Source organism: Paenarthrobacter sp. MSM-2-10-13, from assembly GCF_011605365.1.
GTDB lineage: Bacteria > Actinomycetota > Actinomycetes > Actinomycetales > Micrococcaceae > Arthrobacter.
In genome coordinates, this window is record NZ_JAAOXO010000004.1 from 230,686 (window position 1) to 287,921 (window position 57,236).

The following is a 57,236-nucleotide window of genomic DNA, read 5'->3' on the forward strand; positions in this document are numbered from 1 at the left end:
AGGGCCGCCGCTGTTGAATTGAAGTACCAGCCCAATCCGGTGGGGCGCAGCCTGGCCCTCGGAAAAACTGACACCATTGGGATCGTAGTTCCGGACCTGGCCAACCCCACGTTCCAGGCAATCCTCCGTGGACTCAGCATCGCCGCGGCCCAGGACGGGTACCGCGTCCTCATTGCTGATTCCTCGGAAGTTACCAGCGAAGAAGCCATCCTTGCCGGCGAGGCCCGACGCCGCTGCGATGGCGTAGTGCTCTGCGCCCCCCGCATGAGCGATGCGGAGCTGGAAGAACTAGCGCCCACCCTGCACCCACTGGTGCTGATCAACCGCACCACCATTGCCACCAACACGCCGAGCCTGAGCGTGGATTACGGGCAAGGCATCCAGGAACTGGCCCACCACCTGGTATCACTCGGGCACCGCCGCCTGGTGTTCCTCTCCGGCCCGGAGCACAGCGCATCCAACCGCCAGCGCCTTGTTGGCCTGGACCAATTCCGGACAGAACACCCGGAAATCGAGCTGCAGATGCTCTATGGTGGCTCCAACTTCGACTCCGGCCACGAATCCACCGAGGCCATCATCGCCAGCGGCGCCACCGGAATCCTGGCCTTCAATGACCTGGTGGCCATGGGCCTGCTCAGCGGCTTGCACGAGCGCGGCGTCCGCGTTCCGGAGGACATTTCCGTGACCGGCTTCGATGACATCCCGTTCGCCAAATACACCACGCCCCCGTTGACCACGGCAGCTGTGCCCATCAACGAGCTCGGAAGCCTGGCCTGGCGGAGGATGCGCGAACAGATACAACAGGCGGGCGAAACTGCCACCCAGGCGCAGGATGAGTTCTCACCCCGGGTGGAGATCCGCAAGAGCACCGCGGCGCCCGCACTCACGCCCGCCTCCTAAAACAACGCGGGGCACTCTACTTCGGCGATGGGTTGGAGCCCACTCCCGCCTCTTTGTAGAAGCCCTGGATGTGCGCTGCAACAAGCTCAGCCGCCTTGCCGCCGTCGCGAATGTTCACGGCGGCGAGGATGGCACGGTGTTCGGAGCGAAGCCTTGCGCAGGTTGTTTCCCAGTCCGGGAGGTGTCCCGTCAGCTCACTTGCATAGTTCTCGATCGCACCCCGGAGCGAGGCCATCATCGCGCTGACCACCGAGTTTCCCGCGGCCTGAGCCAAGGCCACATGGAACCGGGCATCAAGGGCCAGGAAAGTGTCGATGTCAGGCGCCGTATCCATCTCATCCAGGAGCGCAGCCGCTTCCTCCAGCTCCGGCACGCCCACCTTAGCCCGTTCCGCAGCCCAGGATTCAAGCAGGACGCGGGTCTCCACAATGTCCGCTACCGGGAGATGGCGCGTAGCAACATGAAGCCTTAGCGTGGACCCCAGAGCCGACCCCGGCTCGGCGATCACCACCGTGCCGGCGTCCTTACCCGACCCCACACCGGCACGGACCACGCCCATTGCCTCAAGGATCCTGACAGCCTCTCGCACCGAGGTCCGGGAAACCTGCAGTTGTTCGGCCATGGCGCGCTCACCCGGCAGCCGTCCCCCCAGGGCGAGGTCTCCGTCAGACAGCTGCTTCTCGATCCATTGCAGGACCAACTCGTGGGTACGCATACCGGAATACTAGTTGATGTGGTCCAACCACATGGATTACAGTGTGGTTAGACCACAGTGGTAGGACCACAGAATTCAAGGGAGAACCGCATGACCGACACCCTCGACCCCAAGATCACGGCTGCGCCAGCCAATGCCGGTAGCGACGAAACCGTGACCCGTCCCGCACAGCCGCGACCCGCCGTCGTGCTTCCACCGGCACTGAAGCGCCGCGTTCCCAAGGTCTCCGATCTGGCGCCGCTGATGCAGTTCAAGAAGCCCGAATTCAGCAAGACCGCCCGCCTGAAGCGTGCCAGCACCATCTGGGAACTGCGCGAGATCGCCAAGCGCCGCACCCCGCAGGCGCCTTTCGATTACACCGACGGTGCTGCCGAAGAAGAAATCACTCTCCGCCGTGCACGCCAGGCGTTCCAGGACATAGAGTTCCGGCCCGGCATCCTCCGCGACGTCTCGAAGATTGATCTCCGTACGGACATCCTGGGCAAAGAATCACGCCTTCCGTTCGGCATCGCACCCACGGGGTTCACGCGCATGATGCAGTCCGAAGGCGAATATGCAGGCTCCCAGGCAGCAGAAGCCGCCGGAATTCCGTACACCCTGTCCACCATGGGCACGGCGTCCATTGAAGACGTGGCCACCGCTGCCCCCAACGGCCGGAACTGGTTCCAGTTGTACCTGTGGACGGACCGCGCCCGTTCCCTGGAACTGATCGAGCGCGCCGCCAAGGCCGGCAATGACACCCTCATGGTCACCGTGGACACCGCCGTTGCCGGCGCCCGTCTCCGCGATGTCCGCAACGGCATGACCATCCCGCCGGCACTGACCATCAAGACCGTGCTGGACGCCTCGTACCGCCCGGCCTGGTGGTTCAACTTCCTCACCCACGAGCCGCTGACATTCGCCTCGCTCTCCCGGTACACCGGAACTGTGGCTGACCTCATCAACTCCATGTTCGACCCCACCCTGACCTACGAGGACCTGGACTGGCTCCGCGAAACGTGGAAGGGCAAGCTGGTGGTCAAGGGCATTCAGACCGTGGAGGACGCCCGCAAGGTTGTGGATCACGGTGCCGACGGCATCATCCTGTCCAACCACGGCGGACGCCAACTGGACCGCGCCCCCATTCCGTTCCACCTGCTCCCGGACGTTACCGCAGCCCTGAAGGCGGACAACAGCAAGGCCGCGGTCATGCTGGATACGGGCATCATGAGCGGAGCAGACATTGTGGCAGCCCTGGCCCTGGGCGCCGACTTCGCACTGATCGGCCGCGCCTACCTCTACGGCCTGATGGCCGGTGGACGTGAGGGCGTGGACCGCACCATCCAGATCCTGGAGAAGGACATGACCCGCACCATGGCGCTGCTGGGCGTCAGCAAGGTGGCGGACCTGAACCCGGACCACGTGCGGCTACTCCAGCGCTGACCGTCACCCATGTAAGTAGCAGCAGAGCGCGTTTTGAGGGGGGCTCAAAACGCGCTCTGCTGCTACCCAGACGCTTCTATGTCTGTCAAGCGGATGGAAAGTGGCTGCGGGTGCTGACCACCGGCGTCCCCTCTCCCCAGGCGTTTTTTGCCTGCTGGCGGAGCATCGCGGAGCTGTACCCGACGGAGCCGGGGCAACCCGAAGGGCAAGCAGCGGATGGATTGTGGGAGGAAATAAGCGAAGCGCCGACACAAGGCATCGGCTGTGCAGCCGTCCGCAGGACGGTTGAGCCGGTGGAGCGGGCACGTACGATCCGCAGGACAGCAGCAAAAAACAGAAAACGCTTTTACAGCCCGAGCGCAGCGAGGACCGATCCCCTAACGCAAGCGCTGCATGGGCGAGGCTGGAAACGGTGTCAGCCGTCACCCGCTCTTCAGGAGCACCTACAGGGTGCTGTTCTGGCGCGCAGCGAGGGCCTGCTGGTGGCGGTAAAGCGTTGCACGGCTCCAGCCCACGAGCCGGGCCGCGTCTTCCGCGGTACGGCCCTTCGAGCGGGCGTCCTGGGCGATCGCGAGTTTGTCCGCGATGACGGCCGGGTCGGACACCGGCCGGCCGAAGCGGGTTCCGTTCTGCCTGGCGGCCGTGATGCCGGCGTTGACCCGCTCGATGATCAGCTCGCGCTCATACTCGGCGAGGGTGGCGAGCATGTTCAGCATCAGCCTGCCCGTTGAGGTCGCGGGGTCGATGCCGTCTGAGATGGATCGGACGTGGATGCCGCGGTCGCGCAGCAGGGTTACGGTGTTGAGCACATCGATCAGCGACCGGCCCAACCGGTCGACCCGCCACACCACAACGGTGTCACCCTCCTCGGCGTACTCGAGAAGTCTTCTCATTCCGGGCCGCTCGATGGCGGTCTTGCTGCCCGAAGACACGTCAGCGAAGACGTCGCGTTTCTGCACGCCAGCGGTGACCAGCGCGTCCAGCTGCAGCTGGGCATCCTGACTGGAAGTGCTGACGCGCGTGTAACCAAGTTGCCTCACCAGGCCATTCTGACTCGAAAAGTCCCCGATGTACCCTCGGCGAGACGACTAGCGGCGAGACGCGTTTCCGAGACGCAGGCAGCCCTGCTTTCCCGCAGACCCGACCGGCCCATCCCTGCCCCGAACGGGTGTCTTGAAAAGCTGTTGTTTTTCAAGACACTGGCACCTGTCGCATAACTAAAGATGAGTACTCGATTTTCGCCAGAAGGTCATGAAACATGGTTATGAGAATCGCACTTGCCCATCGCGTGCCCAAGATTCCGGGGAAGATCCGTATCTGTGCAGGTCACACGAGTAGCCGCTCGTTGAGACGTCTCGTTTACCAAGGGATCGCGGCAGCCGGAGAGGGCAGTGGTTTGGCGGCCGACCCCGAACGGTGGCACCCGGGGCTCTGCGTCACTCCCGGAAGTACCTTTTGCAGGGCATGTCAGATGGATAGATCTAAACCGGGGACTTCCTGCCAGTCGGCGCGGCCTTTGTCTTGCAGTAGATGGTCCTTCATGAGCTGTTCCCTTCATTGAGGTGGCGGTGTTGATGGGTGACCGAGGAGATCGATGACCCGGGGTTCAGCTGATCGGCGCCCGGTGGTAGGGCTGAGGTGCGTATGAGAGTTCGGTGCGGAGTGCCGCGGCGGCGCGGAAGGGGAAGTTCGGGTCTCGGAGCAGTTCCCGGCCGACCATGACGATGTCGGCGAGGCCCGTGGCGATGACCTGCTCGGCCTGATGTGGTTGATCGATCATGCCAACGGCGATCGTGGGGATCCCCGACGCGGCACGGATGGAGGTTGCGAACGGGACCTGGTATCCGGGGCCCACGGGGATGACTTGGGCCGGGCTGCTTCCTCCGGAGGACACGTCGATGAGGTCGGTGCCTCGTTGGGCCGCCCACTGGGCGACCTGTTCGGTGTCGGTGACTGTCCAGCCGCCCTCGACCCAGTCGGTCGCCGAGACCCTGACGATCAGGGGCATGCTGTGTGGAATGCTGTCGCGGACACCTTCGATGATGTCGAGGAGGAACCGCGACCGGTTCTCCAAGCTTCCACCAAATTCGTCGGTTCTGGTGTTGCTGAGCGGGGACAGGAACTGGTGAATGAGGTAGCCGTGCGCGGCATGCAGTTCGATCAGGTCGAAGCCGGCGTCGACCGCCCTACCGGCGGCGGCGGCGAACGCCCTGACTATGCTACGAATCCCCTCCGCGTCGAGCTGCGTGGGGGAGGCGAATCCTGGGTAGGCGACGTCGCTTGGGCCCACGGTGTTCCAGCCACCGTTAGCCTGCGGAACAGTGCCCTGTCGCGGCTCCCACGGGCGGAACACGGACGCTTTCCGGCCGGCGTGGGCCAGTTGGATACCGGCGGAGGCGCCCTGGGAGTGGATGAAATCCACGACAGGCATGAACGCGCTGCGGTGCTGGTCGGACCAAATTCCGAGATCCTGGGGGGTGATGCGCCCTTCCGGAGTAACTGCTGTTGCTTCCGTGAAGACGGCACCGACACCGCCGCGGGCGAGAGAGCCGAGGTGAACGAGGTGCCAAGGGGTGGGGATGCCATCTTCTGCCTCGGCCATGTACTGGCACATCGGCGCCGCCCAGAGTCGGTTGCGAATCTCGAGACTTCGCAGGGTGATCGATGTGAACAGCTGATGGGTCATGATTCCTCGGGGCATTTCGTGGGCTGGTCGAACGGGGGGTGTGTGTACCGGTGGTGTCAGCGGGGCGAAATGAGTACTGTCGCGGACTTCGGTCCGGCGCCCTGCATGATCTGGACGGCGGAGCTGCCGGGGTACTTCGCCTCATAAGCGACGTCGATCGCGACTTCATTGGTGGTCCCGGCATCGGCGAACGAGACGTCATAGAACTGGCCGGCGACCCGGATACGGCCTGCCTTCTGCGTAATCGCGGCCTGGTACCAGCTCGAGGTCCGGCCGTTCGCAGCGCGGACGTACACGTTATCGCCCACGATAAGCGCCCAGGTCTGGGTGGGGGTGCCGTAGGTGGTGCCGTCCTCACGGAACGGGGAGACGTAGAGGTCCTCGTTCCGCGCAATCGCGTTGAGGACGTCAGGGCTGAAAGTGGACATGGTGGTTTCGGCTTTCTGGGAAGGTGAGTAGACCCGGGACGTCGCGGGGCGGTACCCCGCGGCGTCCCGGGTTCCCCTCCAAGGGAGGGGCTTTAGAAGAGTTCGAGGATAGGCTGGTCGCTGGAATCGACATAGCGTCGTCGCATGCGCACCCCGAACGGGCCGTAGGGGTAGTCGTTCGGGGTCGGGGCGCTGACCTTCTCCAGCTCTGCGGTCGCCCCCTCGCCTAGGTCGAGGTCGGCTGCAACAATGTTCTCTTCAAGCTGCTTGAGGGTGCGCGCACCAATAATCGGTGCAACGACGCCGGGCCGGTTGGCGATCCAGCTGTAGGCGACCTGGGCGGGAGTTGCTCCGAGGGTGCTCGCAATCGAACGGACCGCCTCGAGAATGTCCCAGTTCTGGTCCTTGGCAGCGAACTCGCCGAAGATGTGCTCATTCATGGGGTTACCCGCGCCGGCCCGGGTACCTTCTGCCCACGCTTCGCCCTTGTGGTACTTTCCGCTGAGGAATCCGGCGGCCAGCGGAGACCACGGAAGCAGCCCAATGTTGTTGTAGCGGGCGGCGGGGATGATCTCGAACTCGATTTCCCGGTCGACGAGGCTGTACTGCGGCTGCAGTGTCACCGGCAGTTGCAGGCCCATGGCTTTCGCGGTCGAGACGGCGAGCTGGAGTTGCCAACCAGTGAAGTTCGACAGACCGATGTAGGTGATCTTCCCGGCGTGCACGGCATCGTCGAGGAACCCCAGGGTCTCCTCTATGGGGGTCAGCGGATCCCAGCCGTGTAGCTGGTATAGGTCGATGTTCTCGCGGCCGAGGCGGGTCAGCGACGCGTCGACAGCGCGGGACAGGTTGCGGCGCGAGGACCCGTTGTCGTTGGTGTCCGGTCCGGTTCCGTAGCGGCCCTTCGTTGCCAGGACAACCCGGCTGGTGACATCGGCGGGTCGGCTGGCGAACCAACGGCCAAGCAGCTCCTCAGAGGCGCCGGCGCCGTAGACGTTCGAGGTATCCAGCAGGTTGCCGCCAGCTTCGACGAACCGATCAAGGATGGCGAACGCTTCGGATTCTTCGGTTTCGGTGGCGAAGCCCATCGTGCCCAAGGCGAGGTTGGAGACGCTGATGCCTGTTCCGGTGAGAGTTCGGTACTTCATGTGATGGTGTCCGTTCTGGTCTCAGGTGTTTCTGGTGTCGGGTGTTCTAGACCTGGGAAGTGGGCATGGCCCACAGCTCGGCGATGGAGGATCGGGCCGGACGGGTCACCATGAACGCGATGCTCTCGGCAATGTCGACCGGCTGCAGCGGCACGGGGATCGCGGCGCCGTCCGAGGCGGCCAGGTCGTCCTGGACCTTCTGGCTGTTCTGCGACACGAGCTCGGTGGCGACCGCTCCGGGTTCGAGGACGCCGACGCGGACCTGCAGTTTGGTGACTTCCTGACGGAGCGCTTCGGTGAAGCCGTTCACCCCGAATTTGGTCATGTTGTACGCAGCGAAGTTCGCCCACGCCTGGCGGCCAGCGATCGAGGAAATGTTCACGATGTCGGCAACACCGCGCAGATCGTCCCTGGCGGACGTGAGCAGGTGCGGCAGCGCGGCTTTAGTCATGTAAAGCAGGCCGTTCTGGTTCACGGCGATCATCCGCTCCCACTCCTCCACATCGGTATCCACGACGTGTCCGAGCAGCATGAGGCCGGCGTTGTTGATCAGTATGTCGAGCCGGCCACACCGGTCGACGACGCCCTGAACGGCCTGCTCCGCCTGGGCGCGGTCGGCGATGTCTGCGGCGATGGCGAAGGCGGCGCCGCCGGCGGACTCGATCTCGGTCACGAGGGTGTCGAGGCGCTCCTTACGGCGGGCAACGACGGCGACGGTCGCGCCGTGAGCGGCAAGTTCCTTCGCGGTCGCCTCACCGATACCGCTGCTGGCGCCGGTGACGATCGCCACAGTTCCGGTCAACTTCAAGGTCATGAGGTGGTGTCCTTTGCATGAGGTGTGGTTTCTCTGTTGATTTTCTGAGGGCCCGACGTGGCCGCGGCATCAGTGATGCGGGGGCGGTACGCGTTCGCTGTCTGTTGGATCAGCCCTCGTAGTTGAGGGAAGACGACAGGTCGCGGTGGGCGTCGATCTGTCCCTGAATGACGGCGAGGTTCTGCTCGACGCTGCCCATGACATCGGCGCCCGCGAGGAAGCGCAACGGCAGCTCCTTGGAATCGGACAGCGTGACCAGTGCCTGTGCCAGCTTCTTCGGGTCGCCGCCCTGCTGGCCGTTCATGCTCGACCACGCGGCGATGGTCTGTGCGGTGCGCTCGGCGTAGTCCTCGATGACCAGTTCCGGCCAGATGGTGGAGGACCCCTCGACGAGCAATTCAGTGCGGAAGAATCCTGGTTCCACGGCCATGGTCTTGATGCCGTAGGGATCGAGGTCGTACCGCAGCGATTCCATCCAGCCCTCAAGGGCGAACTTCGACGGTGCGTAGGCGGCGCAGAATTCCTGGCCGATGAGGCCGGCTGCGGAGGTGATCGTAATGACTTGACCGGAGCGCTGCTTGCGCATGACCGGCAAGACGCTGCGGGTCACGTTCAGCGGACCGAAGAAGTTGGTTTCCATCTGCTTGCGCAGCTGCTCGTCGCTGATGTTCTCGAAGTAGCCGGCGTAGAAGTTGCCCGCGTTGTTCACAAGGACATCGATGCGACCGAATCGGTCGACGGCTGCCTGCACGGCGTTATCCGCGGCGGCGGGGTCAGTGATGTCGAGGGAGACGGTGAGCAGGTCCTCGTGCTCGCCGATCGCGGCGAGCACCTTATCCGCGTTACGGCCGGTCGCGACAACCTTGTGACCGGCAGAGAGAGCGGACTGGGCAATATCGATGCCGAGACCGCGGCCCGCACCAGTGATGAACCAAACGTTACTGCCAACCATGATGTGCCTTACTGTCGTACGGGCCGGCAATCACGGCCGGCCCTGATGGGGTGATGAATCCAGTCAACGACTTCCGCTGTGCCTGAGGCAGTCACTGCCTATCCGGTTAACACTGAGGACCCCCTACGAGCGAGCGGAAGGCGTAAATTCGAAGACATGAACACCCCGAATGACCTCCGTGAGTTCCTGATCAGCAGGCGTGCCAGGCTCACCCCTGAACAGATTGGCATGCCCGATTTCGGTGGACGCCGCCGTGTACCAGGTCTGCGCCGGGAGGAAGTCGCCCTTGTAGCCGGGATGAGCGTCGAGTACTACGTCAGACTCGAGCGAGGTAACGCCAAAGGCGTCTCCGAGGCCGTGCTCGAAGGCATTAGCCGCGCTCTACAACTCGACGACGCTGAACGAACCCACCTATACGACCTTGTGCGCACAGCGAACGAAGGAGCGCACCCTCGGCGTCGCCGCGGTGTCACCCGCCCCCAGCAAATTCGCCCCGGCCTCCAGCAACTCATCGAAGCCATGACCGACGTGCCCGTGTTCATCCAGAACGGCCGCCTCGACATCCTTGCAGCCAACAAGCTCGGCTACGCCGTGTTCTCCGAGCTTTACGTACAACCCCAGAGACCCGCCAACTTCGGTCGTTTCGTCTTCCTCGACCCTCGCGCAGACGCCTTCTACCGCGACTGGGACAACGCCGCATACGCCACAGTCGCCCTCCTGCGCGCCGAAGCCGGTCGTTCCCCCCATGATCGGATCCTCAGCGACCTCATCGGCGAGCTCTCCACCCGCAGCGAACCCTTCCGAGCGCTGTGGGCCTCCCACGACGTCCGTGAACACCGCACCGGCATCAAACTCATCACCCACCCGATCGTCGGAGATCTCGACCTCGAATTCGAAGCGATGGACCTCTCCGCTGAACGCGGCCTCCAACTCATCGCCTACAGCGCCCCTCCCGGCTCCCACACCGTCGACGCCCTGAAACTCCTCGCCAGCTGGAGTGTAACCAGCGACGCGGCCGACCAACGCCAAGCGGCCCCAACAGACTCCTAGTCCTCACAACCAAAAACCCTCAAACAGCGCAACCGGTCCCACCGCGGGGAACTTCCTGCCGGCCAACGCGGTGGCAAGGGCTATCTTGCTCAGCCACGTGGGCCGATGCTATTCCTGCCCGGAACTCATGGCTAGAGGGCCCAATGCCGGTGATTAAACTCTGTGCGATTCGTGAGGCTTGCACGTGGAGAAATCCCCCTAAGGGCACATGAAGCCGGGATAAGCCGCACTCACATTGTCTCGAAACCCTTACGCCCCGAATCCCTAGCGATATGAGACGCTCTAGCGAGGATCGTTAGAGCACCTCAGCGGGCTTGACCAGCACCGTGTTCGACGGGTCGACATCGTCGGCCCAAGCTAGAGTTGGCAATTCTGCGCCCTCAAGACCGCCAAGTTCAAGAGCGGCTTGTGCCGAGAAATGAGACGCCTGAATGGACTGCCCGTTGGCAACCGCTGCATAGAACTGTGCGGCGTAGGTAATGGCGTCGCCGTCGTTAATCTCATCGGCCATCCCGATCGCGAATGGAGCGACATCGTTTACGAGCTGGTCAATCTGGGCGGCGGAGTTGCAAGAGTTGAGTAGCACCAGGAGCGGTGGGGTGTCGGTCGCCCTGACTGCGGACGCAAAAGCTCTTGCACTGACTATGACGCCCGGATGCTTTGGGTCTTCATCGCGTTCGAACATGATCAGGTCGTCATTGCTGTGCCCGGAGAAATGCACTACGTGAGGCCGGAACTTGGTAATCCCATCGAGTAAGTCCGAAGTCGTAGCTGCGGGCCGCACATCCAATTCGACGAGATCCCGGTGGAGGGCGCTTTCTACAGCCGCTCGGATGCGTTTCTGTTCTCGCCCGACGCGGAGGTCGCCTGCGGAAGCTGCCCCGAGAATGAGGATCCTTAAACGCTCCGGCTTCGGAGCAGGCAAACTCCTCACCGCGCTGCTGGCCAGGGCTTCAGCTTGAACGATCCGGCGGCTTAGCGCAGCAGAGTCAGCCGCCATGCGGCGGTCCTTCTGCTGCTGGTCGCGCTTTCGCTTACGCTCGGCCGCGTCGGCTTCAGAGCGCTCCGCATTTGCTAGTTTGCCCTGCAGGCTGGATTCCTCCCGGGCATAGGCAGCCGCCTTGTCTTGCCAGCGGTTCGCTTCCTTGCCCGCCGCGGCGGCCTCGTTCTCATAGCGCTCAGATTCTCGTCGCTTGCTGGACGCCCCAGTCGGACTTGTTGTTTTTTCCGCAGCGGACCGAGATTTGGCAGCGGCAGAACGTTTAACTGTTTCCTTATTCCGGTACTCCCCCGCTTTCTTTTCCGCCTCCCTTCGCTGTTTCCGCTTCCGGTCCAATTGTCCCCGGTACTGACTCGCACTCATCCAACCCTCCGAGATCGACAGATCGTATCTTTGTCGGTGAGCTTACGTTGACTCCCCGACAAAACATCGGTCCTTGGGTCTTCCCGTCCTGGCTGGGATCGCGTTGGTTCCGCGATTGAGTACAGGCTGTTGAGCTGGCGGTAGAGGGTTCGGGCGAGGTAGCGCTTGAGGGATCTTCGGATTTCGCGGTAACTACGGCCTTCTTGCGTGCGTTTAGCGACGTAGTCCCTTGTTCCAGGGTCATGGACCATCCGGGTCATGGTTATTGTGTGCAGGGCCCGGTTTAGGCGTCTGTCACCGCCCCGGTTGAGCCTATGTCGGACAGTGTTACCGCTCGAGGCTGGCAAGGGATTCACTCCTGCCAGTGAGGCGAAGGCGGCTTCGCTGCGAACCCTTCCTGGATGTGACCAGGCTGTCAGGACCGTAGCGACCGTGACAGCCCCGGCGACGACCATTTCCAAGAGCGGCGCCGCTGGGCTTTGCTGGATCAGCTCTGTCATTCGCTTCTGGTTCGCAGCCAGCTGAGTGGTCACTTCGAGGACGCGGCGCGCCAACCGAACCGCTTCCTCGCGGGCGATTGACAGTTCGATCGGTTCCTGTCGTTCGCGCCATCTGGTGATCGTCGCGATCTGGGCCGGAACCAGCGGTTCACGGGCGTCGATTCCTAGATCATGAGCCCGGAGCAAAGCGATGAGAGCGTTGACATTCAATGTTCGGTCCCGGGTTAACTGATCCCGTGCCGCGCTCAGAATCCTGAGTCCAGCACGGGTTCCTGCATCCCGTCTCGGGGCCCGGAGCTGGGATTCCTCCAGGCCCAGAACAGCGGTTCCGATGGCGGCCGCGTCCAGCGGGTCGGATTTGCCCAGCCCCCGGCGGGCGCGGGCGTTCATACGTGGCGCTTCGGCGACATCGTAGCCTGCATCGACTACGGCCCTGGCCAGACGTGCCCCATAAGTGCCGACACCCTCAATTGCCCACAAACACCCCATATCGCCGCCTGTCCGTCGACCTGCCCAGGCAAGGGCGCGGGCAATCCCTGCCGCGGTGGTCGGGAACTGCTCGCTCGCGACTTGTCGCTTGGTGCTGGCCTCTATGACGGCGAACGTGTGGGTGCGGGCGTGACAGTCCACGCCGATGACGAACGGGCGGGTCTGCGCAACGATAGTCAACGCGGCCACCCTCCTTCCTTTCGAACGGGCAAGAACGGCCGCATGACGGCCGGCATTGAACCTGGGAAGAGTCACCTCGAGGCAAAACTGTGATGAGCCACAACCTCCAGAGGCTGGGCAAGCTTCTAATCAAGCCACCGACGTGGGACAGGTCAACGCCGGCCGCTCCACCCAGCGCGGACAAGTCGGGGGAAACGCACCCTCAAGGGGGGCAAGTTGTTTTTCGAGTCACGCTCCAGGCAGAACGACCGGCATCAACACTGCCAGCTAGTCCCAGACCACCCACTCCAAGACTCACAGTTGGGTAAAAGTGTTAGATCAGACCTTGGGCGAGCATCGCGTCGGCTACCTTGACGAAGCCACCGATGTTGGCGCCCACCACATAGTTTCCGGGCGCACCGTATTCGTCCGCGGTTTGGGCGCAGCGATCATGGATGCCCACCATGATCTCCGTGAGCCGCTGCTCCGTGTGCTCAAAGGACCAGGAGTCACGGCTGGCATTCTGCTGCATTTCCAAGGCAGATGTAGCCACACCACCGGCATTGGCTGCCTTGCCCGGACCGAACAGGATCCCGGCGTCTTGGAACACGGAGACGGCAGAACGTGTGGACGGCATGTTGGCACCCTCAGCCACGGCGATCAGTCCGTTGCTCACCAACTTGGCCGCAGCGTCGCCGTCGAGTTCGTTCTGCGTTGCGCAGGGCAAGGCCACGGTGCCGTTCACGTCCCACACAGAACCACCGGCAACATGACTGGCGCCCGGCCGGCGTGCGGCGTAGTCCGTGAGGCGACCACGCTCCACTTCCTTGATCTGGCTTAGAAGCGCGACGTCGATCCCGGCTTCGTCCACGATGTAGCCAGCGGAGTCCGAACACGCCACCACATTGGCACCAAGGGATTGCGCCTTGGCGATTGCATGGATGGCCACATTGCCCGAGCCAGACACCACAACGCGCTGTCCGTCGAAGGACTGTCCACGGGTTTTGAGCATCTCCTGGGCGAAAATCACCGTGCCGTAGCCGGTGGCTTCGGGACGCACCAGGGAACCGCCCCATGAGATGCCTTTGCCCGTGAGGACGCCGGATTCATAGCGGTTGGTGATGCGCTTGTACTGGCCGAAGAGGTAGCCGATTTCGCGCCCACCCACACCGATGTCGCCGGCCGGGACGTCGGTGTACTCGCCGATGTGGCGGTACAGCTCGGTCATAAAGGACTGGCAGAACCGCATGATCTCAGCGTCGGAACGCCCGCGGGGATCGAAGTCCGAGCCACCCTTGCCACCGCCGATGGGCATGCCGGTGAGCGCGTTCTTGAAAATCTGCTCGAAGCCGAGGAACTTCACAATTCCCAGGTACACCGAGGGATGGAACCGGAGCCCACCCTTGTACGGGCCGAGGGCGGAGTTGAACTCCACACGGAACCCGCGGTTTACGTGGACGCGGCCGGCATCATCGGTCCAGGGCACACGGAAGATGATCTGGCGCTCCGGTTCGCACAGGCGTTCCAGAACGGCACCTTCAAGGAACTCAGGGTGACGATCGTGCACAGGGCCGAGGCTTTCAAAGACCTCAGTGACGGCCTGGTGGAATTCCTTCTCCCCCGGGTTCCGCGCCAACACAGTGTCGCGGACAGCTTCGAGCCTTGAATCCATGCGTCTTCCTATCCTCAGTGGGCCGGCCAGCGGCGAGACGATCAGTCCCGCTCATGGTTGCACCGAGGGAGGTGGGATCTCCACCCGGAGGCAATGTGACCCGGATCGCGGAGTTAACACAACTGTAGAAAATCGTTGAAAACTCAAGGAAACAAGAGATTAACAAAAACTCACAATGTGATAAGGATCACGTTAAGTCGGGTACGACTATCGCTTACGGCCGAACTTGGGAAGGTTGGGCAAGTTCGGAAGATTCGCCAGAAGATCAGCGGCCTTAGTGGCAGCACGGCCGACGGTGCGGCCAATCTGTTGGGGCACAGTATCGTCCGAGGCCGGATCCAAGGAGACCGGGGTTCCGCTCGCGTGGACCTTCACAGCCTGGCCTACGGCGTCCGCGCGGGTAGCCGGGACCTCCGGAGCGGGGGCACCAACGGCTGAAGGCTCAGCGGCTGCCGGCTCAGCGGCTGCCGGCTCGGCGGAAGGCTCAGAGGCCGGCACCGCTACGGCCGGCACTGCTGCGGCCGGCACAGCTGCGGCCGGCACCTCCGAAGGTGCGACGACGGCGGGCGCCGGGGTGCCGACGTCGAACGTTTCCAGCCAACTGGCGACGCCGGCCAGCGGCTTGGGATTCAGGGCATAGAAACGCTTCTGGCCCTGCGCGCGCATGCTGACGAGATCTGCCTCACGGAGCACTTTCAAATGCTTGGAAATGGTGGGCTGGCTCGCAGCCAGTTCTTCCACCAATTCGCCTACAGCTTTATCCCCAGAGCGGAGGGAGACCAGGATGTCGCGCCTGGTTGCCTCAGCTATGACGGCAAATACGTCGTCAGTCACCATGCCTTACACCCTAGCGACATATACGCCAATTGGCATCCCTGTTTCGTGGCGCTACAGGCCCTAGCCAGACCGGCACCGCTCAGTCGAACCAGGGATCCAGGCCGTAGAGGGGGAAGATCTCCTTGCGCGTGGCAATAACGGTCCGGTCAACCTCATCCGCGGGATCGTAACCAACTTCCCAGGAGCGCCACCAGACGTCCACGTCATCGCCCATCGACTCCGGAGCCCACACGCCGTACGTTTCCTTCACGTAATTCCGCCACGCTTCCGGCACGGGTGTTTTCAGCGGCACCGGCCGTTGGGTCACCATGCCGATCAGATGGCTCCAGGACCGGGGCACAACACCGGTGACGTCGTAGCCGCCCCCGCCGGTAGCGATCCAGCGGTTGTCGCAATAGCGGGCGGCAAGTCCGGCGACGGCGGAGGCCGCCTCACGCTGCCCATCAACGCTGAGGTTGAGGTGCGTCAGGGGGTCATCCCGGTGGGAATCGCAGCCGTGCTGGCTGACGATGACTTCTGGTTGGAACGCCCCAACAAGCTGTGGCACCACCGCATGGAAAGCCCGGAGCCAGGCGGCGTCGCCGGTGAAGGCGGGGAGTGCCACGTTGACCGCCGTCCCAAGGGCATGCGGGCCTCCGGTTTCATTGGCAAAGCCGGTCCCCGGGAAAAGGGTGAGCCCGGTTTCGTGCAGGCTGATGGTCATCACGCGGGGGTCGTTCCAGAAAATGCTCTGAGTGCCGTCGCCGTGGTGGGCGTCGACGTCGATGCTCACCACCCGCTGCACGCCGCCGTCGAGCAGCCGTTGGATGGCCAGCGCGACGTCGTTGTAAACACAAAAGCCACTGGCCCGCTCGCGCGCTGCGTGGTGCATTCCGCCGCTGAAGTTCACAGCGCGCACGGCCTGGCCGCTAAGGATGGCCTCAGCCGCTACCAGTGATCCGCCCGCGAGGCGGGCACTGGCCTCGTGCATGCCGGCGAACGCGGGATCGTCCTCCGTTCCCAGTCCGCGATCCTCCTCAGGAGCGAAAGGATCAGCACTGACCCGGCGTACAGCCTCCACATATTCGCGGCTATGGACGGAAAAAAGTTCGACGTCGGTGGCCACCGTGGGTGCCTGAACGGCCACATGGTTGTGGTTGAACAGGCCCAGTGATTCGGCGAGCCGCGCTGTCAGCTCAAGCCGCTGCGGCGCCATGGGATGACCCGGACCAAAGTTGTAGGCAGTCATGGCTGCATCCCACACCACCGTCGTTGGCAGTGCGGAGCGCGTAATGCTGGAAGCTGTTGTTCCAAGCCTTGAGTTCATCCAGAACAGGCTACCTGAGCCCGGAGTACCCTTCCGCCCGGTTACGCCGCGGGAATAGTGGTTTACTACTCAGGAAAGCTTGTTCAACCGAGGAAGAGCGCCATGTCTCAAAGCCAGTCGCGGTCCACGAGCCCGACCAACTGGCAACCCAACCAGCAGGAGCGGGAAGGTCTCTGGATCTTCACGCGCGTGCGCGACTTCGTCGACAACATTGCCAACACCTCGCCCGCGCGTTTGGCGTTGACCGTCTTTGCCGTGGTGATCCTGGTTTTCACCGGGTTGTTGTCCTTGCCCGCCGCTTCAGCGGCCGGCACGGTCACGCCTCTGCACCAGTCCATGTTCACGGCGGTTTCCGCTGTCTGCGTCACCGGGCTCACTGTAGTTTCAACCGCCACTCACTGGACCTTCTTCGGTCAGCTGGTCATCCTGATCGGCATCTTCGTTGGTGGCCTCGGCACCTTGACGCTGGCCTCCCTGCTTGCCCTCATGGTCAGCAAACGGCTGGGCGTGCGCGGCAAGCTCATCGCACAGGAAGCCATGAACAACGCGGGCAGGCTCGGCGAGGTGGGTACCCTGCTCCGGATCGTCATCGTAACGTCAGTGGTGATTGAGGCCGTTCTGGCCATCGTGCTGATCCCCCGCTTCATGGTGCTTGGCGAGAGCTTCTGGCAATCGGTGTGGCACGGCGTTTTTTACTCGATTTCCGCGTTCAACAACGCTGGATTCACGCCGCACTCCGATGGCATCGTCCCTTACGAGACAGATCTTTGGATCCTCATTCCGCTGATGCTGGGCGTCTTCCTCGGCAGCCTTGGCTTCCCCGTGGTGATGGTGCTGCAGCAGAACGGGCTCAACTGGAAGAAGTGGAACCTCCACACCAAGCTCACCATCCAGGTCTCCTTCATCCTGCTCGCGGCAGGCACGGTCCTGTGGGCGTTGATGGAGTGGGACAACGTACGGACCATCGGCCACATGAGCATGGGCGACAAAGTGATCCATTCCTTGTTCGCCTCCGTGATGACCCGTTCCGGCGGCTTCAACCTGGTGGATCAAAACCACATGGAGTCCACCACCATGCTCCTCACCGATGCCCTCATGTTTGCCGGTGGCGGATCCGCGTCCACCGCAGGCGGCATCAAGGTGACAACCATCGCGGTGATGTTCCTGGCCATCATGGCTGAAGCGCGCGGCGACGCCGACGTTAAGGTCTACGGACGCACTATTCCCCAAGGAACCATGCGCGTGGCGATCTCCGTGATCGTGGCCGGAGCCACCCTGGTCTCAGTTGCCGCTTTCCTGTTGCTCTCCATCAGCGGCGCCTCCCTGGACAGGGTGCTCTTCGAATCCATATCCGCCTTCGCCACCGTGGGACTGAGCACTAACCTCAGTGCCGAGCTGCCGCCGTCGGGCGTTTATGTCCTGACCGCCCTCATGTTCGCAGGACGCGTAGGCACCGTAACCCTGGCGGCCGGGTTGGCCCTTCGCCAACGCAGCCAGCTGTACCACTACCCGGAAGAGAGGCCAATCATTGGCTAGTAGCACAGGGGCAGCAAACCGCCCCGCCCACAACTCACCAGTGCTGGTCATTGGCCTCGGCCGTTTCGGCTCCGCCACCGCAGAGCAACTGGTCAAGCAGGGCCGTGAAGTCCTGGCTATTGAGCGTGACCGCACCCTCGTCCAGAAGTGGGCCCCTGTCCTCACTCACGTGGTGGAAGCCGACGCCACCAACATCGATGCGCTGCGCCAGTTGGGCGCCCAGGAATTCAGTTCGGCGGTGGTGGGTGTTGGTACGTCCATCGAGTCCTCGGTGCTCATCACCGTGAACTTGGTGGACCTGGGCATTCAACACCTGTGGGTCAAGGCCATCACGCCCTCGCACGGCAAGATCCTCACCCGGATCGGCGCCAACCACGTGATCTACCCGGAGGCCGACGCCGGTGTCCGTGCAGCACACCTGGTGTCCGGCCGCATGCTGGACTTCATCGAGTTTGACGACGACTACGCAATCGTCAAGATGTACCCGCCCAAGGAGACCGTGGGCTTCACCTTGGAAGAATCCAAAGTCCGCTCGAAGTACGGCGTGACGATCGTAGGTGTAAAAACTCCGGGCGAGGACTTCACCTACGCCCGCCCGGAAACCAAGGTGTCCGGCCACGACATGTTGATCGTGTCCGGACACGTGGACTTGCTGGAGCGCTTCGCGGCGCGGCCATAATCCAGCTGGAGTTTTTGTACAGCTAACGCCCTTTAGACGCTCTTTTAGGGGCGTTATCTGTACAAAAAATCAGCCGAGCTGCTTGGTGATTTCAGCTGCACGGGCCGCTGCCGCGCGTGCACCGTCAGCGATGATCTTGGGGATGCCGCCGTCGTCAAAGGCCGCAATGGCGCGCTCGGTGGTGCCGTTGGGGCTGGTGACGGCGACCCTCAGCTGTGTGGGGTCCGCTCCCGGCTCAGCCAACATGAAACCCGCGCCTGCCACCGTTTCGCGGGCGAGCATCACGGACAGTTCCTGGTCCAGGCCAAGTTCCACGCCGGCAGCAGCCATGGCCTCAGCCAGATAGAAAGCGTAGGCCGGCCCGGAGCCGCTGATAGCAGACAGCGCATCCACTTGCTCTTCAGGAATCTCCACCACTGTTCCCGCCCCGGCGAACGCCGTCTTGGCCCTTTCGAGCTGCTCAGATGTGCAATGGGTACCTGGGGAGACGGAGATGACCCCACGACCCAGCCGTGCGGGGGTGTTGGGCATGGTGCGGATCACCGGCTGCCCATCCGGCAATGCCGCTTCAAGCTGTTCGATGGAGACGGCAGCCGCGACGCTGACAACGATCGTGTCCTTCGCCAGCGCGGGGCCGATCTCCCGGGCCAGGTCAAGGATGCCCACCGGCTTGACGCCCAGGATGACCATGCCCGAGCCCTTGGTGGCCAGCTTGTTGTTGTCCGGCTCTTCCTCGCCTGCAATGGCCATGACCCCGTGGCGCTGGGCCAATTCATCGGCGCGTTCTGCACGGCGCACGGTAGCGACGATGTCCGAAGGGTCCGTCCCGGCGGCGACAAGGCCTCCCAGAATTGCCTCGTTCATGGATCCACAGCCAAGGAATGCGATTCGGTTGCTCATGGCTCCATCATTGCAGTTGGCCGTGGACGGGGTCTAACGAATGCCGGATTCCCAGCTTGCTCCCAAGGTTATTGCAGGCAGCACTCATGCTTGGTCCGTAAATTAGTAGTTACCTCATTGAGGGTGCGAGTGATGAAGGCGGGCATGGGGATGTCCGCCAGCAGCACCGGTGGCCGGGCGGGTTTTCCCCCATTTCCCGATTCGACCGCCGGTGCTTTCGCTTATAACGAGCGCGGGCGGCTTTAACGAGCGCGGGCGGCACAAAAACCCACGCTTGTTCGCCTGGCACACCAATGAACGGCGGGACAGGCGAACAAGCGCTTCGACGCCGGCTAGTTGTCTACGCTGCGCAGCGACGGCACGCTGAGGTGCTGCCGGGCGAAACGCAACGTTTCAGCCAGCATTTCCTCACGTTCCCCCGCAACCTTGGCCTTGCGGGTGGAAATCTCCGCTACTACTACGCCGTCAAAACCGGTGGCGGCCAGGTGCTGCAAGGCATCGGCGCATTGTTGCGTTCCAGTGCCAGGCACCAGATGCTCGTCCTTGCCCGAACCCGAGCCATCGGTGAGATGGACGTGCCGGAGCTTGTTCCCGAGCGCTTTGATGGCTTCCAAACTGTTGGCCCCGGCAGTGGCAGCGTGCGAGAAGTCCCACGTGACGTCGTCGTAATCCTGGCCCAACGGGTCCCAGTGCGGTAGGTAGGCCACCGCCTCACGCCCACGGACCCGCCACGGGTACATGTTCTCCACGGCGATCCGAACGCGGTACCTCGCAGCGATTTCACGCACGCCTTCTACGAAGTTCTCCGCGTAATTGGACTGCCACCGGAACGGCGGGTGGACCACCACGGTGTCGCAGCCGACATCCGCGGCCATTTGGCAGGACTTTTCGATCTTGTTCCACGCCGTGCCCCAAACCTGCTGCGTCAACAGCAAAGTAGGCGCGTGGATGGAGACGATCTCCTGGTGGTACCGGTGGCTCAGCTGGATCAGGGCATCGGGGTTCTGGCTCACCGCATTGTTGGTGACCATCACCTCAACGCCCTCGTAGCCCAGATCCTGCGCCACGGCGAAGGCGTCATGGACGCTCAGGGGATACACGGACGCGCTGGACAGCGCCACGGGGATTTGGCGGGCATTCACTTCAGGTTCGACGTCGTTGCTCATCTCAGGAGGCCAGCCCGCCTGCCACAGGGGCTGGGACCGGTGTTGGGGACGGTGTGTTGACAGGGACCGGGAATTCTTTGAACCCCGGGTGGGGTTCTTCATCTTTTTCAGGAGCCTTGCCGGCTTCCTTTGCTGCCTTCTTCTTTGACTTATCCTTCTTACGCTTCCCCACGTGCGGCGCCGGGTCCAATGCTTCCTCAAAGACCAACTGGTCCAGGCGGCGCAGGATCAGGCCCTCGCGGAGGGCCCAGGGGCAAATTTCCATCTTGGGGAATTCGAAGAGTTCCAGCGCCGCTTCAGCCACCAAGGCTCCCGCCAGTAATTGACGGGCCCGGGCGTCGGAAACGCCGGGAAGGTACAACCGGTCCTCCACTGTCATGGCCGAAATCCGTTGCGCCCACAGTCCCAGATCTGCTGCGTGGAGTTCGCGCTTAACGTACGGTCCTGCCCCGCTGGGGGCTGCACCGGCGATGCGCGCCAACGACCGGAACGTTTTGGACGTGCCAGCCACCAAGTTGGCCCGGCCCAGCTCGTGGAAGTCCCGGACCACGGGCTTCAACGTGGACCGGATATACCGGCGCAGTTCCTTGACGCTCTTGGCAGTAGGCGGATCGTCGTGGAGCCAGTCCCGCGTCAAACGGCTGGCACCAAGGGGAACTGACGTGGCGTGCTCAGGAAGTTCGTCCGTTCCATACGCCATTTCGAACGAGCCGCCCCCGATGTCCAGGTCAAGAATGGGACCTGCGCCCCATCCGTACCAACGGCGTACGGCGAAGAACGTCATGGAGGCTTCTTCGCTGCCCGTAAGTTCCTGGAGGGTCACCGTGGTTTCGTGCTTGACCAGGGCCAGAACCTCGGGGCCATTGGTTGCTTCCCGAATGGCCGAGGTACAGAACGCAAGGAGGTCCTCGGCCTTATGCCTGGCCGCGAACTCCCAGGCCTCCAGGACGAATTCAATGAGCTCGTGCTGTCCGGCGTCGTTGATGTTGCCGTCACCGTCGAGGTACTGCACCAGAGAAAGCGGGCGCTTGTGGGAAGCGAAAGCTACCGGACGCGCGCCAGGGTGAGCGTCCACCAGCAGTAGGTGGACGGTGTTGGACCCGATGTCGAGAACGCCAAGACGCATTCTGCCATTATTCACCGATTCGAAGCCTGCGAAGCAACTTAGCCAAGACGTTTCGCCGGTCGATTGGTTCCCGACAGCTTGGGCGGGCCCTATTCGGCGGGCTCCCCGGCTTCGTCGGCGCGCTTGAAGTCGCGGCGAATGTTGGCAATGCCCTCGGGATCGATTTCGAAGCCGAATTCGCTCCCGGGGTTGATGACCATGCCCAGTTCGTCCCCGATGTTGCCCAGGATGGCAGAGCCCATGGTGCCCAGAACGTGCGGGGCTGCCTCGAGGAAGCGGTCATCGACGCGGCTCGGGTGGCTGAAGACGGCCAAAACAGGCTGGCCGTCGGCGTTCGAGAGCACCAAGGGCTCCACCGATGCGTCCGGGCCGTCCACAGCTTCAGAGCTGACGAGGTAAACCTCGTTGTTCAGGAAAGCGAGGATGACGTCCACCGGGTTAGCGTCCGGCTGTTCGGCCGAGGCCAGCTTGGCCTCGAGGTCGTTCAAGGGTTCACTATCCGGTGAAACGGTCTGTTCAGTCATGGTTCTACTCGACCACGATGCCGGCCGGGACGCAATTCGTGAGTGCTGCCCCGGCCGTCATTCAAGCTACTTTTTGGCTGTTGCCCTCTTGGCCGGCGCCTTGCGGGTGGTGGTCCGCTTGACCGGTCCCTTGGCACGCTTTTCCGCCAACAGCTCAACGGCTTGTTCCCGAGTCAACTCCTCAAGTGAGGTTGAGCGCGGGACGGTGATGTTGGTGACGCCGTCAGTGATGTAAGGGCCGAAACGGCCTTCCTTCACCACAATGTTCTTCTCGGACACGGGGTCCGGACCAAACTCAGCCAGCGGCGGGACGGCCGCGCGGGCGCCACGCTGCTTGGGCTGCGAGTAGATCTCCAGGGCCTGTTCCAGGGTGATCGTGAAGATCTCCTCTTCCGAACCTATGGAGCGGGAGTCCGTGCCCTTCTTCAGGTACGGACCGAATCTGCCATTCTGCACCGTGATGGGGTTGCCGTCCGCGTCCTCACCGAGGACCCGGGGCAGGCTCATCAGGGCAAGCGCTTCATCCAAGGTGACCGTATCCACGGTCATGGACTTGAACAGGGAACCCGTACGCGGCTTGGCTTTCACCGGCTTCTTGGGAGGCTTGGGCTTGCCGTTCTTGTAATACTCCACCGGTTGGTTGGCTAGTTGTTCCTCGGTCATCTCCGGGATGATCTCAGTGACGTACGCGCCATAGCGGCCGTTCTTGGCAACGATGGTGTGGCCGGTGTGCGGGTCCGTTCCCAGAACCCGTTCCTCGGGGGCCGCCGTCTCCATGAGCTCTTTGGCTTTGTCGGCCGTGAGTTCGTCCGGAGCGAGTTCTTCGGGGACGTTGGCCCGCGCGGACTCAACCACTTCGCCGGTCTTCGCATCAAGGGTGGGGATGGAGCTTTCCAAGTACGGGCCGAATTTGCCCACACGCAGCGTGATGCCCTCGGCGATCGGCACGGAATTGATCTCGCGCGCATCGATTTCGCCAAGGTTGTTGACGATGCTCAGCAGGCCGGGGTCTGCATCTTCACCGTAGTAGAAGTGCTTGAGCCAGGCAGCGCCCACAGCCTGGCCGTTGGCGATCTTATCCAGATCCCCTTCCATGTCTGCGGTGAACTCGTAGTCCACATAATCCGTGAAGTGCTGTTCCAGCAAGCGGATCACAGAGAACGCGATCCAGCTGGGAACCAAAGCGGAGCCCTGCTTACGGACGTAGCCACGGTCCTGGATGGTGGAAATGGTGGACGCGTAGGTGGACGGGCGGCCGATGCCACGCTTTTCCAACTCAGCGGTCAGCGATGCTTCCGTGTAACGCGGAGGCGGGGACGTTTCGTGGCCGACAGCCACGATCTCCGAAGCCGTAAGGGAATCATCCTTGGAAACGTTCGGCAGGCGACGGGCTTCGTCGGAATCATCGTCCCCGCGGCTCTCGTCCTTGCCCTCTTCATAGGCTGCAAGGAAGCCCGGGAAGGTGATGACCGTACCGGAAGCCGAGAATTCGGCGTCGCGGCCGTCAGCGGCCACTGCGCCGAGGCGGATGGTGGCAGTGGAACCCTTGGCATCAGCCATCTGGGAGGCCACGGTGCGCTTCCAGATGAGCTCGTACAGGCGGAACTCGTCACCGCTCAGCTGCTTGGCAACCTGCGCCGGCGTACGGAACGAGTCACCCGCGGGACGAATGGCCTCGTGAGCTTCCTGGGCGTTGGCAGCCTTGTTCGCGTAAACGCGGGGGCTCTGGGGAACGTACTCGGGACCATACAGCTCGGAAGCCTGGCGGCGGGCTGCGGTGAGTGCTTCATCGCTCAAGGCGGATGAGTCCGTACGCATATAGGTGATGTAGCCGTTTTCATACAGGCGCTGGGCAACCTGCATGGTGCTCTTGGAGGAGAAGCGGAGCTTACGGCCGGCTTCCTGCTGCAGGGTGGAGGTGGTGAACGGCGCGGCAGGGCGGCGGGTGTAGGGCTTGGTATCTACGGAGCGGACACGGAAATCAGCGTTTTCCAGTCCGGCAGCCAAAGAGGTGGCAAGTTCCTGGTTGAGGTGCACCACGTTGGAGGACGTCAGCTGCCCGTTGTCATTGAAGTCCCGGCCGCTGGCTACCTTGGAACCATCCACGGCGGCAAGCTTTGCCTTGAACGAACCCGAGTCCGAACCGAACTGGCCCGTGAGATCCCAGTAGGACGCTGCGCGGAAGGCCATGCGTTCACGTTCGCGGTCCACCACCATGCGGGTCACCACGGACTGCACACGGCCAGCCGAGAGCCCGCGGGCCACCTTGCGCCACAACACGGGGGAGATCTCGTAGCCGTAGAGGCGGTCAAGAATACGACGCGTCTCCTGGGCATCCACCAAAGCGGTGTCGACGTCACGGAGGTTGTCCATGGCGCGGTGGATGGCTTCCTTGGTGATTTCACCGAACGTCATGCGATAGACGGGAACCTTGGGCTTGAGGACCTCCAGGAGGTGCCACGCGATGGCTTCGCCTTCGCGGTCCCCATCGGTTGCGAGGTAGAGCGCGTCAGCGTCTTTCAGCTGGGCCTTGAGCTCGGCAACCTTTTTCTTCTTGTCCGGGGAGACAACGTAGTACGGCTTGAAGTCGTTTTCGACGTCTACTGCGAACTTGCCCAGCGAGGTCTTCTTCAGTTCGGCAGGGAGGTCAGATGGCTGCGGGAGGTCCCGGATATGGCCGATCGAAGCCTCGACGATGAAGCCCTCGCCAAGATACTTGGCGATGGTCTTGCTCTTGGCGGGAGACTCCACGATCACGAGTTTCTTGCCGGTTTTTGCCTTGCTGGGCACGGTGCTCCTACAGAAAAAATGTGTAATTGGGCTGGTGCCCATATTGGCCTAGTTCACCATAGTTTGCAGAATCCTGCGTTCTGGTGCGGAACAAGGACGGACATTCGATGGTCCGGCGGGCTGTTACTGACCGGGCGCTAAGCGGTCGTCCGGGATCATTGACCACAAGGTTGCCACACGTTCGGCACCTTCGGGTATCTGAGTGGGATCCTCAAGTTCGTACTCCCGCAGAACCGCGCGGATTCTGTCCAAAAGTTCCCTGCGCTGCGGGTTGGTCAGATACAACAAGTTGCTGGAGAGAACAACCGCTGCCGGTTCTTCCCCGGTTTCCCCCCGCTGCCGGCGTTCGCCGCGGGCCCTGGCGAATGCAGAAGCCCTGCGTCGGAAGGCATCCAGCTCAAGGTCCACGACGGCTATCTCAGGACTGGCGACGCTGCCTCCGGAGATGGTGAAGTCTGTTCCCGCTGCCTTCCAGCGGCGTTCCCTGGCGTCGCCCGCATTTTCCGCCGGAGCCACGATGCCCCACTTTTGGAGAGCCCTGAGGTGGTAGCTCATTGCACTGGGCGTCAGGCCTGTCCTGGCAGCGAGTTCGGTGGCTGTGTGGCTGACCTGTGTGGCGTACAGCTCAGAGATGACCTCCAGCCGGGCGGCATGCGCCAAAGCACGGATGGCCTTGGGATCGGTGATCACAACCGTCTTCTCGGCACGTTTCCGTCGAGGAACGTCTCCTGACGCTTGGGATGTTTCGTTGTTCACAGTCACTTCATCAGTGTAGTCAGGGTCACTTCCCGGAGGTCCGGCACTTGATGAGCGCGCCGTAGTCCGGATCATTCGCCCACCTGCTCCGGGTCCGGAAGGAGGAATCCGTCCAACACCAGGTTGGTGACGTCGCGGAAGAGTCCTTCGCGGAAAGCCTCTTCATCGAAGCCCTCGCCCCCGCCCAGGAGCGATACCAAGGCCGAAGTGATCTGCCGGACGGACAATTGGCCGTCGCATGCGGAGACGAAACCGGCGAGTTCGGTGCTCAGCAGGTTGGTCCGCCGAAGCCCTGCCCCTTGCCGGAGCAGGATGACCCCCGGATGGGCAGCCCCTGGACGTTGGTGCCTTTCCTCCGTGACATCCTCGGCAACCACCAAGTGCGCCAAGGAAACTGAATGTGCAGCAGCCCAGTCAGCCCGTTCCACGGCGGCGCCGAGATGGGGACCGATGGGTTGTTCGATCGGGTACGTGATTTCCTCGAAGCGGTTGATGACGGCCCCGAGCGCTTGCGCCGGGCGACGCAACCAGATCATGCCGAAGCCGATTCCCTCAACGTCCCTGGAAGAAAAATCATCCAAATATGCCGCGTACGCGTCCTGGTATTGCCCGTCCTCGCGGTTCTGGGAAGCATCCTGAAGCCACGTCTCCGCGTACTGCTCAGGGCCAACCTGTTCCCGTTGAATAAACCAGACGTCCAAACCTGAGTTCCTAAGCCATGCCTGGGGCCGGTCCTTCCAGTCCGAACCAGAGGTTATCTCCCAGTTGCCCAGCATCTGCGCTATGCCGCCGGGCTCCAGGACCTCCGCCAGGGACTGTACAAGGGAAGCCACGATGTCGTCCCCCGGAAGCCCGCCGTCGCGGTAGGTGAACTGGTCGGAGGAGGATTCACCACCCGTTCGCGGAGTGATGACGAAGGGCGGATTGGACACCACCAGGCCGAACTGTTCCCCTGCCACCGGTTCCAGAAGCGACCCATGCCGCAGGCTCACCCTGCCCTCCAGGTTTTCGGGGTCCAGCTCCAGTTCCGCAGCGTTCAACAGAAGATTAAAGCGTGTGAAAGCGAGTGCCCTCTCGGAAATGTCCGTGGCCGTCACATGGTCGCAGTGATGGAGCAAGTGGAACGTTTGGATACCGCAGCCGGTGCCCACGTCCAGCGCTCGTTTGATGTGCTTCCTGACTGTGGTCTGCACCAGCGTGGTGGAGGCGCGCCCGATCCCCAGGACATGATCATGCCTCAACACTCCCGGCTGTTGGTGGGCTGCGAGGTCGCTGGCAACCCAGAGTTCCGCGCCGCCACTGCCGTCTGCATTGGCGTCCCAGCCGTAAGGGCGCAGGTCCACTTTGGCCTTGACCACCCCTGAATCCACTGTGACGAGCCCCAGTTCCGCAAGTCCATGAGTGCGGATGCCGGGGAGAGCGGAATCGATGTCCGCCACAGACTGCGGAACGGCCAACAACCACAGGCGAACGACAACTGCCGACGATCGGAGGGCCGGGTCCTGAGAGTCCATGTGCCGCTCGCTGGCCAGCAGAGCAGGGATGAGCTGGTCCCTGCCGAGTGCTTCAGAGGCGGAGGTCCCCAGAAGTTCAGCCACACCATCCACTGTGTAGGAGAGTGCACGAAGGTCCGCGGCAAGCGCCGACAGCAGTTGGGGTTGGTCGCTGCGGGGAGCATCGTCAGTGTTGCCGGAGGTAAAGGAGGAAGCTGTGTCAGTCACCTTGCAAGTGTAGGGGCGGCGTGCCGTGCCCTGGGATGCTGAACCTGTCCTATGTGGACAATCGGGTCCTATGTGGACAATCGGGAACCTGGCCAAGCGGAATGGGCAGGGGTGGACAAAGCTCCCTGCAGGAACCCGGTAGCGTTGGATTCATGCTCAACTTCTCCTCCACAAGGCGCCGCGCGGGCCTTGTTGCCATCACCACTGCGGCGCTGCTGGGAGTCTGCGGCTGCCAGGCACCGGTTAATATCGAAGATGCCGACGTTCCTGCCTGGAAGGAAAAGGTCCTCCCCGCGGCGAGTGGCGTAGTGCTGGAGGACTCCGGCAAAATCCTCAACCGTGACCCCTTGGTCAAGGAATCTCCCAACGTTCCGGCCGGAAGCTACACGCTTACCATGGCGTGTGATGGTGGCGGCAAAGCCTATTTTGCGGTTTCCTCTGGCGGCACCAAGATCGCAGACGCGGCCGCCGCTTGCAACGGCAGCCTTGACGTGGTGAAGATCAAAATGCCCGTTTCCGGTACTTTGAACATCTCTACAAGTAGCGTCGATGCCCCGCTGATCTTCGCCTACCACGTGGTCGCTGCTGCTGCCTAGGACCTGGCCGATGCCCGCCCCCGGCAGGCCTTTGGCTTGCGGCTGTACGGGCGTAAAGTCAGTCCATGGGCAGCAAGGCAGCTCGCTCGGTGATGCCGCAACGGCCGGTGAGGGCCGCCGTCGTGATCCTTATTGCGCTGAGCAGCAGTCTGACGGCTTGCGAATACACCTTTGACGAGGATGGCAGGCCGGATGCCAGCCCTACATCCACTGCCGGCAATGTTGTTCTTCCGCCCGACCCCGCGCTGGAGGATACAGTCACCGGCGAGGCACTGGAAGAGTGGGCCAAAATGGCTTTGCCTGAGTCCCAGGGACAGTCCTTCTACTCAAGCAGCGGCTACCTCAACCCCGGCGAGTCCAAGTCTGAGCAGACTGTGCAGCTGCCTGGCGGAACGTACGCGGTGACGCTGGCATGCCGCGGAACACGCCGCGTTACCTTCAGCGTCGCGTTGGGCGAGGCCAAGCTGGTGGATCTGACCTTGGGGTGCGCCAATGCCCGCGTGAGCGTAGTCCAGTTGGAAAAGGACGCAGTACTCTCCATCACGGTGGGGTCCAGATCGGACTCCAACTTCGCGTACCGGGTGAGCCGCCTCTGAACCGGCCGTCAGGCGGCTTCGCAGCCTCCAGGGCAGCGGAGTGTTTCCGGGCTGGAGGCACATTCCGCGCAGTAAAGGGTCAAAGTACGGCAGCTGAGGTTTGAGCAGTTCTCAAACTTGTTGGTGGGAGCCGCACAGCGGACGCATTCACCAATGGTTTTGGCTTCCTCGCTGAACTCGACATGCATGCGCTTATCGAAGACGTACAGAGAGCCCTCCCACAGGCCTTGATCCTTGAAGGTCTCGCCGTAGCGGACAATCCCGCCATCCAGCTGGTACACCTCTTTGAAGCCCCTGTTGACCATCAGGCTGGACAGCACTTCGCAGCGGATACCGCCCGTGCAATAGGTGACAACGGGCTTGTCCTTGAGGGAGTCGTACTTGCCCGAATCGAGTTCCTTGATGAAATCGTGGGTGGTGTCCACGTCCGGGACGATTGCGTCCTTGAACTTGCCGATTTGGGCTTCGAACGCGTTGCGGCCGTCAAAGAACACCACGTCTTCGCCACTGGACTTCTTGGCATCCACCAATGCGTGCAGTTCCTCCGGTTGGAGGTGCTTTCCGCCGCCCACCACGCCGTTGGCGTCCACCTTCAGCTCACCGGGCGCACCGAACGACACGATCTCATCGCGCACTTTGACGCTGAGGCGCGGGAAATCTGCAGCGCCCCCCTCTGACCACTTGAAGTCGATGCCATGAAAGCCCTTGTATTCACGGGTGGTCTTCACATACTGCTTCATGTTGTTGAGCTCGCCGCCCACCGTGGCGTTGATGCCGTCCTTTGAGATCAGGATCCTGCCGGTGAGACCCAGCTTTTCGCAGAGAGCACGCTGCCACAGACGCACGGCGTCGGGGTCGGCGATCGGAGTAAAGCCATAGAAGAGCACAATTCGGTTCAGAGCCACTATTAAAGGGTACTTGGTGCAGTAAAATCCTCGCCTCCCGTGCCGGATTCCAAGCAGGGTTCCGGGCAGGTTTGCCTGAGGGACCGTGGTCGGGAAGTCACAATTCCATAAGCAACCATCCCCGGGCTGACGTGGCTCTGTTGCTTCATGATGCGCTGGCATACTCTCTCTACATGAGTCCAGACGCCTTGGTTGAAGACATTGCGCACCTCTTGGAAGTCTGGGTAGCCGGCTGGTCCGGCTGCCGCGGCTATGAACTACGCCAAGAGGGCCGCTTCCCTGCCGCACTTCGCGCCGACAAAACCGGTGACTGGGAGTATTTCGCCCACGATCCGTCAGACGAAGAATTCGCCGTCCTGGCTGACAAGACGGCAGAAGCTCCAACCCGGGTCCTGACGATCCTCACCAACGATGTCCAACGGTACAAATACCTCGCTGAACAGCGCGGACTGACGGTGACCTCCGCGTCCCAGACCATGATGATCGTGGACATGGAAACTCAGGATGCCGAGGATCCGTGGCTCCCTGACGACGATCTGGAGCTGGCTACCTCGGAATCCAACGGTGTCCATTACGCGGTGGTCCATTCCGGCGAGCAGGTGGCTGCCAGCGGCCGGGTGTATGTGGTCAACGGCACGGCCATCTTCGACAAGATCGTCACCGAACCCGATTTTCAACGCCGCGGCTTGGGCAGTTTCATCATGAAGGCCTTGGCGGCACAAGCCTTCGCGCACGATGTGGAGAATGGTCTGCTCCTGGCATCGTTGGACGGCCAAAAGCTCTACTCCCATCTGGGATGGGACGTGGTGTGCCACGTCCTTATGATGTCCAGCGGCACCGAAGGATCGGACCTCTCAGGAGCATAGAGCCTCCCAACCAAAAGCAATGCCCGACGGCGGCGCCCCAGGGTGCCGCTGTTGGCGTCCCCGCACAGTGACAGAATGATTCGGTGGCTGCACCAAATTCAATGATCTCCTTGCTGGGCCGGACGCCGGACCCTGAGCAGCTGCGCCATGTCCACACCATCCCCGCCCGGAAAGCGGTCAATGAGCCCTGGCCCGGCTGGGTCCATCCGGACGTTGTGGCAGCCTACGGTTCCCTGGGCATCCACGAACCGTACCGACACCAGATCCAGGCGGCAGACCTCGCTCATTCCGGACAGCATGTTGTCATTGCCACTGGAACTGCTTCGGGAAAGTCGCTCGCCTACCAGTTGCCGGCGTTGGATGCGATACACCGTTCCGAGTTGCGGGTCTTGTCAGATCCCGGCAAGATCCACGACGACGGCGCCGTTACGCTCTACCTATCCCCTACCAAGGCCTTGGCAGCAGACCAGCTGGCAGCAATCCGCTCGCTGAAGTTACCCACGGTCCGGGCTGAAACCTATGACGGGGATACTGACGTCTCCTCCCGGCGGTGGATTCGTGACCACGCCAACTTCATCCTCGCCAACCCGGACATGCTGCACTTCGGCATCCTTCCCAACCACACATGGTGGGCCAGGTTCTTCCGGCGGCTGCGCTACGTGATTGTAGACGAAGCACATAGTTATCGCGGCGTGTTCGGCTCGCACGTGGCCAATCTGATGCGACGACTCCGCCGGATCTGCGCCTACTACGGGGCTGGGACCTCCTTCCCCGAGCCGGTGTTCATTGCCGCTTCCGCCACGGCCTCGGACCCCGGGGTTTCCTTTGGGCGGCTCATCGGCGCTCCCGTCCGGGAAGTTTCCGAAGACTGCTCGCCCCACGGTTCCACGACGGTGGCGTTCTGGGAACCGGCCCTCACCGACGTCAAGGGCGAGAACGGCGCCAAGCAGAGGAGGACGGCCGTAGCTGAGACTGCGGACATCCTGGCCAACCTCGTTTCCTCGCGCGTCAGGACCATCGCGTTCATCAAGTCCCGCCGCGGGGCGGAGTCCATTGCATCCATCACCAAGAGACTGCTGGACGAGGTGGATCCCAGTCTTCCCGGGCGCGTGGCCGCGTACCGGTCCGGGTATCTGCCCGAGGAGCGGCGGGCTTTGGAGCAGGCGTTGAGATCCGGGCAATTGCTGGGGGTCTCCAGCACTTCCGCCTTGGAACTTGGCATCGATATCTCGGGCCTTGATGCCGTGCTGGTAGCTGGATGGCCCGGCACGCGGGCTTCGCTCTTTCAACAGATCGGCCGCGCAGGACGGGCAGGGCAGGACGCCATTGCCGCCTTCGTGGCAAGCGATGACCCCTTGGATACGTATCTGGTGAACCATCCCGAGGCCATCTTTGACGTGTCGGTTGAGGCCACCGTCTTCGATCCCGGCAACCCGTACGTCCTTGGCCCGCACCTGTGCGCGGCAGCAGCCGAATTGCCGATCGGACCCGCCGAGCTTGACCTGTTTGGGCCGACTGCCGAGGGGCTTCTGGACCGTTTGGTAGTGCAGGGGTACCTTCGAAAGAGGCCCGCCGGATGGTTCTGGACCCACCCTGAGAGTGCCGCAGGCATGGTGAACCTCCGGGCCGACGGCGGCGGTCCTGTCAGCATCGTTGACGCTGAAACCGGGTCCCTCCTGGGAACCATGGACTCGCCGCAAACCCATTACCAGGCGCACACGGGTGCCATCTACGTCCATCAAGGCGAGAGCTACCTGGTGGAGGACCTCAACGAAGCCGACCACTGCGTGATGGTGCGCCGGGTCAACCCCGACTTCTACACCACGGCACGGGACGTAACCCAGATCGAGGTCCTTGAAACTTCCCGTTCCGTCCAGTGGGGCGACATCACCGTGCATTTTGGGGACGTCAAAGTAACTACCCAAGTGGTCTCCTTCCAACGCAAGGCCTTGATTTCCAATGAGATCCTCGGCGAGGAACCCCTCGATTTGGGAGCAAGGGACCTGTTTACCAAGGCCGTGTGGTTCGTGGTGGACAACCGTTCGCTGCACGGAGCCGGGCTGGTGGAAGCGGAGTTCCCCGGGGCGCTGCATGCGGCTGAACATGCTGCAATTGGGCTCCTCCCTTTGGTGGCGTCCAGCGACCGCTGGGATATCGGCGGGGTATCCACTGCCTTGCATGCCGACACAGGGGTACCAACGATTTTCGTTTACGACGGCCACCCTGGTGGCGCCGGGTTCGCTGAGCGGGGCTTTGAGAAGGCCAAGATATGGCTGACAGCCACCCGGGAAGCCATCAAGGCCTGTGAGTGTGATGCCGGCTGCCCGTCCTGTGTTCAGTCCCCCAAGTGCGGCAACAAGAACAACCCGCTGGACAAGGCAGCCGCCATCACCCTCCTGAACGTCCTGTTGAAGGACGCCAGCTAGATTCCCTGAAGCCAGCCGCCCGGCACGAAGCCTGTGTGCTTGGCCCTGTTAGCTGCTAAGGAGGAGGTCCGGCTCGTGCGCGGCCAGTGGCAACGCCCCACTGGAAGGGATGGGCCAGCTCCGTGCCGACCTCCACCACCCCACCAGCAACACTGCAGGACGTGATCTTTGCATCGTGCTTCCCGGCCACACTTGCAGCAACGGCGCAAGGCTCCCCGGACGTAAGCCCCCGGGCCGCATCTGCGGCGGCCACCGCTGCCAGGTCAGCCGCAGACGCCGCCCGGGATGCCATCACTCCGGCCTGCGCCAGTAGGAGCAAGCCCAGCAACAGCAGCATGACCACCGCGCCCAAGGCCAGCGCCAGCACGGTGCCAGCGCCGCCTTCATGCTCGGTGTTTGGCCAAAGGTTTTTCACGGGGTGCCCACTTCTGCCCGTGCTGTAGCCGAGGCCTTCAGCGTCCATGGGATCAACGGGCCCAAAGCCCCGCCAACTGCCGAGGAAGCAGTCACTGTGACCCACTCGCCGTCCCCGTTTATTGACGACGTAACGCCTCCCCCGGCAAGCCGCTTGACGATCCCATCCACCGAGCCGGAGGCCTCACCCCGCGCCGAGGCTCGTGCTCCTGCCCTCGCCGCCTCCTCCAGCCTGAGTTGGGTGATACCTGCGGCGCCGCCTGCCAGCAGGAATGCCAGGAGCAACACAACGGCCGGCAAAGCGACCGCGAACTCCGCAGTGACAGCACCCTTTTCCTTTGCATTCCGGGATCTCCTGTCGGCAGGCAGCAGAGCGGTCATGGCAGGGACAACGCCGTACGGATCAGGTTGAGCAGGAAGCCGCGGACCTCTTCGCTCCGGAGGATAACTACCAACAAACCCGCCAGGCCTACGGCGGCAAGGGTAGCAATGGCATACTCGGCCGTGGCCATGCCCATTTCCGATCCCATCAGCTTTGTCCGTGTGCTTAACCTTGACCAGAAGCCTTCGTCCTCACATGGGCCGTCCTCGGACTCCGCAAGATCCCCGAAGCCGAGTCCTAACTGCAGGAGCTCGTCCTCGAAACCGAATCGCTCGGGATCGTTGTGGTCGAGCTCGTACTCGGAGAGTTCCTCATGCTGGGTCGTCTGTGGTTCCTCGAAGGGAGCCCCAAGGAATTCAACGGGAGCCGGCCGATCCCGCGGCATATCACTCAGGAGGCCTGGAAGCGTAGCGGACAGTGTTTTCATGGTGGTTTCCTTTCCATAAAGTGCCAGCTCTCTGCTGACAGAACCGACTCTTCCGTGGTCCGGAAAGGCCCGGAAGTGGGTGCTCTCCGCAAGTGGATAACCCGTCCCGTCCCGCTGGGTGTGGAGGAAAGGTTGTGGCGTTGACGGCCCTCTCCACGTTTCACCCCGAGGGGAGCATGGCGATCAGGACCGGGACAATGCCAAGGCAGATAAAAGCAGGCAGGGAGCAGAGACCCAGAGGAACTACAAGCTTCACGCCCAAGGCAGCTGCCCGCTTCTCCGCGGCCCGGAACTGCTCGCGCCGTTCCCTCGCCGCTTGTGCATAGAGGATAGAGGCAGACGGCGCACCAGTCAGCGCCGCGAAAGCCAACGCATCCTTGAGGCGGACCACTTCAGGGGCGTGCTTGGTGGGCGTCCGCCAGGCAGTCTCCCAGTCGGCACCGAGGGCCAGCGCGGCAACAACGGGCCGGAGAGAATGCCTGATGGGAGGAGACGCGCACTTGGCGATAAGTTCCAATGCCCGCCCGATTCCGGCTCCGGCGTCGAGCATGGAAGCCACCAATTCCAGCATCATTGCCGTATCGCGCAGTCCGTCTGCATCCTGTTCCGGTGGGGTTGATGCGGAGGACTCCTGCGCCGCTGCTGAGTCCCTTCCCCGGGACGGCAACTGAGTTCCCAACCGTGCGGGCGCCGCGAAGCTCAGGATTGCTGCGAGCACCATGACCGCGATCATCACTAACACCGGCGTCTGGTGCATCAGTAGGCTCCGATCGCGGATGCGACCAGCCGCGATGACCATACACGACCCGCCGCTGTGAGAAGCAGACCAACCGCGAAGGTGGCAACACCCAGGAAGTTGTTCAACAAGATCCCCACCGGATCCACGCCTAATGCCACCCCCAGCCCCAGTCCAAATACCGGGAGCCATGACAACAGGCGCACGGTAGCTTTGGGGCCTGCGAGCGCCGTCTGACGGGCAGCCTCGGAGTCCTCTTCGGCCTCCAACTGCGCTGCAAACCGGGTGAGGAGGTCAGCCAACGGACAGCCGCTGGTCTCCGCGATGTCCAGGCAGGCTGCCAACTCCATCCACACGCGGCGCTCAGAACTCCCGCGTTGCGGATACGCTTTTGCGGCTGTGCCCCGGATGGCTTCGGCCGGCGAATTTCCCACCGTGGACGCTGCCCGCGCTGCTGCTAGAACCTGCAGGGAGGGGTGGGAAAGCCCGGTGTTTCCCTTTGCTGCTGCCGAACCCGCGCCATTTTCCGCTAGCTGCCCTGCACCGTGGACTATCCATAGCTCCTCCCACAGCCTGAAAGCTCCCCGTCCGCCGCGCAGGAGGGCTGCGAGCTGCTGCACCAACACCACAAGTGACAAGGGCTCCGGACGCTTTCGCGGCCTTGGACCTCCGCGCTGCGTCATGGGACGGGCATTGGTGCGCAAGGTCCGGTCCGCTGGTTCCCCCAGCCTCGTCCGGAGACGCCTGATTCCATCCCTGTGGCCTGTGAACTGCAACCAAACCGCGAGAGCCGCAACCAGGACGAAGAGGCCAATCACCGGATATCCCCGAAGTTATGCATCCCCACCGGACGTGACCCGGTTGATGTTGGAATGGCCGTCTTCCGGGACCTGCGCCGTGGCGGATCATCAGGTTCAGGCCGGTCGACTTCCTGTGCTGGTTGCTCGTCCATCTCCAGCGGTGCCAGCGAGAGCCGGGAGGCAAGTTCCGGCCATGCCGGCCCTGGTGTCATTCCTGCCGGGCTCCAGCTGAGGGCCGGCACAACTTTTTGCTGTTGCCGTGTGTCTGTGACTACTCCGATGGACGCGACCTTCCGTCCCGATGGTGTTCGGTCTACGTGGATCACGACGTCAAGGGCGCTGGAGACCTGCAACCGAACGGCTTCGGCGTTCAACCCCGCCAATGCGCCGAGGGCCACCAACCGTGCCGGCACGGCCTCTGCGGTGTTGGCGTGGATAGTGCCACCACCACCGGTGTGCCCAGTGTTGAGTGCGGTCAGCAATTCGCGGACTTCAGCGCCACGGCATTCCCCCACGATCAGCCTGTCCGGCCGCATGCGCAGTGCTTGGCGGACCAGCTCTCCGAGGTCCAGTGCACCTCCGCCCTCAAGGTTTCCGTGGCGGGATTCCAGCGTGACAACATGCGGGTGAACAGGGTTGAGCTCTGCGGCGTCCTCTATCAGTACTAAACGTTCCGCCGGATGGCTCAGCCCGAGCATGGTGGAGAGCAGGGTTGTCTTTCCTGAGCCGGTGGCACCGCTAATGAGGAAACTCAGTTTGTTGGCCATGACGGCACGAAGAACCGACTCAACGTGCTCCGAAAACATGCCGGATTCCCGCAACTCGGCGAGGGTAAACACTTCGTCCCGGCGGATTCGAATGGACAGCAACGTCCCTGCCGTTGATATGGGAGCGAGGACTGCGTGGACCCGGTATCCGCCGTTGAGCCGGACGTCCACGCACGGGGAACCGTCGTCCAGTCTCCTTCCCCCGGCTGAGACCAGGCGGGTGGCCAGCGACCTGATCTGTTGTTCGGTGTCGAAATGAACTGAAGAACGTTCCAGGCCGTTCCCGCGGTCAAACCAGACGGAGTCGGGGCCGTTGACGAAAATGTCAGTGACGCCAGGATCCTGTGCGAGCGGCTGAAGAGGACCCAGTCCGTTGAGTTCAGCATTGATGGACTCAGCCGCCTCCAACGCTCCGGCGGTACCCAGTAGTCTGCCGCTTGCCTGCACGGCTGCGGCGACAGTGGAAGGTGTCACGGGTCCGCTCCCGGCGAGCACCGATTCCCGCACCGTTTCAAGAAGAACCGAGTCCAGCCTGCGGCTCTGCCGGCGGCGGGTTCCGTCGGCAAAGGGGCTCACTGGGCGGCCCCGTTCAGTTCCAGGACGGAACCGGCTAAGCGCCTGATTGGTTTTCGGCGTCCGATCTCCAGCAATCGCCCCAGCTCAGTGCTGGCCGCTACACCACGCATCTCCGGTAGGACACCCAGCAGCGGCAAGCCAAGCGACTCGGCGATCAGTGGCGCATCCACTGAACTGGCGCCGCTTCCCCGGATCAAGAGTCCTGCATCTATGGGTGGGAGTTCGTTGAGGACGCGCGCGGCCGCCACTGCAGACTTAAGGTGGGCCGTGGTCAGCACCAGGATCCTGTCGCAGTCCCATGCAAGCGTTCCCAGCCCCTCAACGCTGCGTCCGATATCCACGAGGATGAGTTCGAAGCTCCGGCGTGCAGCGTCAACAACAGCAGCCACAGCGCCGACCGCCGGGATGTGGACCGGTTCCCTCGTCCCGGGCCAGGACAGGTATGCGAATCCGCCAGCCACGGGCAATGAATCCCGGAATTGGGAAGGATCAATGCTTCCCCGGGTTTCGGCGAAGTCCGGCCATCGGAGGCCGGGCACCTCATCCGCCGTCACTGCCAGCTCGAGGCCTCCACCCCAGCGGTCGCCATCGATGAGCACGGTGCTGATGCCATGCCCTGCCGCAGCCTGGGCAAGCCAGATTGCGGTAGTGGTAGCTCCCGCCCCACCACTACCGCCGATGATTCCGATGACCGTCCCCCCAGGGTCCGGTGAGCCGGACATACTGAGGTGTTCAGCCAGCCAGCCGGCGGCCTCGGGAAGGACAGCGACCCGCTCAGCTCCAAGCGACGCGGCCAAACTCCATAGCCCATCACCTTCAGAGGCTTTGCCGAGCAACACAGTGGGAGCCCTTCGCCTGGGCGGCAACTCTTGAATATCGCTGCCTACCAATACGACGTCGGCATTGTCCCAGCCGTGGACGGCTTCGGCCACGTCCGCGGCTAAACGGAGACTCCCCCCTGCAGCCGCGACTATCCGTTTGGCCTCTTCCTGAAGGTAGGAGTCAGCGGAAACGAGCAGAATGCCGACGGCTTCGCGTGGCAGCCAAGATCCGTCCGGGTCCCCTTCAACTGCTTTCTTGTGGGGGTGCCCGTAATTGTCAGTGGTCTGCTGGATGTGTGCGGGTTGCCTCTGCCGACGATCTCGCTTGCTCATGGCGTCCACACTGGTTGAATCGGCAAACCAACATAAGGTTCGAATTCCCGTATGTGCACAACATAGTGCGGCCGGAAGTTGTGGAGGAGCAGTCCTCCCAGCAACAGCACACCTCCGCACAGGGCAGAATGGACACCATGTATTTGCTGCTCGCCGCCCACCAGCAAGGCGCAGCCATACAAAGGATCTCCCCCACCGGCAAGGCCACTGCAGACGCACGCGTCCTCACCCGGGGTGAGTTGCCCGGCGTCGTGCGTGAATTCGAAACCCAGCGGCCCCGCTGGGTGTGGCACCGCGCCCAGGACTGGTATCCGGAGCTGCTAAACCATGGCATAGAGCTGGAGCGTTGCCACGACCTCGTGCTCTGCGGAGCCATCCTTGCCCACTCCGAATTCACGGCGCACACGGATTATGCCCGGTATGCGGTCAAACTCACGCAGGACGACGACTCCGCACCACCCCGCGCTCTTCAGCCCCCACCGCCTCCCGCAGACCAGGGCGCTCTCTTCGAGGACCTGGCCCAGTCCAACCCCAAAGTGGGGTTGGCTGAACTCAGGGAGGAATTCGCGGCCCAACAGCACGCGGTCTCACAAGTCTCCGAGGCCCACCAACAGAAACAGCGCCTCCAGTTACTGCTCGCCGCTGAGTCCGCTTGCGCGATGATCGCCCTGGAGATGCAGCACGCCGGCGTCCCTTGGCGAGAAGAGTTGCATCAGCAAATCCTTGCCGATGTCCTAGGGCCCCGGCCGCCGCTGGGGCACCGTCCGCCGGCACTTGAGGCTCTTTGCGCCGAGCTCAGGAGCATCCTCAACTCCCCCGGCCTGAATCCGGATTCCCCGCAGGACCTCATGCGCGCCTTGCACCGGAACGGGATCGAGGTCAAAAGTACCCGGCAGTGGGAGCTTCAGGAATCCAAGCATCCGGCCATTCAGCCGCTGCTCGCCTACAAGAAGCTTTCCCGGCTGCACACCGCCAATGGCTGGTCCTGGCTGGACGCCTGGGTGCGCGACGGACGGTTCCATCCCGAGTATGTGGTGGGCGGAGTCGTGTCCGGCCGCTGGGCTTCCCGCGGCGGCGGCGCGCTTCAGATCCCTCGCAACATCCGGGCAGCGGTCCACGCGGATCCCGGCCACAAGCTCATTGTTGCCGACGCCTCCCAACTGGAGCCGCGTGTTCTCGTGGCGCTGGCCCAAGACACGAAAATGGCAGAGGCAGCACGGGACAAGGACCTCTACGCAGGCATCGCAGCCCAAGGCTTTGGGGGTGATCGGGCCAAGGCGAAAATTGCCCTGCTGGGAGCTATTTACGGCGCCACCACGGGCGAGTCGGGGCGGCTTATGCCGCAGCTCACGCGGACCTATCCACGCGCTGTCGGCTTCGTGGAGCAAGCAGCGCGCGAGGGCGAAGCAGGCCGAACCGTCACCACCCGGCTGGGCAGAAGCAGCCCACCGCCGTCGCCCGGCTGGCTGCGCAGCCAGCAATCCACCACCGCCGAGGAACAGCGGCGCGCCGACAATCTTGCCCGATCACGGGGCCGTTTCACCCGCAACTTCGTGGTGCAGGGCTCGGCTGCTGAGTGGGCGGCCTGCTGGTTGGCAGAATTACGACGACGGCTGCGAACCTTACGCGCCGAAGGCTCACCCAGCGGTGAACTCGTCTTTTTTCTCCACGATGAGGTGATGATTCACGCTCCAGTGAACGCCGTGGACGCCTGTATCCGCGCCATCGAAGAAGCGGCAGCATCGGCGAAGGAACTTATGTTCGGACGGATCCCTGTGGAGTTTCCAGTGAGCCTGGCCGTCGTCGATTCCTACGACAAAGCGAAGTAGCGGACCATAGCCTGATGCAGCGGCACTATCCAGTCACATCCCGCTATATGAGCCGGGATGACCCGCCCATGACAGGTACCGCAAAGTAGCTTTGGTTCCGCCCGGGTTCTGGATAGTTTCATGATGTGGATACTTTTGCTGGTCCACCGCAGAATCAAAACAGCATCACAAGGGGGAAGCATTCGATGGCTGGCAGGTTTGAAATTCTCAAGGACAATGCCGAGGGCTACCGGTTCCGCCTTACAGCGGCCGACGGTACGGTGGTTGCCGAGTCACCCACGTTCCCGCACCTCGAGGGTGTTGTGGCCGGCATCAACGCCGTACGGGAAAACGCCGCCACCGGTCTGATCGTGGACCGGTCCACGACGGCCCGCGAGGCAGCGTAAAAGCCCGCGAGGCAGCGTAAGCCTCGACGGACCACTAAAGGTCTATGTCCCGCAATTTGTCTTTATCCCAGGGAACTGTCCAGCCCAGTTCGTCGAAGAGGCCACTGAGGACCATCCCCGTGAAGCCCCACACGAGCACACCATTGACGGTGAAACCTGGGCTGGTATAGGTGCGGCCGAACCTCGAGATGGTGGCAGTGACACGGTTGACCGGGTCCAAAAGGTCGCGCACCGGTACCCTGAAGACCTGAGCGGATTCGGCGTAGTCCACCACGCGAACCGGTGACGGCGCATCCCACCACGCCAGCACAGGTGTCACACGGAAGTTGCTCCGGATGAGCCCAAGCTCCGGGATGACTCCAAGAACCCGGACACCACTGGCATCCAAGCCGGTTTCTTCCACTGCTTCACGAAGGGCTGCGGCGACGATCGACTCATCTTCCTCGTCCACGCTGCCGCCCGGGAACGCCACCTGACCCGGATGGTCGTCCAAGGTATGTGCCCGTTCCAGCAGCAGAACATCGAGGTCCGCCGGCGCTATTGGCCGCCCCGACTCGGCAGGGATGTTGTCCAGTACACCGAAAAGCATCAGGACTGCCGCGGCGCGGTTTGTTTCCGGGGTGACGGGAAGCTGCTCCCACAATGCCGAGTGCTGCTGTTGGCCCTCATCGAAGCGAGCAACCAGCGCGGACAGTTCCTCAAGCGCGGTCACCCGGGCCTCCTTTGCGATTCCATGCGGATCTCCGCTGCCCTGTGCGTCTCGGCCAGGAGCTTCTCGAGCAAAGCTTCGCTGCCCGGCGCTAGCTCGTACTTCAACAATTTGGCTGCCTTGACGGGATCAGTTTCGCCCTCGCCGTAGCTCGGGCAGAGGCTTGCCACCGGGCAGGCACCACAGGCCGGCTTCCTGGAATGGCAGACTCTGCGTCCGTGGAACACCACTCTGTGCGAGAGCATGGTCCAGTCCCGGGGTTCAAACAGTTCGGCGACGTCGAACTCGATCTTCACAGGATCGTCCGAGGCCGTCCACCCGAATCGGCGGGCAAGCCGGCCGAAGTGAGTGTCCACCGTGATCCCGGGGACACCAAAGGCATTGCCCAGGACCACGTTGGCGGTTTTGCGCCCGACGCCCGGGAGCGTCACCAGATCTTCGAGACGTCCCGGGACCACGCCGTCGTACTCATCTACGAGCCGCGTACTGAGCGCCAGAACGTTCCGTGCTTTGGCGCGGAAGAAGCCCGTGGGCTGAAGTATTGTCTCCAGTTCGAGGGGATCCGCCTCAGCCATGGCGCGGGCATCCGGGTAGCGGGCAAACAGGATCTTGGTGACCTGGTTGACCGCCACATCGGTGGTTTGGGCTGAGAGGACCGTGGCCACCACCAGTTCAAAAGGGTTCCTAAAATCCAACTCCGCATGCGCGTAGGGATACTTCTCCGCGAGAACCCTATTGATCTTCCGTGCCCGGCGTTTGAGCGCGAGCAGCGAACCAGCTTCGGCGATGGCCACGGCGTCCCTGCTTAGCCGCGTTCGATGTTGCTGAGCTCCCGAAGAACCCCAACTTTGCCGTCGGTGTCCTGTACCAGGAACTCATGGCCGCGGTCTTCCAAGGCCAGAACCCATCCACCGGGTTCGATGGTGAAGGCCGGGGTCCCCGAGTGTTCGTCGTACGCAATCCTGGGTTGTGCAACGGCGAACCAGAAGGCCTCGTACTGCGGTGCATCGGACTCTTCCGGTCGGCTGGCCGGGTCCACGGTAGCGCCGATCGAGTCGCTCACCCTGCGCGTATCACCGGAAACGATGGGCGTTGCCATGGTGGCAGCCCACGGCTGCTGGGCCGCTGGTTGGGCCGCCTGCTGAGCGGCGTGCTGGGTTGTAGCGGGCTGGGCCGTGTGCTGGGTAGTGGCGGGCTGAGCCGCTGAACCCGTGGCAGGAACGTGGGCATCCTTAGCGCCAGGCTCGCCAACGGGCTCGGCCTTCTCAGGCGAAGACGTAGCGGGCGAAGCGGCAGCAGCGGGTTCAGTGGCAGCGGTGCTGCCAGTAGCGGGCCCACTTCCTGTGGGTCCACTGCTTGCATAGCCGCTACCGTCCGCAGGTTTTGCGTCAGCTGCGTGCACGACGGCGGAAGCTTCAGTTGCCGGCGACGGCGATGTTCCGTAGCTGGCCGGCGGAGCGAAGGGGCTTGCGCCCGTTGCGGCGCCGGTCGCGGCACCTGCACCGGGAGCACCCGTGGAGGCTGCTGCAGCCGCTGTACCGGAAACGTGCGGAGCGGGAGCCTGGTAACCGGGTGCCGATCCCTGGTATCCGGGGGTTGAACTCCGGAATCCGCCGCTTGAACCTGTGGCGTCTGCGGGCTTGGGTGTGGTGGGCGCCTTCGGTGCTTTGGGAGCAGCCGGCTTGCGGCTGGGCACTGCTGCTTCGCGGGCAACCACGTGCGCCGGCGTTTCAGCACGGCCCTTGAAGTCGGCGGAAAGCCACGGAAGATGCGGGGCCAGAACCGTCGCTGCCAGCAGACCCACGGAGCCGACCAGGCCCAGCAGTACGCTGCCGTTGAACGAGTTGGCAATGGTCAGGAAGAACAAGGGGAACGCAAACGAGGCAACCACGGACGCGAACTGGTCAACGGACAGCGAACCTATGCGGAGGATAGTACCCGGCTGCAGCCTGCGGGCTACGAAGAGAGCCACCACAACCAGCGGCAGCAGGATTCCCAGCAGCAGGAAGAACAAGTTACCCAGGTTCCACAGGTTGTAGCGCTCCCCGAACATGGGCAGAAGCGAGGCAACGAACATCAGGAGCGTGGAGCCGAAAACAGTAAGATCCCGGATGGTGAACGGCCCAGCGACGGCGTCATACTTGGCAGCGTCGTTTTTAGGAGCATCGTTCTTGGCAGCAGTGTCCTTCTTGAAAGGAGTTCCGGACGTACCCGTCGCCGGATTCCCAACAGCGGTGCCGTCAGCAGCGTTTCCACCCGCAGCGGTGACCGTTCCAGCCGCGGTGTCCGGTCCCGTCGGGTGTGAGTCGTGCGGGCCTGGGCTCAGCTGGTTCATCTATATCTCCTTCGTACGGCGGCGTCTTGGACAGTCCGGCCCGGCGACCTCCGCGGGACTCCGCAGTGAACCGGACACGCCAGAAGTGCGTCCCAAGACTTCTTCAGCCTATGCCACCCCCCTGACAGGGTTCTAGCTGAAAACGGCCATACGGCTTCGCCCACAGCAAACTCCAAGGTTCCTTACAGAATGTGGCCGACAGTAAGCCCGCCAGCAAAGGCAGCCCGGTGCCGCCGTCGTGCGTCATGTAAACGGTTCCCCACCGCCACAGCCGCCATTCGTCGCTAAATCCGCGCCGTTCACGGCCGCATTTGTGACGACGCCCACGTTCGACTTCTTGAAGCGATAGTGTTGATGCCGGACAGCACTTTGCGGACCCTTGGGGGAAGCGCTCGACGCCGACGACGGCCCGGGCGGGGACCTCACGTCAGGATCCGCGCAGCAAAGATCGATGAATGATGAGGTTCACCATGTCCCAGGACACCACCGGATCCACGGCCACCGCTGCAGCTTCAACAGCTCACAACGGATCGGCCCCGCACGTCGAGGCGCTTGAAAACCTCCTCCACGAGAACCGCAAGTTCGCGCCTTCTGCAGAGTTCGCCGCGAACGCGGTCGCAAGCGCCGACGCCTATGCTGAGGCAGAAGCGGACCGTCCCGCGTTCTGGGCTAAGCAGGCCCGTGAGCTGTTGACCTGGGACAAGGACTTCACCGAAGCCCTTGACTGGTCCAACCCGCCATTCGCCAAGTGGTTCGTGGGCGGCGAGATCAACGCCGCTTACAACGCACTGGACCGGCACGTGGAAAACGGCCTGGGCGACCGCGTGGCCATCTACTTCGAAGGCGAACCCGGGGACACCCGCAGCTACACCTACGCGGAGCTGACCGAAGAGGTCAAGAAGGCCGCCAACGCGTTCGAGTCCCTGGGCGTGGCCAAGGGCGACCGCGTGGCCGTGTACCTGCCCATGATCCCTGAAGCCGTGATCACGCTCCTTGCCTGCGCCAGGATCGGGGCCGTGCACTCGGTAGTGTTCGGTGGATTCTCCGCGGACGCGCTGCGTTCCCGGATCGAGGACGCCGAGGCCAAGCTCGTTGTTACCGCGGACGGCACCTACCGCCGCGGCAAGCCGAGTGCCCTGAAGCCAGCGGTGGACGAAGCCCTCTCCAAAGAAGGCCACACCGTACAAAACGTTGTGGTGGTCAAGCGCAACGGCGAGGACGTCAACTGGGTGGAAGGCCGCGACCTCTGGTGGTCCGATACCGTTGATAAGGCAGATACCGAGCACACCGCCGTGGGGCATGACTCCGAGCACCCGCTGTTCATCCTCTATACCTCCGGCACCACTGGCAAGCCCAAGGGCATCCTGCACACCACCGGCGGATACCTCACCCAGGGCGCCTACACGCACAAGGCCGTGTTCGATCTCCACCCGGAAACGGACGTCTATTGGTGCACCGCCGACGTCGGATGGGTCACCGGCCACTCGTACGTCACCTACGCGCCGCTGATCAACGGCGCCACCCAGGTCATGTACGAAGGCACCCCTGACTCCCCGCACCAGGGCCGCTGGTGGGAAATCGTGGAGAAGTACAAGGTCTCCATCCTGTACACCGCCCCCACTGCGATCCGGACGTTCATGAAGTGGGGCCGGGACATCCCGGACAAGTACGATCTCTCCTCCATCCGCGTCCTGGGCTCCGTGGGCGAATCCATCAACCCCGAAGCGTGGATGTGGTACCGGGACGTCATAGGCGCCAACGCCGGCAAGAACGGCGAGAAGAAGGACAACCCGGCACCGATCGTGGACACCTGGTGGCAGACCGAAACCGGTGCGCAGATGATCGCCCCGCTGCCCGGCGTGACCGCCACGAAGCCCGGCTCGGCGCAGGTTCCGCTGCCCGGCATCGCCGTGGACGTGGTGGACGAAAACGGTCAGTCCGTGGCCAACGGTGAAGGCGGCTACCTGGTGGTCCGCGAACCGTGGCCCTCCATGCTGCGCGGCATTTGGGGCGACCCCGAGCGCTTCAAGGACACCTACTGGTCCCGGTTCGAGGCCATGTACTTCGCCGGTGATGGCGCCAAGAAGGACGAAGACGGCGACGTCTGGCTCCTGGGCCGCGTGGACGACGTCATGAACGTCTCCGGCCACCGCCTCTCCACCACCGAAATCGAGTCTGCCCTGGTCAGCCACCCGTCGGTGGCCGAAGCCGCAGTGGTAGGTGCCGCGGACGAGACCACCGGCCAGGCCGTCGTCGCGTTCGTCATCCTCCGCGGTGACGCCGCGAACAACGGCGACGAAACCGTCCTGGAACTCCGCAACCACGTGGGCAAGGAAATCGGCCCGATCGCCAAGCCCAAGCAGCTGCTGATCGTCCCGGAACTGCCCAAGACCCGCTCCGGCAAGATCGTCCGCCGCCTTCTCAAGGACATCGCTGAAGGCCGCGACACCGGCGACGCCACCACACTGGCTGACCCCGGCATCATGACCCAGATTGCGGACTCCCTCCGCAAGTAGGTAATTCTCGACGGCGCCGCTCACCTCCCCAGGCGAGCGGCGCCGTCGAGCGTTAAGGACCCTGCGTGACGCAGCGGTGACATTGACGCGCCTGGCCTGCCGTACTGCCGGTGCCGTGCGCCCTAGACTGGAGCCAGACTCAGCCCCATGTTTGACGAGGTTCCCAGAAAGGCCCTGATGCTTCAGGCAGCACGCCACTCCGCCATCATCGACGCCGTCCAGCGCGAACGCGTGGTGCGGGTCTCGGACCTCGCGCAATTGCTGGGCGTCTCCCCCATGACTGTGCGCCGCGATATTGAAGCGCTCGAGGAAGCCGGCCGCGTTGAGCGCATTCACGGCGGAGCCAAGATTCCCGGCGATGCGAGCACCCACGAGCCCGGTTTCGAACTCAAGTCCACACAGCTGCCCGCGGAGAAACACGCCATCGCGTTGGAAGCCGCGAGCCTGGTCCAGGAAGGCATGGCGATCGGCCTTGGCGCCGGCACCACCACCTGGGCCTTGGCGAAGGAACTCGTCAACGGGCCCCGCATCACCGTGGTCACCAACTCGGTGAGGATCGCCGATCTTTTCCACCACGGCTCCTCGTCCGGCCCGGCACGCTTCGGGTCCACCGTGATCCTGATCGGCGGCGAGCGGACACCGTCGGACGCCCTGGTAGGCCCCATAGCCACGTCATCGCTGAAGCAACTCCACTTGGACGTCCTGTTCCTGGGTGTCCACGGCATGGATGCCCACGCCGGCTTTACCACTCCGAACCTGCTGGAAGCCGAGACCAACCGAGCGTTCATGACATCCGCCCGGAGCACAGTCATTCTGGCCGACCACAGCAAGTGGGGCGTGGTGGGCATCGCCTCGATCGCCCGGCTGGAAGAAGCGGACGAGCTGATCACGGACTCGCTCCTTGGTGAAGACGCCCGGCGCGTGCTGGCCGAAAACGTGGCCAAGCTGCGGATCGCCGAGGCCTGAACCACGTAGTTAACACTTAGGTCTCATACCGCAGGTGGAGGCCGCCCCGCAGACTTCAGCCGCGGGACTGATGCCGCGGAGTAACGCCCGCAGGGATGCTGGATATATGAACGCCATCCTCCACGCCCAGCAGCTCACCAAGCACTACCCCGGCAGCATCGCCCTGGACCACGTCGACTTCACAGCCAACGCCGGCCAGTCCATTGCGATCATCGGCCCCTCAGGTTCCGGCAAGACCACCCTTTTGCACTGCCTCGCCGGGATATTGAGGCCCGACGCCGGTGCCATCACCTTGAATACTCCGTCCTCGCCTCTGCGGCTGGACACCTTGGGAGATGCTGCGCTGTCCCGGCTGCGGCGCGAGGAGTTCGGCTTCGTCTTCCAGCAAGGCATGCTGCTGCCGGAGCTCACCGCCGTGGAAAACGTGGCCCTGGCACTCATGCTCAACAGCACGGACCGTGCTACTTCGGAGGCCCGGGCCGCTGAGTGGTTAGCGGCCCTCGGCTTGGCCGGGATGGAACAACGCCGCTTGGGCGAACTCTCCGGCGGGCAGGTTCAGCGCGTGGCCATCGCCCGCGCCCAGGTCACCGGGGCCCGGGTTGTCTTCGCTGACGAGCCCACCGGCGCTTTGGATTCGGCCACCTCCAGCGAAGTCCTGGACGTTCTCCTGCACTCTGTGGCTGCGAACGGCCGGACACTTCTGGTGGTCACGCACGATCCCAACGTTGCTGCCCGGTGCGAGCGCGTTGTGGAGTTGCGCGACGGCCGGATCGTGGCAGACAGCGGAACAGTTCCGGCTTCCGCTTCCGGCCCGGCCGCGCCAGCCACCACCACCAACTTCAAGGGTGCCTTCAATGTCTAGTCTCTCCATGGCCCTGCGCCTCACCCCCTACCTGGCACGAAGCAACGGAAGCAGCTTCCGGGAAGCCGGTCTTCGCGACGCCGGGCTCCCCATCCTCGCTTTCGGGACGGTTACGGCCCTGCTGCTCACCGTTGCCGGTGGTTCACAGGTTTTCTGGTCCTGGTCCGACGACATCGCGGGCACCTACCAGGCCTTGGCCGTGGTCGCCATGGTGCTGCTGATCATCCCTTTGCTGACGCTCGGCGCCTCGGCCGCCCGACTCGCCGCCCGCCGTCGTGATGACCGTTTGGCATCCTTGCGGTTGCTGGGCGCCAACAGCGCAACGGTGGTCTGGATGACGGTCATTGAGTCCACCGTACTTGCTGCCGTGGGAGCTGTGGCTGGTGCGGGGCTATACGCCTGCGCAGCGCCGTTCCTGGGTTTGATCCAGTTCCGGGGACAAGCAATAGGAAGCCATGCATGGTTGTCAGTGCCGTCCATCCTCGGCTGCGTGCTGGCCGTCTGTGTCCTTGCAGCGGCGAGTGCCGCGTTGGGGCTGCGGAAAGTTGTGGTGACGCCGTTGGGCGTCCGGACCCGGCAAACGGCCGACGGCGCGCACTGGGTTCGCGGACTCATCGCAGCTGTGGTGGTGGTCATCGGAGTGGTGGCCATGGGGATGCTCAGCAGCTTCGGCGCGTTCATTGTGATCATCGCGGTGATGGGCGGTTGCTTTGGCCTGGCTTTGCTGGCGTTGAACCTCATGGGACCGTGGATCCTGCGGCTGCGGGCGTCCTCGCAACTCAAACACGCCAAGAAGCCTGAGCAACTGCTGGCCGCGCGGACCGTGCTGGAGAGCCCTAAAGAATCGTGGCGGCAAGTTGGGGGCGTCGCGATGACCAGTTTTGTGGGCGTGTTCGTGGGCGTCGGCATGGCGGTGGCGGACACCATGGGAACCGGGGGCGACGCTGAAACTACGCTCCTTGTCCGGGACATCAACACCGGAGTGATGATCACCCTGCTGGGCTCGTTCCTGATGGTCGCCTGCTCTGCGGGTGTAAACCAAGCAGCTGCAGTGCTGGACAGGGCTTCCACCCTGGTGGCACTGGACCGTGTTGGAATGCCGCAGAAACTCATGGTGGCGGCGAGGGTCAAAGCCGTCATGTCGCCGCTGTTTCTGGTTGCCGGCATATCCGCGGCTGCCGCGGCTGCTCTGGTCCTGCCGCTCACGGGTGCCGTGCTGCTGACCCAGCCCGTGGTGTTCCTGACCATCGGTGGGGTGTTCGCCGCCGGCTTCCTGCTGGTCCGGCTGGCTGTTGCCGCGGGAACGGCGCAGATCAGCCAGGTGCTGGCCCGCCCCGAGCGCTACGCGAGCATGGATTCGTAACCCGGCCCACCGCCGTCGTCATCCCCGGGTTATGTGCAGCCGCAGGACTGCCGGATGATCAGCTCGGTGGAGAGGATCTGGTGTTTCAGCTCATCGCCACGGCCCTTGCCCACCAGCGCCTGCACAGCGGCTTCGGCCATCGCCTTGACGGGCTGCGCAACGGTGGTCAGCGCAGGCCAGCTGTATTCGGAGTCCAGGGAGCCGTCGAAGGATACCAACGCCAGGTCCTCGGGCACCCTGACGCCTGCCTCATGAAGCGCCCTGAGGATACCGATGGCTTGCATGTCATTGCTGGCAAAGATCGCCGTTGGACGGTTGGCCATGGAGAGGAAACGCTTGCCTACCTCGTACCCGCCCGGACGGGTGAAGGGACCGTGAAGCATGGGTCCGTCCGGCAGTCCGGCGTCACGCAAAGTGGCCAGCCAGCCTACCTCGCGCCCGTCCAGCTGGTTCCCGGTATTGGTACCGATCGCCAAGCCAATGTTCGTATGGCCGTGGCCTATCAGATGTTCAACGGCAGCACGGGCACCGGCTTCCAGATCCACACCCACACTGTTGATTCCCGGCGGTGAGCCTGCGTTATTCAACAAAACGGAGGGGATTTCGGAGGCCTCCAGTTCCGTGACATCGGGATCGAACACGCAGCTGGCCAGGAATACCCCGTCCACCTGCCGGGCAGCCAAGGTGCGGATGTTCTTGCGTTCGCGGGTAAGGCTTCCATCCGAGTTGGTGAGCACCATGCCGAAGCCAAGTTCCGCGGCCGCATCTTCCACAGCGTGGGCCAGCTGGGTGAAGAACGGGTTGGTGTTGTCCGGAACCACCACGCCAATGGTTTCGCTGGATCCCAACTTCAGGGCACGGGCGGCAGCGTTGGGTCGGTATCCGAGGACGCGGATGGCCTCGCGAACCTTGGCTTCCGTACCCGGGGCCACGTTCTTGGGCCCTCCGTTCACCACATAACTCACGACGGCGGTACTCACCCCGGCGTACCGGGCCACGTCTTTGCGTGTAACCGGGCCGCGCGAGGTTTGTACCGCCGAAGTTGTCATGAGGTAAATGCTAGCTACTCCACGGGAGCGTCACCGAAGTCGCGGATGGGAAGGCGCTCCCCGCCACGGAGCGCGGACTCGTGGGCAATGATTCCCGGCAGCGTGAACCGGGCCGCGACCCAGGCATTAACGGGAGGAAGGCTGCGGTTGTTTACGGCCGTGACGAAGTCGTCCACCAGGAATTGGTGGCTTCCTTCGTGCCCGTTGGGCGCTCCGAGGAATTCCTGCGGAAGCCTGGACTGGTCATGGACCGGAGCCAGCCCGGAGATGAAGGCATCGCGCAGCTCCGGCGCCACGTCCGCCAGGGACGGGTCATCCAGGGACATGGTGGGCTTGGTTTCCACTTGCTCGGACACGTCTTCCACGGTGGACTTGTCCTGCCACACGGTGGTGGTGGCAAGTTGCTCAAAGCTGGCGTCGGTGCCGAAGAAACGGAAGCGGGACTCCCGGATGTGGGAGGGGTACCCCACCCGGCGCATCTCGTTGGTGCGCATCGCGCCGCCGTCGTTCATTTCAAACAGCGCCGTGGCGTTGGAGAAGTCGTTGGCGAACATGCTGACGTCCTTATCGAAAACGCCATCCCCGCGCTGGTCCTTCACGCCGATGCAGCTGACGCTGACCGCATGGCCGGGGACGGCGCCGAGGACCCCACCTATGGCGTGGGTGGGGTAGAGCATGGGCGGGTAGCTGGCGGTTTCCTTCCACCGCTCTCCGCCGCTGTACTGATACGCCTCGTAGAAACCGAGGTCCATGTCGTGGACGTAGTCACCCTCGGTGTAGAAGATGCGGCCAAACTTACCTGCTGCATGTTGTTGCCGGGCGAAGACCGTGGCGGGGTTGTAGTAGCTGGTCTCACCCATGGCGTAGACCAGTTTGGTCTCTCGAACGGCCTCAATGATCCGTTCAATTTCCTCTTCGGATATGGCCATGGGCACCGCTGAGTAGACGTGCTTTCCAGCACGCAGGGCCCGCTCTACCAGTGGTCCGTGAGTCCAGCGCTGCGTGAAGATGGCGACAGCATCGACGTCGGAGTCCAGCAACTCTTCAAAGCTGCCCATTACGCCGTCCAGTCCCCAGCGTTCCTGCGCTGCAACTGCCCGCTCAGGGAGTTCATCTATTGCATAAACCGCGCTGACGCCCGGGTGGAGCTTGAACAGGTGGGCGAACTGGCTGCCGAACTGCCCGGCACCCACAACCCCGATCGAAAACGTCATTGTTTACCTTCCCTGGGACTGCCAAAGCAGCCTCCGCTGTGTCCCTGTGTGACTGTCCTGTCGAGTTTTGCATCGGAATCTACTCGAGTCAACAGAAAGAACATCTTTGAACATTTTTCACCAAAATTTTGCCTCCGCTCTTGCTATCACCAAATCTACTCGTGTAGATTCTCATCCAGTTGTTATGCACATCACAGTCACGAAAGGGTCGACGATGACCACGCTCACCAAGCAACCGGATCCGGAGCTCTCCTCCGTCGGGGCGCCGCGGAAGTCACGCAAGCGAGGGAAACCAGCCGACGGGTTCCGCGGAAGGGGGGACCTCAAGGTTGCACTCTTCTTCATCGCTCCAGCGATGCTCGGACTGATCCTCTTCTACCTCGTCCCCACCATCCGGGGCATCTACCTCAGCTTCACTGAATACAGCATCCTGGGCGACCCGGAATGGATCGGCACGCGGAACTACGAACGCATAGCCAAGGATCCGCTGTTCTGGAACGCTTTGGGCGTCACCTCGGAATACGTGGTGATCAACATTGTCCTGCAAACGGCGCTGGCCCTGGGCCTGGCAATCCTGATGCACCGAGTCGCGAAGTCCACCCTCATTCGCGGCGCGCTCCTGATGCCCTACTTGATGGCCAACGTCATTGCGGCCCTGCTGTGGTTCTGGATGCTTGACTACCAGATCGGCATCATCAACCAGATCATCGAATGGACCGGCCTGCCCCGCGTCGCATTCTTTGGCAGCGAGCAATGGGCAATCCCAACCCAGGCACTCATCAACACGTGGCGGCACATGGGATACACGGCACTCTTGATCTTCGCCGGACTCCAAGCAATCCCGAACAGTGTCTATGAGGCCGCCAGCATCGACGGCTCCAAGTCCATGAGCACTTTCTGGCGGATCACCCTGCCACTGCTCCGGCCAGTCCTGGTACTGGTCCTGGTAGTAACCGTGATCGGTTCTTTCCAGGTCTTTGACACTGTTGCCGTCACGACGGCCGGCGGTCCTGTCAACGCCACCCGCGTGCTGCAGTTCTACATCTATCAACGCGCCTTCAATGAACAGGACTTCGGCTATGGCTCCGCCCTGGCTGTGATCCTCTTCCTCATCCTCGCCATCGTCGCTTTCATCCAGATGAAGTTCCTCCGCGGCAACCAGTCGGACCTGGACTAAGGACTCGCCATGACCACTCTTGCCTCAACCAAGAACGGCAGCCGGCGTCGCCCGCTCAGCCGCCCCTTCAACTGGCGCCGCGCCATCGCCCTGACCCTCCTCGCCCTGGCCGTCGCCGTGAGCATCCTGCCCTTCTACTGGGTACTGCGCACGGCCCTGTCTTCCAACGGCTCCCTCGCAGCGAACTCCGCCAACCTGCTGCCCGCCGACTTTAATCTTGGCGCGTTCAAGCGGGTCTTCGGCCTCCAAAGTGCCGCCGACGCTATCGCAGAAGGCGGCTCGGGTGCTTCGATCAATTTCTGGCAGTACCTTTGGAACTCGCTGCTCTTTTCCGGCATCACTACAGCCTGCGCCGTGTTCTTCAGCTCAATGGCCGCCTATGCCTTCTCCCGGCTCCGGTGGAAAGGCCGCGACGCAGTCTTCTCGCTGTTCCTTGCCACCATGCTCGTCCCGCCGATCTTCACTGCCCTCCCCAACTTCCTGCTCATCAAGAACCTGGGCCTGCTGAATTCCATGCTCGGACTCGTTTTGCCCTACTTGTTCATGACCCCGTTCGCGATCTTCTTCATGCGCCAGTTCTTCCTGAACATGTCCAGGGAAGTTGAAGAAGCTGCAATGCTGGACGGCGCCAAGCACTGGCGGATCTTCTTCCAGATCATCATGCCCAACGCCGCTGCCCCGATTGCCACCCTGGCGCTTCTGACTTTCATGGGTCAGTGGAACGAATACTTCTGGCCGCTGCTCGTAGGCACGTCCGAGGAATCCAGGGTGCTCACCGTGGGACTGGGAGTCTTCAAATCCCAGTCGCCGCAAGGCGCACCGGACTGGTCCGGGCTCATGGCCGCAACGCTCGTGTCCGCTACGCCCGTGCTGATCCTCTTCGCCATCTTCGGCAAACGGATTGTCAACTCCATCGGCTTCAACGGCACCAAATAGCTCTTTCTCTTTCCGCACGCAGAAACCGGCCTGTGCCGGCTCGCACCCCTCCCGTCCCGAAAGGACCAACCATGATGAAAAAGAAGGCAGTCGGCGCCGTCGCCGTCGCAGCAGCCGCCGTCCTCGCACTCTCCGCCTGCGCCGGCGGAAGCTCCGGAGGAGACGCCGCCAAGGGCGAGATCAGTTATTGGCTCTGGGACGCCAACCAGCTCCCTGCCTACCAGCAGTGCGCCACGGACTTCACCAAGGCCAATCCGGACATCACCGTCAAAATCACCCAAACCGGTTGGGATGACTACTGGTCCAAGATCACCAACGGCATGGCCTCCGGCACTGCACCTGACGTCTTCACGGACCACCTCTCCAAGTACCCGGAGTTCCTCAAGACCAAGCAACTGGTGGCCCTTGACGACAGCATCGCACAGGACAAGATAGACCTTTCCCAGTACAACGAAGGCCTCGCAGACCTCTGGGTTGGCGAAGATGGCAAGCGCTACGGCCTGCCCAAAGACTGGGACACCGTGGCTTTGTTCTTCAACCAGAAGATGGCCGCCGACGCCGGCATCACCCCTGAAGAGATGGGCTCCCTGACCTGGAACCCGAAGGACGGCGGAACGTACGAGAAAGCAATCGCCCGACTCACTGTGGACAAGAACGGCAAACGCGGCGACGAAGCAGGCTTCGACAAGAACAATGTTGCCGTTTACGGCTTGGGCCTGCCCGGCTCCGATGCCGAGAACGCCGGCCAGACGCAGTGGAGCTACCTCTCCGCTACCACTGGCTGGACCACCACTGACAAGAACCCGTGGGGCACCCATTTCAACTACGACGACAAGAGGCTCCAGGACACCATCGACTGGTGGGCCTCACTCGCCGAAAAGGGCTACATGCCCAAACTTGAAACCACCGTTGGCGCCAACGCCGCCGACAGCTTCGGAGCAGGCAAAGCAGCCATCAACAGCAACGGTTCGTGGATGATCGGCCAGTACACCGGCTACAAGGGAATCGACCTCGGCATCGCCCCCACACCGCAGGGCCCCGAAGGCAAGCGTGCCTCCATGTTCAACGGCCTGGCCGATTCCGTGTGGGCTGGTACTAAGAAGAAGGACGCCGCCATCAAGTGGGTGGAATACCTCGGCTCCACCGCCTGCCAGGACGTTGTGGCCTCCAAGGCCGTGGTCTTCCCGGCCATCAGCACCTCCTCCGAGAAGGCTGCAGAGGCCTTCAAGGCCAAGAACGTGGATGTCAGCGCCTTCACCCAGCATGTGGCGGACAAGACCACCTTCATGCTTCCCATCACGGACAATGCCTCCAAGGTTGCGGGAATCATGAAGCCTGCTGTGGACGCGGTAATCGCCGGCAAGGCCCCGGCGAGTTCGCTGACAGCCGCGAACGAACAGGTCAACGCGCTCTTCAAGTAGAACGCCTCTCATCACTCATAGACTCAACTCGAGTAGATCCCGTTGCGAGGCCCGCTCTGCGGGTTATAAACCACCCGAATCCCGCAGAGCGGGCCCCGCAACACACGTACCTGCCCCGCCTCGGGGCGCATCGACACTGAAAGCGACCCACCCTTATGCAACCGCTCCACCTCCGTTCCGCAGGTACCAGCTTGGTCATCAGCACCCATCGCGGAGAGGCTGAGATCATCCACTGGGGAGCCGATCTGGGCGACACACTGCCTGACCTTGCCATCCTCAACGAGCCCATTCCGCCGTCGTCCATCGACGCTAACGTCCCGGCGGGGCTCCTCCCCCAGGCGTCGTCATCGTGGCAGGGCAGGCCAGGACTTCGCGGGCACCGCTTCACGGACGGCGTGCCGGGCTTTGATTTCTCAGTACGCCTGCGGGTTGTGAGTGCGACGGTGAATGGCGGCACAGCGGTGATTGTCCAAGCGGACCCCGACGCCGGCATCTCCGTCACGTCCACCCTCACCTTGCACCCGGGCGGGCTTCTCGAACTGAAGCACACGGTCAGCAACCACGGCACGTCGCCTTTCCAAGTAGACGAGCTGGCGACGATGCTCCCGGTGGCGCCAGACGCCGTCGAACTTCTGGACCTGACCGGCCGCTGGTGCCGCGAGCGGCATCCGCAGCGCAGGACAATTCAGCAGGGGACCTGGGTCCGCACGGGCCGTCACGGCCGCACCGGTCATGACTCGTCGCTGCTGCTCGCCGCTGGAACTGCCGGTTTTGGGAACAGGCACGGCAAGGTGTGGGCGACGCATCTGGCCTGGAGCGGGAACCACGAGCAGTTTGCGGACAGCATTGCCGATGGCCGCACCATGGTGGGCGGCTCCGAGCTGTTGGGACCTGCCGAAGTGGTGCTGCAATCCGGGGAAAGCTACACCACGCCGGCACTGTTTGCCGCATACTCTGACCGCGGTTTGGACGGGATTTCGGAGGCCTTCTACGCCTGGTTCCGTTCGCGGCCACACCATGTGGGGGCAGTTTCCGGTAAGGCCCGCCCAGTAGTCCTCAACACCTGGGAAGCGGTGTACTTCGACCACAACCTGGACACCCTGATCGAGCTGGCTGAGTCGGCCGCCGACCTTGGGGTTGAGCGCTTCGTGCTCGACGACGGCTGGTTCCGCGGGCGCCGTGACGACCACGCCGGGTTGGGCGACTGGTACGTGGACGAAACCGTATGGCCTGGCGGTCTGACGCCTTTGATTGATGCCGTGACCAGCCGGGGCATGGAGTTCGGGCTCTGGGTGGAGCCGGAGATGGTGAACCTGGACTCCGACATCGCCCGGGCACATCCGGAGTGGATCGTGGGGCCCTCAGCCACGTCCTACAAGGACGGTGGCAGGCTGCCTCTTGAGTGGCGGCAGCAGCACGTGATCGACCTCGTGAATCCGGACGCGTGGCAATACATCTACGAGCGCATGGACACTCTTCTGCGCGAGAATAACATCAGCTACCTCAAGTGGGACCAAAACCGGGACCTCCTGGAACATGGCCACGCGGGCCGGGCTTCGGTACACGAACAGACCTTGGCGGCGTACCGGCTGTTCGATGCGCTCCGAGCGGCACACCCCGGAGTAGAGATCGAAAGCTGCTCCTCCGGCGGCGCCCGCGTGGATCTTGGAATCCTGGAGCGGACCGACCGCATCTGGGCCTCGGACTGCAACGACGCCTTGGAACGGCAAACCATCCAACGCTGGACCGGCATGGTGGTTCCGCCGGAGCTGGTGGGCGGGCACATTGGGCCCACAACATCGCACACTACCGGGCGGACGCACCACCTCTCCTTCAGGGCCATCACCGCCCTGTTCGGTCACTTCGGCATGGAGTGGGATGTCCGCTCCGTCACCGGGGCGGAGCGCCAGGAACTCAAGCGCTTCATCGGCCTCTACAAGGAACACCGCGGACTCATCCACAGTGGACGGATGGTGCGCGCCGATGTGCCGGACGAGTCGCTGATGGTGCACGGCGTGGTCGCTAACGAGTCCGACGGCGGCACCCCGGTGGGTGCCACGGCGGCGCTCTTCGCTGTGGTGAAGACGCGGACGGGCTTTACGGAAAAGCCCGGTCGTGTGGCTATTCCGGGGTTGGATCCTTCGCGTGCATACCGCGTGGAAGCCATCTTCCCCTCCCCGGGTGACGCC

At 63.0% G+C, this 57,236-nt stretch carries 50 protein-coding genes and 1 pseudogene (2 of these 51 only partly in view); 19 read left to right on the forward strand and 32 right to left on the reverse strand.

The window, feature by feature from the left end; genetic code table 11:
- A protein-coding gene (locus HAV21_RS11675; RefSeq protein WP_166841818.1) for a LacI family DNA-binding transcriptional regulator crosses the window boundary here: on the forward strand, positions 1 to 900 show its 3' portion. 132 nt of this gene lie to the left of the window's left edge; only the last 900 of its 1,032 coding nucleotides appear in the window; the start codon falls outside the window, past its left edge; its stop codon occupies positions 898 to 900.
- A 16-nt stretch (positions 901 to 916) separates the two neighbouring features.
- Here the strand turns inward: HAV21_RS11675 and HAV21_RS11680 are convergent, their stop codons facing one another.
- A complete protein-coding gene (locus HAV21_RS11680) occupies positions 917 to 1,615 on the reverse strand; it encodes an FCD domain-containing protein (RefSeq protein ID WP_166841819.1) in 699 nt (232 codons plus the stop codon).
- A 90-nt stretch (positions 1,616 to 1,705) separates the two neighbouring features.
- Here HAV21_RS11680 and HAV21_RS11685 point away from each other — a divergent pair, with 90 nt between their 5' ends.
- Positions 1,706 to 3,037, forward strand: a complete 1,332-nt coding sequence (locus HAV21_RS11685; RefSeq protein ID WP_166841820.1) for an alpha-hydroxy acid oxidase — start codon at positions 1,706 to 1,708, stop codon at positions 3,035 to 3,037.
- Between the two features lie 443 nt (positions 3,038 to 3,480).
- On the opposite strand, the gene HAV21_RS11690 is transcribed toward HAV21_RS11685, so the two are convergent.
- The 6 genes from HAV21_RS11690 to HAV21_RS11715 form a co-directional block, all read right to left on the reverse strand.
- Entirely contained in the window at positions 3,481 to 4,077 is a 597-nt protein-coding gene (locus HAV21_RS11690) for a recombinase family protein (protein ID WP_166841821.1), read from the reverse strand.
- Positions 4,078 to 4,643: 566 nt separating this feature from the next.
- On the reverse strand, positions 4,644 to 5,723 hold the full coding sequence (locus tag HAV21_RS11695) for an NADH:flavin oxidoreductase/NADH oxidase (protein ID WP_166841822.1): 1,080 nt from the start codon (positions 5,721 to 5,723) through the stop codon (positions 4,644 to 4,646).
- Positions 5,724 to 5,779: 56 nt separating this feature from the next.
- The gene (locus tag HAV21_RS11700; RefSeq protein ID WP_166841823.1) at positions 5,780 to 6,151 is read right to left on the reverse strand and encodes a DUF2255 family protein; all 372 of its coding nucleotides are present in this window, start codon (positions 6,149 to 6,151) and stop codon (positions 5,780 to 5,782) included.
- Positions 6,152 to 6,243: 92 nt separating this feature from the next.
- On the reverse strand, positions 6,244 to 7,299 hold the full coding sequence (locus HAV21_RS11705; protein ID WP_166841824.1) for an aldo/keto reductase: 1,056 nt from the start codon (positions 7,297 to 7,299) through the stop codon (positions 6,244 to 6,246).
- 46 nt (positions 7,300 to 7,345) lie between these two features.
- The gene (locus tag HAV21_RS11710; protein ID WP_166841825.1) at positions 7,346 to 8,113 is read right to left on the reverse strand and encodes an SDR family NAD(P)-dependent oxidoreductase; all 768 of its coding nucleotides are present in this window, start codon (positions 8,111 to 8,113) and stop codon (positions 7,346 to 7,348) included.
- Between the two features lie 109 nt (positions 8,114 to 8,222).
- Positions 8,223 to 9,065, reverse strand: coding sequence for an SDR family oxidoreductase (locus tag HAV21_RS11715; RefSeq protein ID WP_166841826.1), 843 nt, complete (start codon positions 9,063 to 9,065; stop codon positions 8,223 to 8,225).
- A 156-nt stretch (positions 9,066 to 9,221) separates the two neighbouring features.
- Here HAV21_RS11715 and HAV21_RS11720 point away from each other — a divergent pair, with 156 nt between their 5' ends.
- On the forward strand, positions 9,222 to 10,115 hold the full coding sequence (locus HAV21_RS11720) for a helix-turn-helix transcriptional regulator (protein WP_166841827.1): 894 nt from the start codon (positions 9,222 to 9,224) through the stop codon (positions 10,113 to 10,115).
- A 295-nt stretch (positions 10,116 to 10,410) separates the two neighbouring features.
- Here the strand turns inward: HAV21_RS11720 and HAV21_RS11725 are convergent, their stop codons facing one another.
- The 5 genes and pseudogenes from HAV21_RS11725 to HAV21_RS11745 all read right to left on the reverse strand — a co-directional run bounded on the left by HAV21_RS11725 (position 10,411) and on the right by HAV21_RS11745 (position 16,441).
- A complete protein-coding gene (locus HAV21_RS11725; RefSeq protein ID WP_166841828.1) occupies positions 10,411 to 11,478 on the reverse strand; it encodes a CHAT domain-containing protein in 1,068 nt (355 codons plus the stop codon).
- A 125-nt stretch (positions 11,479 to 11,603) separates the two neighbouring features.
- Positions 11,604 to 12,647: pseudogene (locus tag HAV21_RS11730) on the reverse strand (IS110 family transposase); the annotation flags it as partial.
- 313 nt (positions 12,648 to 12,960) lie between these two features.
- Entirely contained in the window at positions 12,961 to 14,298 is a 1,338-nt protein-coding gene (gdhA, locus tag HAV21_RS11735; RefSeq protein ID WP_142938061.1) for an NADP-specific glutamate dehydrogenase, read from the reverse strand.
- 207 nt (positions 14,299 to 14,505) lie between these two features.
- Positions 14,506 to 15,135, reverse strand: a complete 630-nt coding sequence (locus tag HAV21_RS11740) for a metalloregulator ArsR/SmtB family transcription factor (protein ID WP_166841829.1) — start codon at positions 15,133 to 15,135, stop codon at positions 14,506 to 14,508.
- Positions 15,136 to 15,214: 79 nt separating this feature from the next.
- A complete protein-coding gene (locus HAV21_RS11745) occupies positions 15,215 to 16,441 on the reverse strand; it encodes an acetoin utilization protein AcuC (protein ID WP_166841830.1) in 1,227 nt (408 codons plus the stop codon).
- A gap of 102 nt (positions 16,442 to 16,543) precedes the next feature.
- On the opposite strand from HAV21_RS11745, the gene HAV21_RS11750 reads away from it, so the two are divergent.
- Together HAV21_RS11750 and HAV21_RS11755 are read left to right on the forward strand one after the other, a co-directional pair.
- A complete protein-coding gene (locus HAV21_RS11750; RefSeq protein ID WP_142938058.1) occupies positions 16,544 to 17,977 on the forward strand; it encodes a potassium transporter TrkG in 1,434 nt (477 codons plus the stop codon).
- The gene (locus HAV21_RS11755; RefSeq protein ID WP_043456825.1) at positions 17,970 to 18,656 is read left to right on the forward strand and encodes a TrkA family potassium uptake protein; all 687 of its coding nucleotides are present in this window, start codon (positions 17,970 to 17,972) and stop codon (positions 18,654 to 18,656) included. Before HAV21_RS11750 ends, HAV21_RS11755 begins: the two co-directional genes overlap by 8 nt.
- A 69-nt stretch (positions 18,657 to 18,725) precedes the next feature.
- Here the strand turns inward: HAV21_RS11755 and proC are convergent, their stop codons facing one another.
- From proC to HAV21_RS11790, 7 genes are all read right to left on the reverse strand, one after another.
- Complete coding sequence (gene proC, locus HAV21_RS11760) at positions 18,726 to 19,556, reverse strand: pyrroline-5-carboxylate reductase (protein WP_142938057.1); 831 nt, start codon at positions 19,554 to 19,556, stop codon at positions 18,726 to 18,728.
- A gap of 332 nt (positions 19,557 to 19,888) precedes the next feature.
- The gene (locus HAV21_RS11765) at positions 19,889 to 20,722 is read right to left on the reverse strand and encodes a sugar phosphate isomerase/epimerase (protein WP_166841831.1); all 834 of its coding nucleotides are present in this window, start codon (positions 20,720 to 20,722) and stop codon (positions 19,889 to 19,891) included.
- Position 20,723: 1 nt separating this feature from the next.
- Positions 20,724 to 21,848, reverse strand: a complete 1,125-nt coding sequence (locus HAV21_RS11770) for a Ppx/GppA phosphatase family protein (protein ID WP_166841832.1) — start codon at positions 21,846 to 21,848, stop codon at positions 20,724 to 20,726.
- Positions 21,849 to 21,937: 89 nt separating this feature from the next.
- Positions 21,938 to 22,372 carry an SseB family protein gene (locus tag HAV21_RS11775; protein ID WP_166841833.1) on the reverse strand — a complete coding sequence of 145 codons (435 nt, stop codon included), beginning with the start codon at positions 22,370 to 22,372 and terminating at the stop codon, positions 21,938 to 21,940.
- A 66-nt stretch (positions 22,373 to 22,438) separates the two neighbouring features.
- On the reverse strand, positions 22,439 to 25,162 hold the full coding sequence (gene topA / locus HAV21_RS11780) for a type I DNA topoisomerase (protein WP_166841834.1): 2,724 nt from the start codon (positions 25,160 to 25,162) through the stop codon (positions 22,439 to 22,441).
- Positions 25,163 to 25,285: 123 nt separating this feature from the next.
- Positions 25,286 to 25,993 carry a helix-turn-helix domain-containing protein gene (locus HAV21_RS11785; protein WP_142938052.1) on the reverse strand — a complete coding sequence of 236 codons (708 nt, stop codon included), beginning with the start codon at positions 25,991 to 25,993 and terminating at the stop codon, positions 25,286 to 25,288.
- Positions 25,990 to 27,639 (reverse strand): methyltransferase, encoded by a 1,650-nt coding sequence (locus HAV21_RS11790; protein WP_142938051.1) that lies wholly within the window; start codon positions 27,637 to 27,639, stop codon positions 25,990 to 25,992. The genes HAV21_RS11785 and HAV21_RS11790 overlap by 4 nt, the downstream gene beginning before the upstream one ends.
- Positions 27,640 to 27,791: 152 nt before the next feature.
- Between HAV21_RS11790 and HAV21_RS11795 the strand changes: the two genes are divergently transcribed.
- A complete protein-coding gene (locus HAV21_RS11795) occupies positions 27,792 to 28,235 on the forward strand; it encodes a hypothetical protein (protein WP_223940853.1) in 444 nt (147 codons plus the stop codon).
- Positions 28,236 to 28,300: 65 nt separating this feature from the next.
- Complete coding sequence (locus HAV21_RS11800) at positions 28,301 to 28,831, forward strand: hypothetical protein (RefSeq protein ID WP_142938049.1); 531 nt, start codon at positions 28,301 to 28,303, stop codon at positions 28,829 to 28,831.
- Between the two features lie 8 nt (positions 28,832 to 28,839).
- Here the strand turns inward: HAV21_RS11800 and HAV21_RS11805 are convergent, their stop codons facing one another.
- Positions 28,840 to 29,736: a rhodanese-related sulfurtransferase gene (locus HAV21_RS11805; protein WP_142938048.1), complete on the reverse strand. Its 897-nt coding sequence runs from the start codon at positions 29,734 to 29,736 to the stop codon at positions 28,840 to 28,842.
- 173 nt (positions 29,737 to 29,909) lie between these two features.
- Between HAV21_RS11805 and HAV21_RS11810 the strand changes: the two genes are divergently transcribed.
- Both HAV21_RS11810 and HAV21_RS11815 read left to right on the forward strand, forming a co-directional pair.
- On the forward strand, positions 29,910 to 30,602 hold the full coding sequence (locus HAV21_RS11810; protein ID WP_166841835.1) for a GNAT family N-acetyltransferase: 693 nt from the start codon (positions 29,910 to 29,912) through the stop codon (positions 30,600 to 30,602).
- A gap of 83 nt (positions 30,603 to 30,685) precedes the next feature.
- On the forward strand, positions 30,686 to 33,028 hold the full coding sequence (locus tag HAV21_RS11815; RefSeq protein ID WP_166841836.1) for a DEAD/DEAH box helicase: 2,343 nt from the start codon (positions 30,686 to 30,688) through the stop codon (positions 33,026 to 33,028).
- Positions 33,029 to 33,083: 55 nt separating this feature from the next.
- Here HAV21_RS11815 and HAV21_RS11820 read toward each other — a convergent pair whose 3' ends face one another.
- From HAV21_RS11820 to ssd, 7 genes are all read right to left on the reverse strand, one after another.
- A complete protein-coding gene (locus HAV21_RS11820; protein WP_166841837.1) occupies positions 33,084 to 33,443 on the reverse strand; it encodes an Rv3654c family TadE-like protein in 360 nt (119 codons plus the stop codon).
- Complete coding sequence (locus HAV21_RS11825; RefSeq protein WP_166841838.1) at positions 33,440 to 33,823, reverse strand: TadE family type IV pilus minor pilin; 384 nt, start codon at positions 33,821 to 33,823, stop codon at positions 33,440 to 33,442. The genes HAV21_RS11820 and HAV21_RS11825 overlap by 4 nt, the downstream gene beginning before the upstream one ends.
- Positions 33,820 to 34,251 (reverse strand): DUF4244 domain-containing protein, encoded by a 432-nt coding sequence (locus HAV21_RS11830; protein WP_142938043.1) that lies wholly within the window; start codon positions 34,249 to 34,251, stop codon positions 33,820 to 33,822. The genes HAV21_RS11825 and HAV21_RS11830 overlap by 4 nt, the downstream gene beginning before the upstream one ends.
- A 160-nt stretch (positions 34,252 to 34,411) precedes the next feature.
- Positions 34,412 to 35,008: a type II secretion system F family protein gene (locus HAV21_RS11835; protein WP_142938042.1), complete on the reverse strand. Its 597-nt coding sequence runs from the start codon at positions 35,006 to 35,008 to the stop codon at positions 34,412 to 34,414.
- Positions 35,008 to 35,670 carry a hypothetical protein gene (locus HAV21_RS11840; RefSeq protein ID WP_223940857.1) on the reverse strand — a complete coding sequence of 221 codons (663 nt, stop codon included), beginning with the start codon at positions 35,668 to 35,670 and terminating at the stop codon, positions 35,008 to 35,010. Before HAV21_RS11840 ends, HAV21_RS11835 begins: the two co-directional genes overlap by 1 nt.
- Before the next feature lie 131 nt (positions 35,671 to 35,801).
- Positions 35,802 to 37,130: a TadA family conjugal transfer-associated ATPase gene (locus tag HAV21_RS11845; RefSeq protein WP_166841839.1), complete on the reverse strand. Its 1,329-nt coding sequence runs from the start codon at positions 37,128 to 37,130 to the stop codon at positions 35,802 to 35,804.
- Complete coding sequence (ssd, locus tag HAV21_RS11850; protein WP_243753250.1) at positions 37,127 to 38,284, reverse strand: septum site-determining protein Ssd; 1,158 nt, start codon at positions 38,282 to 38,284, stop codon at positions 37,127 to 37,129. The genes HAV21_RS11845 and ssd overlap by 4 nt, the downstream gene beginning before the upstream one ends.
- Before the next feature lie 137 nt (positions 38,285 to 38,421).
- Here ssd and HAV21_RS11855 point away from each other — a divergent pair, with 137 nt between their 5' ends.
- Positions 38,422 to 40,113, forward strand: a complete 1,692-nt coding sequence (locus tag HAV21_RS11855; RefSeq protein ID WP_166841840.1) for a bifunctional 3'-5' exonuclease/DNA polymerase — start codon at positions 38,422 to 38,424, stop codon at positions 40,111 to 40,113.
- Between the two features lie 185 nt (positions 40,114 to 40,298).
- Complete coding sequence (locus HAV21_RS11860; RefSeq protein WP_142938039.1) at positions 40,299 to 40,499, forward strand: DUF1508 domain-containing protein; 201 nt, start codon at positions 40,299 to 40,301, stop codon at positions 40,497 to 40,499.
- A 34-nt stretch (positions 40,500 to 40,533) separates the two neighbouring features.
- Here the strand turns inward: HAV21_RS11860 and HAV21_RS11865 are convergent, their stop codons facing one another.
- Genes HAV21_RS11865 through HAV21_RS11875 form a run of 3 tightly spaced genes read right to left on the reverse strand, consistent with a single transcriptional unit; the run spans position 40,534 to position 43,543 of the window.
- Positions 40,534 to 41,211 (reverse strand): CoA pyrophosphatase, encoded by a 678-nt coding sequence (locus HAV21_RS11865; protein WP_142938038.1) that lies wholly within the window; start codon positions 41,209 to 41,211, stop codon positions 40,534 to 40,536.
- Entirely contained in the window at positions 41,208 to 42,002 is a 795-nt protein-coding gene (gene nth, locus HAV21_RS11870) for an endonuclease III (RefSeq protein WP_142938037.1), read from the reverse strand. Before nth ends, HAV21_RS11865 begins: the two co-directional genes overlap by 4 nt.
- Before the next feature lie 11 nt (positions 42,003 to 42,013).
- Positions 42,014 to 43,543 carry a hypothetical protein gene (locus tag HAV21_RS11875; protein WP_166841841.1) on the reverse strand — a complete coding sequence of 510 codons (1,530 nt, stop codon included), beginning with the start codon at positions 43,541 to 43,543 and terminating at the stop codon, positions 42,014 to 42,016.
- A gap of 470 nt (positions 43,544 to 44,013) precedes the next feature.
- Between HAV21_RS11875 and acs the strand changes: the two genes are divergently transcribed.
- The 4 genes from acs (at position 44,014) to HAV21_RS11895 (ending at position 49,250) form a co-directional block, all read left to right on the forward strand.
- Entirely contained in the window at positions 44,014 to 46,059 is a 2,046-nt protein-coding gene (gene acs / locus HAV21_RS11880; RefSeq protein WP_166841861.1) for an acetate--CoA ligase, read from the forward strand.
- A 177-nt stretch (positions 46,060 to 46,236) separates the two neighbouring features.
- A complete protein-coding gene (locus tag HAV21_RS11885; protein ID WP_166841862.1) occupies positions 46,237 to 47,025 on the forward strand; it encodes a DeoR/GlpR family DNA-binding transcription regulator in 789 nt (262 codons plus the stop codon).
- A gap of 106 nt (positions 47,026 to 47,131) precedes the next feature.
- On the forward strand, positions 47,132 to 47,887 hold the full coding sequence (locus HAV21_RS11890) for an ABC transporter ATP-binding protein (protein WP_166841842.1): 756 nt from the start codon (positions 47,132 to 47,134) through the stop codon (positions 47,885 to 47,887).
- Positions 47,880 to 49,250, forward strand: a complete 1,371-nt coding sequence (locus tag HAV21_RS11895; RefSeq protein WP_243753251.1) for an FtsX-like permease family protein — start codon at positions 47,880 to 47,882, stop codon at positions 49,248 to 49,250. Before HAV21_RS11890 ends, HAV21_RS11895 begins: the two co-directional genes overlap by 8 nt.
- A 29-nt stretch (positions 49,251 to 49,279) precedes the next feature.
- On the opposite strand, the gene HAV21_RS11900 is transcribed toward HAV21_RS11895, so the two are convergent.
- The gene (locus HAV21_RS11900; protein WP_166841843.1) at positions 49,280 to 50,299 is read right to left on the reverse strand and encodes a LacI family DNA-binding transcriptional regulator; all 1,020 of its coding nucleotides are present in this window, start codon (positions 50,297 to 50,299) and stop codon (positions 49,280 to 49,282) included.
- Positions 50,300 to 50,313: 14 nt separating this feature from the next.
- Positions 50,314 to 51,513: a Gfo/Idh/MocA family oxidoreductase gene (locus HAV21_RS11905; RefSeq protein WP_166841844.1), complete on the reverse strand. Its 1,200-nt coding sequence runs from the start codon at positions 51,511 to 51,513 to the stop codon at positions 50,314 to 50,316.
- 355 nt (positions 51,514 to 51,868) lie between these two features.
- Here HAV21_RS11905 and HAV21_RS11910 point away from each other — a divergent pair, with 355 nt between their 5' ends.
- The 4 genes from HAV21_RS11910 to HAV21_RS11925 form a co-directional block, all read left to right on the forward strand.
- Positions 51,869 to 52,690 (forward strand): sugar ABC transporter permease, encoded by an 822-nt coding sequence (locus HAV21_RS11910; RefSeq protein ID WP_166841864.1) that lies wholly within the window; start codon positions 51,869 to 51,871, stop codon positions 52,688 to 52,690.
- Between the two features lie 9 nt (positions 52,691 to 52,699).
- Positions 52,700 to 53,626, forward strand: coding sequence for a carbohydrate ABC transporter permease (locus HAV21_RS11915; protein WP_166841845.1), 927 nt, complete (start codon positions 52,700 to 52,702; stop codon positions 53,624 to 53,626).
- Positions 53,627 to 53,697: 71 nt separating this feature from the next.
- Positions 53,698 to 55,047 carry a sugar ABC transporter substrate-binding protein gene (locus HAV21_RS11920; RefSeq protein ID WP_166841846.1) on the forward strand — a complete coding sequence of 450 codons (1,350 nt, stop codon included), beginning with the start codon at positions 53,698 to 53,700 and terminating at the stop codon, positions 55,045 to 55,047.
- 155 nt (positions 55,048 to 55,202) lie between these two features.
- Positions 55,203 to 57,236 carry the 5' portion of an alpha-galactosidase gene (locus tag HAV21_RS11925; protein WP_166841847.1) on the forward strand. Its footprint extends 150 nt past the window's final position, so only the first 2,034 of its 2,184 coding nucleotides appear in the window; the start codon lies at positions 55,203 to 55,205; the stop codon falls past the right edge of the window.

What these genes read in the sequence shown, in the direction of transcription:
- HAV21_RS11680 (WP_166841819.1), bottom strand. Translation starts at nt 1,615, where the DNA reads ATGCGTACCCACGAGTTGGTCCTGCAATGGATCGAGAAGCAGCTGTCT.
- HAV21_RS11685 (WP_166841820.1), top strand. Translation starts at nt 1,706, where the DNA reads ATGACCGACACCCTCGACCCCAAGATCACGGCTGCGCCAGCCAATGCC.
- HAV21_RS11695 (WP_166841822.1), bottom strand. Translation starts at nt 5,723, where the DNA reads ATGACCCATCAGCTGTTCACATCGATCACCCTGCGAAGTCTCGAGATT.
- HAV21_RS11700 (WP_166841823.1), bottom strand. Translation starts at nt 6,151, where the DNA reads ATGTCCACTTTCAGCCCTGACGTCCTCAACGCGATTGCGCGGAACGAG.
- HAV21_RS11705 (WP_166841824.1), bottom strand. Translation starts at nt 7,299, where the DNA reads ATGAAGTACCGAACTCTCACCGGAACAGGCATCAGCGTCTCCAACCTC.
- HAV21_RS11710 (WP_166841825.1), bottom strand. Translation starts at nt 8,113, where the DNA reads ATGACCTTGAAGTTGACCGGAACTGTGGCGATCGTCACCGGCGCCAGC.
- HAV21_RS11715 (WP_166841826.1), bottom strand. Translation starts at nt 9,065, where the DNA reads ATGGTTGGCAGTAACGTTTGGTTCATCACTGGTGCGGGCCGCGGTCTC.
- HAV21_RS11720 (WP_166841827.1), top strand. Translation starts at nt 9,222, where the DNA reads ATGAACACCCCGAATGACCTCCGTGAGTTCCTGATCAGCAGGCGTGCC.
- HAV21_RS11725 (WP_166841828.1), bottom strand. Translation starts at nt 11,478, where the DNA reads ATGAGTGCGAGTCAGTACCGGGGACAATTGGACCGGAAGCGGAAACAG.
- gdhA (WP_142938061.1), bottom strand. Translation starts at nt 14,298, where the DNA reads ATGGATTCAAGGCTCGAAGCTGTCCGCGACACTGTGTTGGCGCGGAAC.
- HAV21_RS11740 (WP_166841829.1), bottom strand. Translation starts at nt 15,135, where the DNA reads ATGGTGACTGACGACGTATTTGCCGTCATAGCTGAGGCAACCAGGCGC.
- HAV21_RS11745 (WP_166841830.1), bottom strand. Translation starts at nt 16,441, where the DNA reads ATGAACTCAAGGCTTGGAACAACAGCTTCCAGCATTACGCGCTCCGCA.
- HAV21_RS11750 (WP_142938058.1), top strand. Translation starts at nt 16,544, where the DNA reads ATGTCTCAAAGCCAGTCGCGGTCCACGAGCCCGACCAACTGGCAACCC.
- proC (WP_142938057.1), bottom strand. Translation starts at nt 19,556, where the DNA reads ATGAGCAACCGAATCGCATTCCTTGGCTGTGGATCCATGAACGAGGCA.
- HAV21_RS11765 (WP_166841831.1), bottom strand. Translation starts at nt 20,722, where the DNA reads ATGAGCAACGACGTCGAACCTGAAGTGAATGCCCGCCAAATCCCCGTG.
- HAV21_RS11770 (WP_166841832.1), bottom strand. Translation starts at nt 21,848, where the DNA reads ATGCGTCTTGGCGTTCTCGACATCGGGTCCAACACCGTCCACCTACTG.
- HAV21_RS11775 (WP_166841833.1), bottom strand. Translation starts at nt 22,372, where the DNA reads ATGACTGAACAGACCGTTTCACCGGATAGTGAACCCTTGAACGACCTC.
- HAV21_RS11785 (WP_142938052.1), bottom strand. Translation starts at nt 25,993, where the DNA reads ATGATCCGGACTACGGCGCGCTCATCAAGTGCCGGACCTCCGGGAAGT.
- HAV21_RS11795 (WP_223940853.1), top strand. Translation starts at nt 27,792, where the DNA reads ATGCTCAACTTCTCCTCCACAAGGCGCCGCGCGGGCCTTGTTGCCATC.
- HAV21_RS11800 (WP_142938049.1), top strand. Translation starts at nt 28,301, where the DNA reads ATGGGCAGCAAGGCAGCTCGCTCGGTGATGCCGCAACGGCCGGTGAGG.
- HAV21_RS11810 (WP_166841835.1), top strand. Translation starts at nt 29,910, where the DNA reads ATGAGTCCAGACGCCTTGGTTGAAGACATTGCGCACCTCTTGGAAGTC.
- HAV21_RS11825 (WP_166841838.1), bottom strand. Translation starts at nt 33,823, where the DNA reads ATGACCGCTCTGCTGCCTGCCGACAGGAGATCCCGGAATGCAAAGGAA.
- HAV21_RS11830 (WP_142938043.1), bottom strand. Translation starts at nt 34,251, where the DNA reads ATGAAAACACTGTCCGCTACGCTTCCAGGCCTCCTGAGTGATATGCCG.
- HAV21_RS11835 (WP_142938042.1), bottom strand. Translation starts at nt 35,008, where the DNA reads ATGCACCAGACGCCGGTGTTAGTGATGATCGCGGTCATGGTGCTCGCA.
- HAV21_RS11840 (WP_223940857.1), bottom strand. Translation starts at nt 35,670, where the DNA reads ATGACGCAGCGCGGAGGTCCAAGGCCGCGAAAGCGTCCGGAGCCCTTG.
- ssd (WP_243753250.1), bottom strand. Translation starts at nt 38,284, where the DNA reads ATGAGCAAGCGAGATCGTCGGCAGAGGCAACCCGCACACATCCAGCAG.
- HAV21_RS11855 (WP_166841840.1), top strand. Translation starts at nt 38,422, where the DNA reads ATGTATTTGCTGCTCGCCGCCCACCAGCAAGGCGCAGCCATACAAAGG.
- HAV21_RS11860 (WP_142938039.1), top strand. Translation starts at nt 40,299, where the DNA reads ATGGCTGGCAGGTTTGAAATTCTCAAGGACAATGCCGAGGGCTACCGG.
- HAV21_RS11875 (WP_166841841.1), bottom strand. Translation starts at nt 43,543, where the DNA reads ATGAACCAGCTGAGCCCAGGCCCGCACGACTCACACCCGACGGGACCG.
- acs (WP_166841861.1), top strand. Translation starts at nt 44,014, where the DNA reads ATGTCCCAGGACACCACCGGATCCACGGCCACCGCTGCAGCTTCAACA.
- HAV21_RS11885 (WP_166841862.1), top strand. Translation starts at nt 46,237, where the DNA reads ATGCTTCAGGCAGCACGCCACTCCGCCATCATCGACGCCGTCCAGCGC.
- HAV21_RS11890 (WP_166841842.1), top strand. Translation starts at nt 47,132, where the DNA reads ATGAACGCCATCCTCCACGCCCAGCAGCTCACCAAGCACTACCCCGGC.
- HAV21_RS11895 (WP_243753251.1), top strand. Translation starts at nt 47,880, where the DNA reads ATGTCTAGTCTCTCCATGGCCCTGCGCCTCACCCCCTACCTGGCACGA.
- HAV21_RS11900 (WP_166841843.1), bottom strand. Translation starts at nt 50,299, where the DNA reads ATGACAACTTCGGCGGTACAAACCTCGCGCGGCCCGGTTACACGCAAA.
- HAV21_RS11905 (WP_166841844.1), bottom strand. Translation starts at nt 51,513, where the DNA reads ATGACGTTTTCGATCGGGGTTGTGGGTGCCGGGCAGTTCGGCAGCCAG.
- HAV21_RS11910 (WP_166841864.1), top strand. Translation starts at nt 51,869, where the DNA reads ATGCTCGGACTGATCCTCTTCTACCTCGTCCCCACCATCCGGGGCATC.
- HAV21_RS11915 (WP_166841845.1), top strand. Translation starts at nt 52,700, where the DNA reads ATGACCACTCTTGCCTCAACCAAGAACGGCAGCCGGCGTCGCCCGCTC.
- HAV21_RS11920 (WP_166841846.1), top strand. Translation starts at nt 53,698, where the DNA reads ATGATGAAAAAGAAGGCAGTCGGCGCCGTCGCCGTCGCAGCAGCCGCC.